The organism is Vibrio sp. VB16, assembly GCF_015594925.2.
In the GTDB taxonomy this organism is placed as follows: domain Bacteria; phylum Pseudomonadota; class Gammaproteobacteria; order Enterobacterales; family Vibrionaceae; genus Vibrio.
Genome location: NZ_CP087590.1, coordinates 2,533,650 through 2,591,320, shown reverse-complemented (window position 1 = coordinate 2,591,320; position 57,671 = coordinate 2,533,650). Strand labels below are relative to the sequence as shown.

Sequence of the window (57,671 nt, the reverse complement as noted above, 5' to 3'; positions counted from 1 at the left end):
ACATCGAGCTTTTTATCTGGCGCTATTTAGTGCCATTTTTATAGAAACTGAGGGTTAACACATGTGTGGTATTGTTGGAATCGTGGGTACAAATCCAGTTAATCAGTCAATTTATGACGCACTGACTGTATTGCAACATCGTGGCCAAGATGCTGCTGGTATTGTTACCATAGAAAGCAATCGTTTTCGTTTGCGTAAAGCGAACGGTTTAGTTAGAGATGTGTTTGACTCTAAACATATGCAACGCCTTCAAGGAAACGTGGGTATCGGCCACGTCCGCTATCCAACGGCGGGAAGTTCTAGTGCTTCTGAAGCACAACCGTTTTATGTGAACTCGCCATTTGGCATTACATTGGCACACAATGGTAACTTAACCAATGCCGCCGAAATTCGTGAAAAACTGTTTGAGAAAGATCGCCGCCACGTCAATACCACTTCTGACTCTGAAGTTTTGTTGAATGTTCTCGCTCATGAGATTGATACCGTTAAAGGCAATGTTACGTCTGAAGATGTTTTTAGAGCCGTAACTAACGTGCACAGAACGATAAAAGGCGCTTATGCAGTCGCGGCCATGATTATCGGCCATGGCATGATTGCTTTTCGCGACCCGCACGGAATTCGTCCGCTCTGCTTAGGCAAAAGAGAGTTAGAGGGTAGCATCGAGTATATGGTGGCTTCCGAGTCTGTTGCACTTGATGCCGTGGGTTTTGATTTCGTGCGAGACGTTGCACCAGGCGAAGGTATTTATGTGACGTTTGACGGCCAGTTGTTTACTCAACAATGCGCGGATAACCCGCAAGTAAACCCTTGTATCTTCGAGTATGTATATTTTGCTCGTCCAGATTCATTTATCGACAAAATCTCCGTATATAGCGCTCGCGTTGAAATGGGTAAGAAGCTCGGTGAAAAAATTCAACGAGAATGGTCTGATCTGGACTTTGATGTCGTCATACCTATTCCAGAAACATCATGTGATATTGCGCTTCAGATTGCTCAAATTATGAATAAACCTTATCGCCAAGGTTTTGTGAAAAACCGATATGTTGGCCGCACCTTTATCATGCCGGGACAGACTCAACGTAGAAAATCAGTGCGTCGTAAATTGAATGCTATTCGATCTGAATTTAAGGGTAAGAATGTGCTGTTGGTTGATGATTCTATTGTCCGTGGTACAACTTCAGAGCAGATCATAGAGATGGCACGTGAAGCAGGTGCCAGCAATGTATACATGGTTTCAGCTGCACCGGAAATTCGCTTCCCAAATGTCTACGGTATCGATATGCCTAGTGCAAACGAATTAATTGCTCACGGCCGTGATGCGGAAGAAATCGCGAAACTTATTGGTGCAGACGCGCTAATTTTCCAGACATTGGAGGATTTGGTTGCCGCGGTTGGTTTAGGCAATGTCGATATCAAGCAGTTTGAAACGTCGGTCTTTAATGGTGAGTATGTAACCGGTGATATTGACCAAAAATATTTAGACTTCTTAGATTCTTTAAGAAATGATGACTCTCGATTGCAAAAAGATATTCAGCAAGATTTGGCGAGTTTGGAGTTATACAACGAAGGGGTATAACGTTGTTAGCGTCTAAATAGTATTCAAAAAAACCAGAGCCGTTGCTCTGGTTTTTTATTGTTTGAATGTCATCAATGCTGAGCACTTATTACCAAGTCAAATACGTTTGTGACTAACATGAATGACTATTTATCATGATAGTGAGTGACGTATTCAATCAGCAGACGAACCTTCTCCGGTTGATGATCTTTATGATTATAAAGCATGTAGATATCTCTAGGGTTTGCGCTCCAGTCATTCAGAATGCGAACCAAGCTACCATTTTCAAAGTATTCTTGAAGCATTATGTCCGGCATCAACGTAATACCTAAGCCTCTTGCTGATGCTCGGCGAACGACGTTGAGCGCATTCGCCTCAAATCGTGCTTTGTCGTTATTAAGAACCGTCTCGCCACTACTATTTGTTAATAACCACTTAAGCAAGGGGCTGCCTTTCAACAATGCGTGCTCAGACAAGTCGTCAGCATGTGTCAGTGGTGCTTTGCTGCTCTTTAGATATTCGGGACTGGCAACGAGTATGTCTTTAACAGAATCTATTTTACGTGCGATAAGGGTTGAATCTCTTTGGGGCCCAACTCGAAAGATAATGTCCCAATCGATAGGGTCAATCTGGTCGGCATCATTACTCATCGTCAGTTCAATGTTGATGTCAGGGTAACTTGCCATAAAATCACTGAGCATTGGAAGAATGACTCGCTTAGTAAGATTTGATGGTGCAGATACCCGCAGCTTTCCTGCCGCCCCACGACAATCGTCGGTTATGACTTCAGTGGTACTAGAGAGTTGTTTTAAGATAGGAGCACACTCTTGATAGAAACGTTCACCGGCTTCTGTCAGAGATAACTTTCTCGCATGGCGGTTCAAAAGTCGCAGATTTACAGCGTCTTCAAGCGCCTGAATTCGCCGTGTAATAGTGGCTACGGGAATAAGTGTCTTTTTAGACGTTGCTGTGTAGCTTCCATTCTCGACTACAAGTCGAAATAGATTTAGATCATCAAATTTCATCAACAGCGAAAGTTCCTAATTACTTGTCCGGTCAATTTATACTGTTCTTCGTATTCTAAATTTGCTTTACGTCAATATGTGGTTCTGTTTTTAAATAATTCCTTAACAAGATCGCATATGTTGTATAAATCAAGAATCAGAACTACCTTTTATAGGGGAATTAAATAACAATAAAAAGACGTACCCAAAATCAGATGGGTGAGGTTTATATGATGAATAGTCAAGCCGACTCTGTTCTTTTTGAGCAAAAGAGTCGTTTGGATAGTCGTACAATAATGTTGGTAGATGATGATCCGATTTTTCGTAGATTCACATCAGTAGTACTAGAAAAAGAAGGGTATTTTATCATTGAGGCGGAACATGGCCTAGATGGATTGCAAAAACTGCGCGAAGAGGTTCCCGATCTTATTGTTTGTGATCTATCTATGCCAATACTTAACGGTATTGAGTTCGCAGAAGAGGTGAGTTGGGAGTATCCAGAAGTTCCAATGATTGTAGTTTCCGCGACGGAAGATATGTCAGATGTTGCACGTGCGTTGCGATTTGGTATTAAGGATTTTTTAACCAAACCCATCTCCACGCCGAAACATTTGCTGTCTGCAATTTCGAATATCTTAGATGATGAAAATAAACATATTAGCACCTCTCGTGATTTTGCCAGTCAATGGTTTAGAGTCGGTGAGGAAGGGGATATTCCTGAAGACAAAGAACTTTACTGGCATTTGGACCATTTAAAAGAGAATCCGAATGCTGCGAAAGATTTACTGACGGCTTTACTGCCTGATAGAGATACTAGACAAGGTAAGTGGAAATGCAGCTATAGTTTGCTTCAATCATCAGAGAACATGCCTTTAGTATTTGATTATGCCTGGCTAATTGATGGGCAATTTGCCTTTTACCTCATTGATTCAACCACTGTCGATGGTTGCGGTGTAGCAACGTCTTTATTGGTTCGAGCATTATTCAATGACAGCCTACGGCGACAACAGTTAAGTAAAGATATGTTAGTCGAATTTGGTGAGAACCTAGAGAGCGGCATCAATTGTATTGATTCTGTTTCTTCGATCGGAGCGCTGATAGGCATTGCTGATATGACCGATGGGACGGTAAGTATTTTACCTGCTGGTTTAGACGCGATTTGGACGGAAGGGGAAAGAAAAACCCATATAGAAGGGGGGCATCACCTTGGAACGGGTTGTGTGAAAAATGAATTGTTTGAAAACCTAAGCATCCTCTCTGGTGGCAAGTTAAACATTGCCAATATCGGGGTCAGCCATTTTAGTTTAGATATAAAACCCGATTCTACTGACTGAATATGACCAAATAAACAGCGGTAAAAAGACAATAAGTAGATTTATTGCACACAATGACAGGTTTGAACGTTTGCTTTCTTTTCCTTTGTTGCTCATGAGGAAAAAAATCACTAACATAATGAGGAAGTGTGCCCACTCTTCGGAGTGGGCATTTGTTTTTCTGTGTTTTGGTTTGTTTAAAAGTATAAACAGAGCATAGTTTCTTAGCTTGTCACGCTAAAAATAATAATTATAAATTACAGCGATATGGCACAAGCAAATCACAACAAAATTTGAATGAATATGACTACTGAAACAATCACATTAATTAAAGCAAGCATTAAAACCATTCCTGATTATCCAAAGCCAGGTATCTTATTTCGTGATGTTACCAGCCTCATGGAAGACGCGACGGCGTATCAAGCAACGATTCAACTGCTTGTAGAGAAATACAAAGAGATGGGTTTCACGAAAATAGTAGGTACTGAAGCACGAGGTTTCCTTTTCGGTGCACCTCTAGCTCTTGAACTTGGTGTAGGTTTTGTACCAGTAAGAAAACCAGGTAAATTACCTCGTGCAACGATCTCTGAATCATATGAATTGGAATATGGCACGGATATGTTGGAGATTCATACGGACGCAATAGTAGAAGGCGACAAAGTTCTTGTTGTTGATGATCTACTTGCAACGGGTGGGACTATTGAAGCCACTACGAAACTAATTCGTCGTTTAGGTGGTGTTGTAGAGTATGCCGCGTTTGTTATTAACCTCCCTGAAATTGGCGGTGAAGCGCGTCTTAAAGCTCTAGATCTTAACGTTTACAGCATCTGTGAATTTGAAGGTCACTAATTCGATCAACATTCACGAAGACAATCTAAGCTGGAAATATTGAATGAGTTACTTAGCTTTAGCGCGCAAATGGCGCCCTTCCCATTTTAATGAAGTTGTTGGACAGTCTCATGTGCTGACCGCATTGGAAAATGCTCTGAGCCAGAATAAGCTTCATCACGCCTACCTATTCAGTGGGACTCGTGGTGTGGGTAAAACTTCTATTGGGCGCTTATTTGCTAAAGGACTGAACTGTGAAACGGGTATTACTGCAAAACCTTGTGGCCAGTGCGACACATGTAAAGAGATTGATGAAGGTCGATTTGTTGACCTTTTAGAGGTCGATGCAGCGTCGAGAACAAAGGTTGAAGATACCAGAGAACTACTCGATAACGTTCAATATAAACCAGCAAGAGGTCGCTTTAAGGTTTATCTAATTGATGAAGTGCATATGCTTTCTAGGCATAGCTTTAATGCCCTTCTTAAAACACTTGAAGAACCACCTGAATACGTCAAATTTTTGTTGGCGACAACGGATCCTCAAAAGCTACCCGTCACTATTCTATCTCGATGCTTGCAGTTTCACCTCAAGCCAATCAGTGTTGATGTTATTCATCAACAACTGGATACGATACTGCAGCACGAAGGCATAGTGACCGAGCAGAGAGCATTAGGAATGATAGCGCATGCGGCCGACGGCAGTATGCGTGATGCCTTAAGCTTATCGGATCAGGCCATTGCGTTAGGGAATGGTACCGTTTCAACTGAAATTGTCTCGAGTATGCTTGGCGTGCTTGATACGGATCAAGCGATTCATTTGCTAGAAGCAATGGCGAGTAAACAAGTTACTCACGCAATGTCCGCTGTTCAACGACTAGCGGAAAATGGTGTAGATTGGGACAGTCTTCTTCAAGAATTAGCCAGCCAGTTACATCGTATTGCTATGTTTCAGGCTCTCCCCGCATCGCTAGATAAGTCTAAACCTGATGCGGAGAAGATAGATCTCTTAAGTCAATATTTAGCCCCTCAAGATGTACAGCTCTATTACCAAATTGCTCTAAAAGGTAGACAAGATTTGCCTCTAGCACCTTCAGCTCGAATAGGATTGGAGATGACGGTGCTTAGGATGATGGCATTTCGTCCAGTAAAGGTTGATTTGGTAAGTGCGATAACGCTGCCAAGTGATCAGCCGCAAGCCCCGGTAGCCGTGGCGAAAGTAGAGCAGAAGCCGCAATTGAAGCCCACGGTTGATGTCGCGCCAGTAGAGAAGGTCGCCCCCGATCTAAATGTAGAAAATACATCGATAACAGTCAATGAGCAAAAGCAGGTACCGTCGCCTGCGGAAGAAAACACCTATCATTCAGATAGGCCGCCAATGCCGTCAGAAGATGATTATCCGCCGATGAGTGATGACTCGTCTACTGCTGAGTATATGGCACACGAGACCTTTCAACAGTCGATGGTTGTCGAACAACACTCAGAGCATGACTCTCAGGTATCCCAAATTGATCAGCAATCAACGCCTGTGGAAGAGGTTGCACCTATACAAAAGTCACCCATAGCAGGGTTGAGACACCAGCTTCGATCAAAGCGGGCGCAAGTTTCAACCTCTAGCCCTACAGTGAGTAATGTCGGAAAAAAGCCTAAAGCGGCACCACCTACCACAGCAATAGAGCGTATATCGCAACATAGTGCTACTAAACTGGTGTCGCCTAATATCTCTAGTGAACATTCTGCTGTTGAAATAAAAGAAGAGGCAAGTGAAAGTGAACCTTATCAATGGAAAGCGTTGACACCGCAAGTCGTTGAAGAAGAGAAAACAGAACTTACTCCGACACAAATTAAGCAGGCTTTAGAGCACACTAAGACACCTGAAATGACAGAAAAACTCATCGATGAAGCCGTCACTCAAGATAAGTGGTCAGCGCTCATCCAGAAGCTAGATATACCGAAATTAGTCGAACAACTTGCACTCAATTCTTCCTATGAGAAACAAAACTCAACCGTTGTGTTAAGTTTGCGAGCCTCGCAAGCTCACCTTAATAAAGGTAAGGCACAGAGCGAATTGCTTAGCGCATTAAATACGGTTCTGGATGAGGATTGTCATCTTACGATAGAAGTAAGCGATAAAGGGCAAACGCCCCTTGAGTTGCGAGAGGCTATATACCAGAACAAACTCAGCTCAGCGCATCAAGCCCTTGAAGAAGATAAAAACGTTCAGTTTATTCAGACACGATTTGCAGCCGAGTTAGATCCAGAAAGTGTAAGACCAATTTAAAGGGTTGAAGATACTGTAATTGACCCCATATTTAATTAGACGTGAATCGACATTAATCAACTTAACCAGAGAGAAACAAAATGTTTGGTGGTAAAGGCGGTATGGGCAACATGATGAAGCAAGCCCAGCAGATGCAAGATCGAATGCAAAAGCTTCAAGAAGAAATCGCAAAGATGGAAATCACTGGTGAGTCTGGTGCTGGCCTCGTTAAAATAACCATTACAGGTTCTCACAGCGTTCGTCGTGTAGATATCGATGAGAGCTTGATGGAAGATGACAAGGAAATGCTAGAAGATCTAATCGCAGCAGCTTTCAATGATGCGGCTCGCCGTGTTGAAGAGACGCAAAAAGAGAAAATGGCGTCTGTAACTGGTGGTATGCAATTACCACCAGGTATGAAAATGCCTTTCTAAGTATAAATAGACGAGTTTTATGCGCACCAGTCAAATGCTGGAACAATTGATGGAGGCCTTACGATGTCTACCTGGGGTTGGCCCCAAGTCGGCACAACGTATGGCCTTTCATTTGTTACAGAGAAATAGAAAGGGCGGCTTACAGCTTGCTGAAGCCTTGTCCAAAGCAATGACAGAAATAGGCCATTGTAGTGAGTGTCGAACCTTTACCGAGGAAGAGACTTGCCATATATGTACTAATGTTAAACGCCAAGAAAATGGTTTGCTCTGTGTGGTTGAAAGCCCGGCAGACATTGCCGCTGTAGAAGCGACAGGACAGTTTTCTGGACGTTACTTTGTATTGATGGGTCATCTGTCGCCATTGGATGGTATCGGCCCTAGTGATATTGGATTAGATGTACTGGACTACCGCCTACAAAGAGGCAACATCAATGAGGTTATTCTTGCGACTAACCCCACGGTTGAGGGTGAGGCTACCGCACACTACATCGCAGAGCTGTGCCATGCTCATAGTGTAAATGCCAGCCGCATTGCTCACGGAGTACCTGTCGGTGGTGAGCTTGAGTTTGTTGATGGTACAACGTTGTCCCACTCATTGCTTGGTAGACAAAAACTATAAAAAAGGGTTGCCAACGGGCAACCCTTTCTGATTTTAGTGTCGATTTAACGCTCTTCTTTACTTATCACTCGATAAACAATGGCACCAAGAATGGCACCAATAATGGGGGCTACCCAGAAAAGCCAGAGTTGCGACATAGCCCAATCACCAGTGTATAAGGCGACACCAGTGCTTCGAGCAGGGTTAACTGAAGTGTTTGTGACTGGGATACTAATTAGGTGAATCAACGTCAGGCATAAACCAATAGCAATTGGGGCAAAACCTGCAGGGGCCCGAGCATCGGTCGCACCTAATATGACGACAAGAAACATCATGGTCATAACGACTTCAATAACCAGAGCTGACATGATGGAATATTGGCCAGGAGAGTGCTCTCCGTATCCGTTTGCCGCAAAACCAGACGCAACAGCATCAAACCCAGTCTGGCCGGAAGCGATGATAAATAAAACCCCACCTGCAAGCACGGCACCGATTACTTGTGAAATGATGTATGGGACCAATTCTTTTGCTTCAAACCGTCCACCCGCCCACAAGCCGATAGAGACTGCAGGGTTAAGGTGACAACCAGATATATGCCCTATTGCGTAGGCCATCGTTAATACGGTTAAACCAAAGGCGAGAGAGACGCCAAGCAGGCCAATACCTACATCAGGGAATGCCGCGGCCAATACCGCACTGCCGCAACCGCCAAGGACCAACCAAAATGTGCCAAACAGTTCAGCAATGTACTTATTCATATTAATAACCTTTAAATTCAGACAAATAACATGAGAACTATAGACTTTAACGGACGATATTGCGTTGGCATCATGGAAACGAATTCGCTAGTAAATACTAATTATCGTGTGTATTCCAATAAATAAGAAAATTTGTGTTGGTTTACTCAGTTTTGAAATTAAAGCAGAAAAAGAAAAGGGTGGTTACGTAAGACGCTCAAGCTCTTGAATGTTCTCGAACGCTTCTTGGTTCGATTTACCGCAGAGTGAAGGGCAGGCTTTAAAGTCATGGCAGACTTTAGGCCGTTCTGAGCGCCCAAACAACTTGCAAAGGTTATTACTGTCTAATTGGACACAGCGAACACCCGCGGGTTTACCATTTTCCATTCTTGGAATAGATGAAGATATGCTTGGGGCGATGCAGCATGCTCCACATCCTAATCGACATTCCATAATTGAGCCTCAAGATAACGATAAATCGGAGCGCGATAGTAACAAAAGTCCCTTTGCTGTACAGCAACTATTTTCTTGCACTTTTACAGGTGTAGGGGTATAAAACCCGCCCAAATAGAAATTAAGTAGACTTCAATGACAAACGCATTTTGGCAAGACAAATCTCTAGAACAAATGACAGAAAGTGAGTGGGAATCTCTTTGTGACGGATGCGGTAAATGTTGTCTACACAAATTGATGGATGAAGACACCGATCAAGTCTACTACACCAATGTCGCGTGCAGTTGGCTTAACAGTAAAAGCTGTAGCTGCAAAGATTATCCAAACCGTTTTGAATCTGGAGAAGAGTGCCTTAAATTAAGCAGGGATAAGATTTCCGAGTTTAATTGGTTACCAGAAACGTGCTCTTACCGAATGCTTGCGGAAGGCAAACCTCTACCTAAGTGGCATCCACTTATTACCGGCTCTAAGTCAGCAATGCATGCCGCAGGGGAAAGCGTACGTGGCAAGGTAGTGTATGAAATAGATGTAGTCAATTGGGAAGACCACATTCAGAATCATCCAAATAGAGACGCCTTAGAAATCAGTCTTGACAAGGGTTAGTGCTGACTACCGAATAGTCTTAAAACCGCGTTATCAATAATCGTCAATATCCTCTTTCCGATGATCCTGCGCGGGAATGCATAATCAACTCAAAGCGGCTATGCATCCTCGTTCTATCGTCTTGAAGTTATCCCTAATATCTAGACTGCTAAGTCAAATGTTTGCTTTGGAAACAACCGGCGTAGATTAGAGACAGGTAGAAATCGATAGAAATGTAAAAACGGATGTATTTTATTATCACTGCTCGTATAATTAATAAGCCTACTTTAAACATGGATATAGGGGAGTAACTTATGGAAACTCAAGTGTTAGAGCCTTTCAAAATAGCCTATGTGCGGCTAGTAGGACCATATGGTCAAGGCATTCCAGAAGCGATAGACAAGATTCACAAGTGGTCGGCGACCAAAAGTCTTGTTGATATTAAGCGTGTTCATATCTTCCACGATGATCCAGATGTTACCCCACCTGAAAATTGCCGCGCAGATATCGGCGTCATGGTTCCCTGTAACGTTAAAGCATCTGAGGGTATTCAATTACAGCAACTACCAGGTGGCAAGTATATTACCGCCCGAAAGCATACCTCAAGTGTTCCACAGATTATCGAGCTCTGGGACAATTTAATCGAACAGATGATGACTTCGGGTGACGAAATGGACGACAGGCCATGTTTTGAGTTGTACCATTCTCATCATGACGGAACGTTTGATGTTAGCGTGTTTATTTCCGTAAAATGATTTAGCCAATACTGTACAAAATTAGCGGCCAAAGTAGGCGGCTTTTATTTGCCTCATGGACACATGGCTTTGTTGTCGAGTTCAATAGAATGAAATCAAGGGCCGCCATTTTATTCTAGTGAACAAGGCCGCTGTCCCTTCAATTTGATTAAAATAAAAAACAATGAACGATTGCGGTATCTTTTCGCAATATCCTATTTCATTAAAGTGTTTTACGTTGTAAAATGTGATCTTGATCCACTTTTAATATTAGAGGTAAGGAATGTTCGAATTTATAGGTATGTTGGTCGTATTCGGTTTTGCGCTTGTGGTGGCAAAAGACATGTATAAAGCTAAATCTACATTGCGTAACATAAAAATAGAGCGATAGGCTGTCTTTATGCCAACGCTAATATAATTGCACCCACTGAAATAGCACCCTTGAGGTATTGGCCTGCCGTATAGCTAGTATCCTCGACTTCTTCTATCTCTTCTGGATGATCTAGTCCCAGAGCTCCGTGAGTAAAGGATTCGACTGTAGTTGGTTTGACGTGCTCAGTATCACTCGCTTCTTTATCGATCTGCTGTAAAGCGGTTAGTAAGGCTTTACCCTCATCAGACAGTGTGACTTTATTCTTTTCGACCTTCAGTGGTGTGAACGACTCTTTCGTTTCAGACGGCTGAGGTTGAGAACTGGCTTGTTTCGCCTGAGTCGCTTGTAACGTGGAAGCGTTAGTATTCCCTACTGGCGTCATAGATTGCCTCAATGATTTCTTCTTATAGATTAGATATCGACATAAGCGGCAAAAAGTTTAACTATTATTGCCGTTTTCTGTTTGTAGTTAATTTAAGCAATAACTAGACCAATTAATAAGAAACGAGTTAATTTTTTCGATAAACCCTTATCATGAAATCTGCCTCACAATTAAATGCAGGGGTATTTACTAATTGCTGTCTTACCGAGTCGGTCGCTTTCCATGCAAATGGTGTCATCTGTAGCAGATCGAGTGATTCAGATTCTTCTAAATTCATTTGGTAGCTTAGGTGCTCTTCGTGCTCGAGAGTAAAGCCATCTATCGTTTCGATGGCTTCGTCATGCAGGCGAACATCATCATAAATGAGTGCACGCAGTTGATATAGATGCCGTGCAGCAGGTGTGACAGTTACGACGACGCCATTCTCGGCGACACATCGATTCATCTCTTCAGTATTACACGGGGCATAGATGCGTAAAATTAGATTAAGAGAGTGATCTAAGAATGGCAAATTCTGGCTCGAAGCAACCGAAAAGTGGCAAAGGGGGTATTTTTTTGCCGCATACCTGACTGCAACCTTCGATATGTCCAATCCAAACACGTTAGGTTCATGCCCAGCCTGTCTAAGTTGATAATCGAGTTCATTGGTATAATAGCCTTCCCCACAGCCGATATCTAACATGTTAAAATCGGTATTGTTCAGCTTTTCTAAACAGGTTTGTGCTACTTGCTGCTGTAACTGAGCATAATGACCACTGCCGAGAAAACGTCTCCTTGCCTGCATCATTTCAGTATTGTCACCCGGATTTTTCGAGCGTTTTTTATTCGCAGGGATCAGATTGACATAACCTTCCTTAGCGATATCGAATTGATGATTATTCGCGCATTGGTAAAAGCGTGGTTCTTGTTTTAGTTTTTCAGAGCAAAGTGGACATTGATAAAGCATGAGCAACTTAGATAGTGAGAATATTCTGAGATTGTAACGCTATGTGTGAGTTATTTCGAGTACAGAGAGAATCTATTCGTTGTTGTGCTTTGGATAAGGGCTTCGAAGTCATCGATAAAGGTTAGCTGGTATTCGATCCCCAAAAAAGTGGGGGTCGAATACCAGTATAGATTCATGCTTTACGAAGTAGATGGTGAATGTACGGATACTATTTGACGCTGATCTGTGTGATGAGCTGGTAGCTTTCGTCAGGCTGAAGCATTTTGCCTGTTTCCATACTTGTTGCATGATAGGTCGATTCAACACACAGCATGGTGTTGTATCCATCTTCTGCCATATCACCCATTGCTTTAGCTCCGGCTTCCCAAGGGTTCCATATTACAGCAGAGTTGTCGCCTTTGTTTTTAATGACAATAATACGGTCATTGCTTGGATCGGCGATTTCGATTGTCTCTTCTGGCTGAGTATAAACACGGTCAACGGTATCCGTTAGCTGAAGCTCCGCTCCACCTTGGCATACCTTGCCACTCTGAAGGCTATCCATATATTCCGACCCCATACCAGTGGTCACCGTGTCACGGATATCAGCAACATTGAAGTAGGTGTGGAGTGCGCCGGAAAATTGCCATGCCTTGTCATCCGTATTATTGATTTCGAGCGTGACTTTAAGATCGTCCGCTACCTCAACATATAGACGAACTTGGAAAGTATATGGCCATACAGCCATTGTTTCTTCGCTCTCTTCAAGGCCTAAACAGATGATAACCCCATCATCTGATTCTCTGTGTTCAACGAGATGCCACAAACTTGTACGAGCAAAACCGTGCGCAGGGGCAGCAAGTCGGCCAAACCAAGGCCAACAGACAGGGATGCCACCACGAATTGCTTTAGTCGGCTCGAATTCGGTTTCTTCACTAAGCCAGATAACATCTTCTTGGCCTGTTGGTTTGAACGAAAGAACATGCCCACCATGTAAGGAGATGTCTGCCGTTGCTTTAGGGTGAGCAACGCGAATGATCTTGATGCCATCTTTTTCGATGACGGTCACGTGGTCGGCAAGAGGACCAATGACGGGAAGATATTTTTCCATAGGAGATTACTTTCCTTAAATTATAGAAACAAAAAAGGCGACACAATGGCCGCCTTTTTCTTATGCTTTCAAAGAAAGCCTCAAACTAATGCTTACTTAGAGATGTGAGCAACTAGGTCAAGAACTTTGTTTGAATAACCGATTTCGTTGTCGTACCAAGATACAACTTTAACGAATTTGTCAGTTAGAGCAACACCAGCAGCAGCATCGAATACTGAAGTTTGAACTTCACCGATGAAATCTTGAGAAACTACAGCGTCTTCAGTATAACCTAGAACACCTTTAAGCTCGCCTTCAGATGCTTCTTTCATAGCAGCACAGATAGCTTCGTAAGAAGTAGCCGTCTTAAGGTTAACAGTAAGGTCAACAACAGAAACGTTTGCAGTTGGAACGCGGAAAGCCATACCAGTTAGAAGGCCGTTTAGTTCTGGAAGAACAACGCCTACTGCTTTAGCTGCACCAGTTGAAGATGGGATGATGTTTTGAGAAGCACCACGGCCACCACGCCAGTCTTTAGCTGAAGGAGCATCTACTGTTTTTTGAGTTGCTGTAGTCGCGTGAACTGTCGTCATAAGACCAGATTCGATACCGAACTTGTCGTTAAGAACTTTAGCAATAGGAGCTAGGCAGTTAGTAGTACAAGAAGCGTTAGAAACGATGTCTTGACCAGCATAAGTACTGTCATTTACGCCCATAACGAACATTGGAGTTGCGTCTTTAGAAGGACCAGTAAGAACAACTTTCTTAGCACCAGCAGTGATGTGTTTACGAGCAGTTTCGTCATTTAAGAAAAGACCAGTTGCTTCAGCAACAACGTCAACGTCGATTGCATCCCACTTAAGGTCTTCTGGGTTGCGCTCAGCAGTTACACGTACTGTTTTACCGTTTACAACAAGGTTGCCATCTTTAACTTCAACTGTACCGTTGAAACGGCCGTGAGTTGAATCGTATTTTAACATGTATGCCATGTATTCAACGTCGATAAGGTCATTGATACCAACAACTTCGATGTCAGTGCGCTCTACAGATGCACGAAATACAAAACGGCCGATACGGCCAAAACCATTAATACCTACTTTGATAGTCATTATTTGTTGCTCCACAACTTTTTTCTGATGAAATATAAACTGGTTGTAAAATTACAGAATACTGTAATTATCTGCAACAGATAATCGTTCTTATCTTGTTCAAAGTCAAAAAAATAATGCCTTTTTTCAACTTAGTTTCACGAGCGACTACTTTTTGCGACCAATTTACAAAATTTTGTTACTTAAGAACCGATGATGAAGGGCGAAGAGAAGAATTGCAACCCCATGAACGCAGGTTAAATCAGAAAAACATGTGCTACAAAGCAATAAATAAGCAAGTTTTTATCACAAAATCGATCAATAATATAAAAAAAGAAAAGAAAGTTGAGGGGAACGAGATGAAAGATAAAGTGATAAAATCAGATCAAGAATGGCGTAACTCATTGACAAAAGAAGAGTTTCAGGTATGTAGGCTACAAGGTACTGAGGCACCATTTTCTGGAAAGCTGTTGCATAATCGCGAATCAGGGGAATATTTTTGCACTTGTTGTAAGAAGCCGCTATTTCATTCCGATCATAAATATGACTCTGGTTGCGGATGGCCGAGTTTTGATTCTGCTATCGATGACTCTGCTATCCGTTACTTAGAAGACATTAGCCACGGCATGAAGCGAGTCGAAATACGTTGTGCGAGTTGCGATAGCCATTTGGGGCATGTTTTTCCTGATGGGCCAGAAACCACCGGAGATAGGTACTGTGTTAATTCGGTGTCGTTAACTTTCACTAAAAATACAAAAAACGTCTGATAATTTGATGTTTTTTGTATTTTTATTTCATTTTCGCATCAATTATAATTCGCTTGAACGACGAAGGTTTTCTATTTTACTTTAGTTATCAATGAGGTTTTGTAATTATTGTTCTTAATTGCATCGACTATGTCATCTGCAATTGTTTCGAGTTGCTCTTTTTGCTCTGGAGAGAAACTATAAAGGACGCTGAGATCTCTTTCTGACGCTACCGGCACACCGAACTCTTTGCTGACTAGAACCCACGCATAAGCGCGTTCTGGTCTTTTTAGCGCATGATTAACGCTTGCCAACGCCTCTAGAATACCTATGTTAAGATTGTCTTCATCGCTTAGTTTCAAGGCGTTATTGAGTAGCTTGACCGTTTTTTCTTGATCGCGAGTTATATAGTAAGTCGCCAACGCGTATTGCAGTTCTGCTGTATTAAGTTGACCACTTTTTTCTAGCTTTAAAAACTGACGTATGGCGCTATTCTGCCCTTGAGTCCATAAGAAATAGAGCGTTTCTGGTGTGTCGTGTGTTGATAATTCGGTGATTAACCGTTTCTCTTCATCGATAGTATGTAGGAGGGCATTAAAGCGTATCTCTTTTCTATTTTTTATTTTGGTGGGTTCAATTTGTGCCGCGAGTTCTAGGCACTTATGATACGCCTTTACATAATGAAATTCTTTTATCAAATTACTATCAGTAGGAGATTCCATGACCTCTTTACGATGCCAAATTAGATCAGTTCTGGCGACTCGACATTGCCCATCCTCCATGTTGAGTTGATCGCAGCGAAGCGCCGGATTGTTCTCACACAGTTTATTGGTGTTCATTCTGCCTTCGAAGCAGCCGAATAAAACAAGACAAGAAGAAAGCAATACGATGTTTTTTTGTATATTCATATTTAATGCTTGTGATCAATTACTACTATTCAGCCATTGATGATTGACTATCTATGAAGCGTAGCTAACTTGATGTCTTGTATAAAGTCAAGAAAAGGAAACCAATGCTGTGAATACGGAAGAGTTGATAAACGCGATAACACCTGAAGCGTATGAAAGATTGCAGTATGCAGTTGAAACAGGTAAGTGGCCAGAAGGTGGAGTGTTGACTCAGGAACAGAGAGATTCCTGCATGCAGGCTGTGATGCTGTATCAAGCGAAATACAATACCAATCCAGAACATATGTCCGTTGGGGCCGACGGCGAAATAAAATTCAAATCAAAGGCCGAATTTAAAAAAGATTTTTCGGTTGGAGAAGATGATATTGTTCGGGTTAACGTGAACGATTGATTTGTATTTATTCTCATGCATACGTGAATCGCTCAGGTCCCCACTTTCGTGGGGATGACGGGTAAATATGGGATAGCGAGTGATTTTAGGGATGAGGCACAAGGTGTTGAGATGATGAATTAGATGCTTAAAGTGACATCTCATCTCTTAGTACTTTTTGCATTTCACTTTTTATTTCTTCATAGCTTAGATTTTGGCTAAGAAGATAATGCAGTTTTGCTAAGGCCGCCTCAGGGGTCATATCATAACCGCTAATCACGCCTGATTCGGCAAGGGCACAGCCCGTTGCATAGCCACCCATGTTGACCTTTCCTGCCAAACACTGAGTCAGGTTGACGACAATGACACCTCTATCTGATGCCTCTCTTAAATGGGCTAAAAGCTCTGGGTTTTGAGGTGCATTCCCTACACCGAAAGTGAGTAATATCATCGCATTAACAGGCTGTCTTAGCGTGTTTCGGATCACCTCATGAGAAATGCCGGGATACATTGTGATAACACCTATTGGTTGTGGTGTAATTTGATGCACCTTAAAGTCCCCGTCTGGTTTTAAATCGACAGTGACGCCATTACGTACATGGATATTGATTCCCGCTTCTAGAAGAGCTGGCAGGTTAGGTGACGTGAATGCACTAAAGCCATCGGCGTGCGTTTTAGTACTTCTGTTGCCACGCATCAACTGATTATTGAAAAAGAGCGTGACCTCATTTATTGGATAATTAGCGGCAATATGCAAAGCATTTAGTAGGTTAGCCTGACCATCAGAGCGAAGTTCTGATAGCGGGATCTGTGAACCAGTGACAATAACGGGTTTCGCCAAGTTTTCGAACATAAATGAGAGTGCAGAGGCGGTAAACGCCATCGTATCGGTACCGTGCAGAATAACGAAACCGTCATACTTGTCGTAATTTTTCTTAATGTCGTCCGCAATAAACTGCCAATCCTTAGGGGACATATCAGATGAATCGATTAAAGGCTCGTACTCGTTGATAGTATAATTTGGCATCTCTTCACGATGAAACTCAGGCATACCAGCCAGTTGCTTTTCCATAAAACCTGCGATTGGAATATAGCCGTGTTCGGATTTTTGCATTCCTATTGTGCCGCCTGTATAGGCGATATAGATATGTTTTTTCATAGCGGTCTTCATTTCTCGATAGGAGTGATGGCGGATTATATGCTTAAGTGTGGTAAAAAAAAATAGGTGCACAAGGCACCTACCTATTCTAATCGCATTTTCTTTTAAGAAGCCTTGAGTAAGGCTATTTTACTTCGCACGTTAAACAGAGTGAATAGACGCCCTTTGGATCGTTCAAGGTGCTGAGTAATTCAGTGTCTGCTATCAATTGTTTAGAGATCGGTTGTAGCGCCTCAGGCAATAAGGTTGATATATCAATCCCTAAAGAGGCATTTAGATTCTCGGATATTTGCTGCAAAAGTTGCTCTGTGGTGGAAAGCGGTTCTTCTACCCAATAGAGATTGTACTCTTCAACATTTGCTAGCTCGGCTGCGACCTTGACCGCCTCATCAAAATCACCCATCTGATCAACTAAGCCAGCGTTCATCGCATCAAAGCCGGTCCATACACGCCCTTGAGCAATCTTATCCACGTTTTCTACTGACATGTCACGACTCTGGCCTACTAGGCCAATAAACCGTTGGTAGCCATTCTCAATGCCTAACTGGAAAGCCTCGCCAGCCTTGTCTGGAATGCCACGGGTAATCCCTATACCAGAAAACGGGGTCGTTCCCACTCCGTCACTGTAGACGCCCAACTTGTTGAGGCCTTTTTCGAATGTGGTGATAACGCTAAAAATACCAATAGAGCCGGTTAACGTAGTCGGCTGCGCAATAATCTTATCCGCCCCCATCGAGATCCAGTACCCGCCAGAAGCGGCCATACTCGACATTGATACGACGACGGGCTTACCTGCTGCTTTTATTGCTTCCACTTCGTTACGGATAACCTCAGAAGCGAATGCACTGCCGCCTGGGCTGTCCACTCGTAGTACGACCGCTTTTACGTTGTCATCATTTCTGGCTTCTCGTAGTAATGCTGAGGCCGTATCACCACCAACAGTACCACGAGGTTGCTCTCCATCCATTATCGTGCCGCTTGCTACGATAATCGCTATATCATTAGAACTATGTTGGTATTCTGGTGTGACAGTGTTGCGATATTCGTAGTAACCGATAGCGTTGTAGCTGTCTTTGCCTTTGGCACCAAATGCCTCTGCCATTGCTTGGCGGATTTCTTGTCTAGTGGCGAGTTCATCGACCAATCCAAGTTGTTGGCTAAGCCTTGCTAAATCACCGTTAACCGCTTTAAGGTTCACCAGAAATTCATCCATGGAAGGATTTACTGAGTTAGCGTCTATATTTCGGTTTGAGGTAACATCATCAATATAGGCGGCCCACAATTGCGTTAACCAAGCGGAAGCCGATTCTTTTGCATCATCTGACATATTATCGCGGATAAAAGGTTCTATCGCTGATTTGTACGTCCCGACTCTGAATACATGGGTGTTGATATCCAAATTTTCTAACAGAGTCTTGTAATAGAGAGGATAAGTGCCATAACCGCTAAGCATCACCGCGCCATCAGGTGCCATGTATATCTTGTCGGCATAACTCGCGAGATAGTATTGGCTTTGATTATAAAAACTACTGATAGCGTAAACGGGTTTGCCAGACTCTTTAAAGGTATTGATCGCTTTGGCGATATAACGAAGCTTGGTTAAACTGGTTTCTGGTAGGTCTCTTAGGCTAATGATTAAACCTGATACCTTCTCATCATCGGCCGCGTATCGAATAGTATCGACGATATCGAAAAGTATGTTCTCTTTTGGTAGCTCTTGACCAAACAGAGAGCCAGTGACGGAATCCATCGGATTAATGTATCGCCTCTGTTCTACGATCGGCCCAGCAAGATTAAGAACAAGTGCAGATGTTTCTTTGACTTGTGGTGGTTCAATTACTTGGCTTGTTTGGGTATAACCCAGATAGACTAATCCAATAATAATAAAGAAAAACAGATTAAAGATAGCAAGGCGAATGAAGTTGATGATTTTCCAAGCCCATTTTAATGTGCCACCGATAAATTTAAATATTTTTTTCATGCCTTCCCCACAAATGCGATAAGCAGATGCATATAAAGAGTTAAGTTGAGTGAGTTAATCCTACGTCATAATCACAAAAAATACATCTTACATTGATCAATGTTGCACAAATGTAAACAGTTGTTTGATTTTTGATCGTAGAGTGAATATTCTAGTCTGACCATAATTAAAACAGTGCGCAGCATCCGTTGACGCATCTATGAAGCAGAAGTGAAACGATTATGTATCCAAAATTATTAGAGCCTCTCGACTTAGGATTTACTCAACTAAAAAACCGAGTATTAATGGGTTCCATGCACACCGGCCTTGAAGAGCACAAAGAAGGGCTGGGTAGATTAGCTGCGTTCTATGAAGAGCGAGCGAAAGGTGGTGTTGGACTGATAGTTACGGGTGGTTTTTCACCCAATTTTCGCGGCCGACTGCATCCATTAAGCGCGGAATTTAGTAAACCTAAGCATGCCAAAGCGCACCAAATAGTGACGGAAGCGGTACATAAACAGGGTGGAAAAATTGCCCTGCAAATACTGCATGCTGGGCGATATGCCATGCATCCACTTGCGCAAAGCGCATCAGGAATGAAGGCACCGATATCCAAATTCGCACCGAGCGAGATGAACGAACGCCAGATTAAAAAGACGATAGAAGCCTTTGCAAATAGTGCATCGTTGGCTCAACTAGCGGGCTATGATGGTGTTGAAGTGATGGGATCGGAAGGCTATCTGATCAATCAATTTATTTGTAAGCGCACCAACATGCGATACGACGAATGGGGTGGCAATTATAGAAAACGGATGCGCTTTCCTTTAGAGATAGTCAAAGCGATTCGCAAAGTGGTTGGTGAAGATTTCATTATTATATTCCGATTATCTATGTTGGATTTAGTCGAAGAAGGCAGCACGTTTGATGACGTTATTATGTTGGCGAAAGCGTTAGAAGATGCTGGTGTGACGATTATCAATAGTGGAATAGGGTGGCATGAAGCCCGAATTCCTACCATCGCGACTCAGGTCCCAAGAGCGGCATTTACGTGGGTAACGGAAAAGCTTAAACCTCACCTTAAGGTACCAGTGGTCACTTGCAATCGCATCAATACGCCTGAGGATGCTGAAAGAGTGCTAGAAGCTGGGCATGCCGATATGGTTTCTATGGCTCGTCCTTTTTTAGCCGATCCAGAGTTTGTGGTAAAAGCTGAACAAGAAAAATCGCATTTAATTAATACCTGCATCGGTTGTAATCAAGCCTGCTTGGACAGCATATTTCAAGGAAAAAGAGCAAGTTGCTTGGTGAATCCAATCGCTTGTTATGAGACCGAAATCCAGATTCAACCTGCCAAGATAGTTAAAAAAGTGGCCGTTGTTGGTGCAGGTCCAGCGGGGCTCTCTGCTGCCACAATTGCTGCGGAACGTGGACATCACGTTGATCTTTATGAAAAAAGTGATCGTATTGGTGGGCAGTTTCGATTAGCGATGCAGATACCAGGTAAAGAAGAATTTAGAGAAACGATTCGCTATTTCGCGAACCGCATCGACGAAACAGGTGTGAACCTAAAACTTAGCTCTGAAGTGAAGTTTGATGATTTGTCTGGGTATGATGATGTCATTATGGCATCAGGTGTGGCACCGAGAATACCAGAGATCAAAGGCATCGATAACCAAGATAAAGTCATTGATTATCAAACATTGATACGAGAAAAAACACCAGTAGGTGACAAGGTAGCGATTGTTGGTGCTGGTGGTATTGGTATTGATGTGGCCACTATGTTGACTGAACCAAAAGGCAATGACCTCAATGATTGGTTACATGACTGGGGAATCGATACCGACTTGAGTCATCCGGGTGGGTTGTATCCGCATCCAGAGCCGATCAGCGATATGACCGTCTGGGTCTTACAGCGACGGAAGAGTCGCGTAGGCAAAGGGCCGGGTAAAACAACGGGTTGGATCCATAAACGCACACTCGAAAAAAGAGGGGTAAACCTGATGGGTGGTGTGGGCTATGAGAGTATCGATGACAAAGGGCTAACGATTGATAACCGCGGCAAGATAGAGCTTTTAGAAGCGGACAAAATCGTTATTTGTGCTGGCCAAGAGTCCGTTCGACCATTTGAAAATAAGTGGCCTGAACTGAAAGGAAAGCTGCATGTTATCGGGGGAGCGGACAAAGCCGGCGAGTTGGATGCGGTTCGGGCGATACGCCAAGGTTTAGAGGTGGCGTTAAAAATCTAAACCAAAGTATTGATTCAAATGTGAATAAAGTGTAATAGTATTAATAACTATTCTCATTAACTGTTCTCGCCAAAAAGAACAGAAAGCATAAGAGGCATGTATGGATGCATTGGAGTTATTATTAAATCGTCGTTCAATTGCTAAGTTATCTGAACCGGCTCCAGGTGGTGCAGTACTGGAGAATATAATAAAAGCAGGATTACGAGCTCCAGACCATGGCGGATTAACCCCATGGCGTTTCGTCATTTCTCAAGGGGAAGGGCTGAAAAAACTGGCTGATATTCTGGTCAGTGCTGCGAATGCGGAGAAGAGCGAGCAGGGGGTTGTAGACAAACTGGCGAAAGCACCATTTCGCGCACCTATGGTCATAACGGTCATCGCAAAGGTGACCGAACACAATAAAGTCCCCGCATTCGAACAGCATTTGTCGGCTGGTTGTGCGGCTCAGTCGATGCAGATGGCGGCAGTAGCACAAGGGTTTCAAGGTTTTTGGCGCTCAGGTACCTGGATGTTTCATCCCGTTGTTCGTGAGGCTTTTGGTTTAGAAACGAACGATGAAATAGTTGGTTTTCTCTATCTAGGGACATCAGGTTGTGCGCCGATGAAAGTACCTGAACGAGATCTGACAAAATTTGTTGAGTACTTGTAGAGAGACGATTTTGATTGAGGCATACGTACCACTATTTAAATTAGTAATGATATCCAAATTGTGACATTTGCATCGCGTTATATTGGCCTAGATTCAATATAGCGCGATGCAACGTTTCGCTACTTAAACAGGTGACGATTCATCAATATCAACCGTTAGATCATCGGCAAGCATTTCAAGCTTCTGTTGAACAAAACTGAGCTCGATATCGTCTGGCAGCGATAACTGAAAATGGGCAAGAAAAATAGGGTAGCCCCAGTTTGGCGCACTTTGTGTGTGGGTTTTGAGTTTGTGGATGTTGATTCCCAACTGGTTTAGTTGAGCGGTCACTTCTTTGACTATACCGGGGCGGTCATTAACGGTGACGGTAAGGTAATGGAGTACTGGCGATGATAATGCCTGACTTTTTTCTTCAACGATATGGATCTGGAGCTCTTCAATTTGATCTAATGCCTGTCTTAACGCCTTGATGTGTTGTTCGTCTATTTCGATTTGTAGAATACCCGCGAATTGACCTGCCAATTTACTTAATCGGCTACTTAGCCAGTTACCATTGTTTTGGTATACCGAATCGGAAAGTAGTTCAACCAGACCAGGACGATCTTTACCAATAACAGTGATGATGAGATGCTTCATAATGGATTTCCTTTTTCGCGGTAAGTAAGCAGCAACTTTAACTATTTTACAAGGCTTTATCTCATTATTGAGGCATGTTTTGGTTCTGTCCAATTGTGTTTTAAAAAATGACTGGTTTTTCTTTATTTGGGGACACGAGATAGGCCGCCGATGAAAGTACCAGAACGCGATCGGATAAAATTGGTAGAGTACTTGTAGAAGTTGAGCGAATAAAGCTGTATAAATTAACAGTATTCCTTGCATTGTAAGGGCTAGATTCGCTAATCTAGCCCTTCTTAGATTTTTGTGGTGGATTAAAATTAATGGCACGTCTTTTTATTGCTGAAAAACCGAGCTTAGGTCGAGCAATAGCGGCTGGTTTACCCAACCCACAAAAAAAAGATCAAGGGTATATCCGTTGTGGAAATGGCGATATTGTGACGTGGTGTATCGGGCACCTGCTTGAACAAGTTGAACCCGATGCTTATGACGATAGATATAAAAAATGGAACCTAGCCGACTTACCCATTGTTCCACAACAATGGCAACTTAGACCAAGAAAAACAGCCAGCAAACAGCTTGCGGTTATTAGGAAGTTGCTTAAAGAAGCGGGTCAAATTATTCATGCAGGTGACCCCGATAGAGAAGGGCAGTTACTGGTTGACGAGGTTATTGATTATCTTAAGGTCAGCGCAAGCCGAAAAGCCTCGATAGAACGGTTATTGATTAATGATCTAAACCTGCCCGCCGTTAAACGCGCGTTAAGCCAAATGCGCAGCAATAAAGAGTTTATCCCGCTGTCTGTTTCCGCTCTGGCACGCTCGCGTGCGGACTGGTTGTACGGCATGAATATGTCTCGCGCTTATACTCTGCTTGGTCAAAAAGCGGGGTATCAGGGTGTATTATCGGTAGGGCGGGTTCAAACACCGGTTTTAGGGTTGGTTGTCCGCCGAGATGAAGAGATAGAAAACTTTGTGGCTAAAGACTATTTTACTTTGCACGCTCTGATTCCTTACCAAGACGGCCAGTTCAGCATAGACATACGAGCGCGTTGGAAGCCCAGCGAATCATGCCAACCTTGGCAAGATGAAGAAGGGCGAGTATTAAATCGAAAATTGGTCGAAAATGTGGCGAATCGAATTGCGAATCAACCCGCTGTCGTTTCTGAGTCGGAACAAAAACAGACCAAGCAATCGGCACCGTTGCCTTATTCATTGTCAGCCTTGCAGATTGATGCCTCCAAACGGTACGGTATGAGTGCTCAGGATGTATTAAATACCTGCCAGTCTTTGTATGAAAAGCACAAACTCATTACCTACCCACGCTCTGATAGTCGTTATCTTCCAAACGAACATTTTGCTCAAGCTTCGACAGTCGTAGCGGCGGTCGCAAACAACGCGAAGGAATTGGCAGGTGCCGTTAGTGGTGCGGATCTTTCTATCCGCTCAAAGGCATGGAATGACAAAAAAGTAGAAGCGCACCACGCGATTATCCCTACTCCGAAAAAAACCGCCATTAATGGTTTGTCTGGCCATGAAATGAAGATATACCAACAGATTGCTCGGCAGTATTTGATGCAGTTTTATCCCTCTGCGATTTACGCTGAAGCGAAGTTGGTTTTTGATATTGCGGGTGGTTGTTTTATTGCCAAAGGTCGCAAACTGATCGAGCCAGGTTGGAAGGTGCTTATTGGCAAAGACAATCAAGACGAGTCGGGCTTTGACACGGTTCCTCCGCTTAAAAAAGGCACTCAATTGATCTGCCGAGAAGGGGAAATAAAAGAGAAGAAAACCGAACCGCCGAAACATTTTTCAGAGGCAACACTGTTACAAGCGATGACTGGAATAGGACGTTTTGTTGAAGACAAAGAGCTGAAAAAAATCTTGAAAGAGACCGACGGCTTAGGTACCGAAGCAACACGAGCAGGAATTTTAGACACGTTGTTTAGACGAAAATTGCTGATTCGTCAGGGAAAATCCATTCTGAGTAGCCAAGCTGGACGAGGGCTGATACATGCGTTGCCGAATGAGTCGACGTATCCTGATATGACGGCACATTGGGAACACCAACTGCAAGGCATGGCAGAAAGAAACCAAGCCTATCAACCCTTTATGCAAGGGCTTGAGCAAAAACTGACATTACTGATGGAGGGGGTAAAAACCAACCCAGTTCCCAGTTCTCTGCAAGGTTTGCCTCAAGTAGAAAGAGCAACAGGTCGTCGTAAGCCTAAGTTTACTCGTAAAAAAAACCGCTGAGAAATTTTGAAGCAACACATACATTATGGGTGATTCAAACTCAGCGGTTTACTTTTTTTACATACAGACTGCACTAATAACATTAGTTATTTAGTGGAACCGGTATTACTCTCTAATTAAAATGAAACTCGAAATTTCGCCTTCGTCTGGATTTGGAGCGGGATTCGTCCACTCTGACTCTTGCCAGAATACTTTGACCGAATAATTGTTGTTGTCAGTTTCAATTAATGCCCACTTTCCAGAAGCCGTGTCGGTTAAATCATTTAGTACAATTGAAACGAGTCCATTATCAACTTGCCAGCTAAATGGGAATGATCCGTCTTCATCATCGACAAAGGCACCATTCATCGTATCGGAAAATTGAATTTTTTCGTCAGGAAAAACAGCGGTTGTTCCATTTACAGTTTCTAGCTCATTGATTGTCCACGTTGTGACACTTGTTAGTATAGTGCTTGTGAACGCTCCTGTTTGTTCCGTTGCTGTTAGTCCACAAGCCGTAACTGAGGCATCAAAATCGGTGACGGTAGCAAATGGAGAGGGTTGTTCGAAGGTGTCATCCCAATCAGTATTGCCGTTGTCACACTCGGATACTGCAGAGCGGTAACTAACATCGGTTAGTTCTCTTAGTTCAGATTCGTTAGAATCCTCCCCCCAGTAGTAGGCGTATGTCAACGTGTTATCGTCACGCGATAACAGAACCATTTGATCAAAATCGACGGTGCCATCGCTACTAGACTGTGTTAATACACTTAAACCATCGATGTTTTCCAAACGCCATTTTCTATCCTTATATTCGTCACCTTTAACATAGGTAAGGGTGCCGTCTGAATGATAATAATAACTGCGCTCTTCGTCGTTATCGTTCACTTTATGTGTCACTAAATCAAGGATGTCAACTTGTGAGAGAACAGTGGAGGTTGAATCGGTACACTGTAAATAGTTATTTACTCTATCTACAAACGTTTGCGTATTCCATGTCTCAGTACTTAATTCAAAACCACATGAGATAGAGACCTGAGCTAAAATATCAACCTTAGCCGTTGCATTGTAGATAACCATACCATCATCTATGGAGCCTTCAGGTTCGAATTCTCCAGCATACACACGACCATCATAGACTGAAAACAGTCTGTGTTGATCTTCAATATCGGCCGTCCAAATCCCTGGAGTCACCGAATTGAATTGGTTTATCATCACTTCCGTAATTGTGTAGGTCAGGATATCTTCGGAATTTATTGTCTCTCTGGTCCATAAACCGACGCCAATCTTTGTCACCTGATCAGTGCTCTGTTCAAATGAATAGTAATTGGCTTCCCCACCGTCAACAAACTCCACAAAGAGATTGTAGTCCATGCTTGTTGCTCTCAGGATATTTGCCGAACTTACACCACTGATATTCAGAGCTCCAGCAGACGTACTACTAATTATTTCGTTCAATGTTGATGTTGTATTATTATCACCCGCGTGACCGACTGAAGGTTGCATTACCCAAGGACTATTCTCCCATAGGTAGTAGATGTCGCTGTTGGCTGTCATTTCTAAATCAATGCGTTTTGCACCATTTGCAAATACAGCATTATCGTCAATGAAATTCTCCCAAGCTGGCGTGTTGCTAGAGATGACTTCACCTTCGAGATCAGTAATGGTTCCAGAGACCGAATAACTATAGGTATTATCGCTTCCCGGATGAGCAGTAAGCACATCGCCACTCATATCAAAGCGATACCCTTGTGGGACAATCCAACCTGAAGAACTGAGTTGCCTATCCATATCGAAATTAAGCGAAAGATCGGTAAGCACTTGATTCTCTAGTACCCTCTGGACTGACGTCAAACTAACCGTATCACTACCAACCCCATCAAATACGATGGTTTCAAGTAGGAGTGCGTTAAAGTCATCATCCCAGAATGAGTAAAGGGTTCCTTCATCCTTGATCAACTGAATCACTTCAGCATCTGCGGCGGCAACTGTAGGGGGTGTCGTTGTGAATTCCTGACCAATGATTTCGGACTCTGTTTCGTCACCGATGCCAGACGTGTAGAAAGCCAAAATACTAAAACGATTGTCCTCCGTATCTATTAAGGCGAGGTAGGTTTCATCATTATCTGTATCGGTTATATGTATGATTCCTTCTGCATTAATCATCCAATTGAAAGCTACCGTATAGCCATTGCTTTCCATATAAGTACCGCTGCCACCGGTATTAAAGGTGTAGCCGTTATACTCCGTTGCACTTTCCCTTGTATAGATAGTTAGATTTTCAACGGTACTTTGATTAAATGCACTATATCCACAGTTGGTTGCCGCTGGAGCGAAATCAGCATAGTTATCCGCATTGCTGCCAGTTGATGCAATGTCTTCGTTTGTACAAACGTTAAATACATCATTATTGATACTATCGAGTTGAGCTTGCGCTAACGATTCATCCAAGAAGAACTGCCCAAGATTGCTGGTCCAACTAAAGTTACTTAAGTTGAGTTCAATATCGTTGATCGTCACTTCTTCTCTTGTATAGGCGTCGTACCAGTCCCATACATTGTTTGTATCAATGGGTTTTGCAACGAAGAGATGACTGTTGGTGTTGTACACTAGCCAACCATCTTTAAGACCATTGTCAGTCAAGGTGACAGGCAGTTTGGTGTATTCACCCGTTGTCAGCTCACTATTGTTCGTTACCAAATACCATTGGACCGGTTGGTTAAGCGCGTCATATCGGAAGGATCTATTTGGGTTGATTGCGATATTGGATAGGCCAACAATATCACCCGTCGTGATGTCATTAATGTCGGTGCCACCGGAACGGAACGTCTCTATATTGCTTGCTAGGTTGCCAATGCTTTGGCTTTCCCACTCACTAAATACATAAGATAACCAAATGCCGTTATCCTGCTTGATATGCACAGTATAGTTTTGGCCGATGCTCTCAGAGGGTGCAGTGAAGTCGTAATTATCTAAGTGATAATGAGCCCATGTTGCGGCTTCGTTGAACTCGGTGTCATGGACGTCAGTTTTTGTTGCACTCCATTCACTAAACAGATAACCATCAGTATGTGTACCATCCACGAGTTTTATGTTTGGACTATTGATAGGCTGTTCGTCAAGCACATAGCGATAACCGTGATAGCTGTTTTCACCAGTGTTAAAGTCGACCGTTGCCGTCTCTTTGTACCAATGGGAAGTTAGGTTGTCTGTATTACCCGGGTTGAAGTTATAGTCGGCATACTCTTCTACGATGCCGTCGTTAGGGGTTGCCCAGACTGGACGTTCATAAGTGAACGTATAGGCGGTATCTGAATCAAGTACAAAGGTAAGCAACTCGTTGTTAGTGTCATCCGCTTGCCAGTCTTCTTGTTTAGAATAAGCCAACAGTTTGTCTTCGTCGTCAACCGTTCGTACGCCGGAATACATGAAATTAACGATGTGCGTATTGGTATCTTGATAGTCAAAACCAGAGACATCAAATTGGTCGTAGCTTATTGTCGTTTGGGAACCTAACCCTGTTACTGAGTAGGTTACGGTGACGTTATGAATAGTATCAATACCAGACAGGTCAACAGGGTGTAACATGCTTGAGAAGTCGGTTGAATTATAGTTACGACCTTCGCCATTGCTGACGTCTTCAGCAGAACCATCGGCTTCATCAATATAACGCCAGTATGTTTCACCGTTAGCTTGTTTGTCACCAATCTCAAATAACTTACCTTCAAATTGAGTGTCGCCGTCTAGGTTATAATCGAAACTATAATGCGTCACCCGTGAGAAGGTATCGGTATCTGGTTTGGTGTCGATAATTTCAACGGTATCGATAGTACCGTAGGTTATCGTACCAACACGGTAGACGATATTGGTGGTGGTCTTAATTGTGTCGTCAAGGAACTGTTCGGTGAGAACATGGCTACTTGCATCGACTATCTGTACTGAGATTGTGAGATCATCCACATAAGGTGTGGTATAGGTAGAAGCAACATCCACATCGGCGACCGCTTTTGTCGGGTCGTTGACATACGCATCATCAGTTTCATCGCCGTAACCATCACCATCGGCATCAGACCAATTGTTAATGTCAGATGGGAATTTGTCCGCTAAGTTGTCGCCATACGAATCGCCATCGGCGTCAACCCACTCGTCGGTATTTCCTAAGAAGGCATCATTCGTTTCGTCACCATAGCCATCACCATCGGCATCAGACCAATTGTTAATGTCAGATGGAAACTTGTCCGCTAAGTTATCGCCATACGAATCGCCATCAGCGTCAACCCACTCGTTGGGATTATTTCGGAATTCATCAATGACAAAGTCAACGCCATCACCATCGAAATCACCTGCTTTGCTGGCGTCAGAAGGGAAAGCATCATCAATACTATCTATGCTGTCGCCGTCATGATCACCAGCTTTAGTGTTGTCTAATGGGTGTACGTCTACGAGATTGTTCGATCCATCACTTTCATCCAAATAACCGTCATTATCATCATCAGTATCAGCGTTATTACCGATGTAATCATTATCACTGTCTAACGATTCATGTTTATTTAGAGGGAACGCGTCTTCGATGTCATTGATACCGTCCCCATCATCATCTAGATCTGAGTTATCTCCGTAGCCGTCACCTTCGTTTACACCTATCGGGTTCTTGAGGTCGCCGTTCGCATCTCTGCCATCGCCATCGGTATCCACCCATTCGTCTGGGTCATTGGGGAAGGCATCTATAAAGTCAGGCACAGAGTCACTATCAGTGTCTGTATTGGAGTCTTGGGTGCCGTCGAATACTTCTTCTTCACTGCTAAAATCTTGTTCTTCACCGTCCGCCGTATTTTCTTGTACAGTCTCGATAGTGGATTTTATAAGGCTACTTGCCGCACTGTTTTTTGCCAAGAATGATGAATCGTTAGCGTTATCGTCAGGATCATCCAGTTTCGCTTCTTCCACTACGCCCGCTAATCCTTCTGGTTCTTCAGGTAGTATATTCGAATTGACAATATTTTCGGCGGCAAAGGCAACGTCGTTGTTCCCTTCACCGATAAAATCACCCAATACATCCTCTTTATCAATGCCTAATTGGTCAGCAACTTGGCTTTTTGCTTTTTCTTTCAGTGCTTCAACTTCCGCTGGAGTAAGTTCATCTCTACCTAAATCATTTTTTTCGTTTGCCATTTGTTGCTCAAGAATGACATGAACTAGTGTAGACAAAGGGGTAACGTCTGTCTCCCCAGCAGGAGCAGACATCATATAAGACGTGTTTACTGGGTTATTTTCGGGGTCATTAATATCAATACCAATATCAATCGTTTCACCCGCAATGGCCTGAACCACTATCGGGTAATCTTCATAATTTTCTATGCCGGACACATCAAGTTTCGCCACTCCCCCTCCACCAGAGCGAACGGAGGGTTCAGCATCGTCGAGTAGGTAGTTTGAATTTAGATCTAACCATACGTTAGCATTTTGAAGGTAGCCATCAATCGCCGTTACGTCATAGGTGGTGATGACTGACGGGGTGGTTGTAGACGGTGGAGTTGGTGATGTTGATGCTGAATCACTATCACCACATCCCATAAGTGCACTCGTACCAATAAGGCCCAGTGCGATAGACAACCTATTTCTTTTCATTACGACATCCCTTGTAGTGAAGTAATAGTTTTATTAGAGTTTTTGCATTACGTTAACTCACAGCTTTGCATAGGATTATTTTCTCTCCATCACCCGTTTGGGTGATGAAACTGAGAAAGATCTAATTAATATGAACTAGGTCAATTTTTGGACTGATATCACAGTATTTACTGCTATGGCATTCACATCGAAATAATCGATATTGGCTATAATCAAGGTGTCTCGAACGAGATTTGAAACACAACATTTAAGCGGCTAATGGAGAGAGAGATGACGTTATCGACAAGGATTCGCTCGCCGATAGTACAACATAATCGAATGTCAATTAATCTCGAAGAGCTGGAGGAAACACTTAAATCGGAACTGTTCAGTATTGGTTTTGAGCAGGCTGTATTGGTGATACTCGACCCGCAGCAAAACTACACTTATGAGCACAGCGTTGGATTTACCGAAAAGCAACTTGATACTTATTCCTCCCACCAGAAACATGATGTGTATTTATCTGCCTATTTGCTCAAGGAAGCGTTTGGTCAATGTGTGTATTTGCAAGATCTTGTTCCTGATAAACAGATCAAAGACGACGTATTTTGGGATGTCTTATTGCCTACAATGAAGATACGCCATTCAATGTGTGGTATTCATCTGCTACTTAACCACTATTCGTTGATATTGAGTTGCCACAGTTCAAGAAAGCCAACGGTTAAGCAGCAATTAGAAATAGAGAATTTATGGCAATACCTTACACACTGGACGAACAATTGGATCGCTAAGGTAGAGATGCAACAAAGAAAGGCGCGGTTCTCTAGTTGTCGCTTTGCTTTAGATAAAGGAATTCGACTGACGGCGTCAGAGATTGATGTGTTAGGGTATCTAGTTCAAGGTCTTGATGGTTCGGAAATTGCGATGAGAAGGTGCGTATCGAAGGAAACAGTAAGAAGCCAAATAAAGCAGTTACTGCATAAGACAAACAGTAAACATCAAAACCATCTTATTTCCCGGTATTATCGTGAAGAGATTAGTATTACTCGTTAAAAATTATGATATCTTATTGCTCGATAAAAACACCACCCTAGTAACGATCTTAGGGTTTCGGTTATTGGTTGAAACGGAATTAAGTAATTTATGTTGTTAGAACAATTAATTGAAATCATTGAATATACCGATACAGATCACTTCGCCGAAGCATTGAACCGCTTCAATGAAAATGGAATCATTTCTGGTTCAACGTTGCCTTTTCTAAACGTTGTTTTTGAAAAAGCAGACGTCCCCCTCTGCAATAAACTCAAAAGTATCGGGTTTATTGGACAGATAGAAGTGACGTCAGCGAAAACGAATCAAGATGAAACAGAGTATGCGATCTATGACTCTGCTCGCTTTAGCTCTACGGATGCCCAGAAATGGATAAATTGCTAGCGTTACGTGCACAATCTCCTCTCAATTTTATCAAGATAAATGTTCATTCTTAAACATGTTTATTAACGGCTTCAATTGAGTCGCGGTCTGTATGATTGAGCGGCTAGCGTCCTGAATTTGGTTAATCTGCAATATTGTTCAATAAAGGTTGAGGTTGTTTGTTTATCCTTATTAAAAAGAGGATAGTGAATTTGAATAACCTGATTTTTGCAATGGCGACATTTGCCTTTGTAGGTGCAGTAACACCGGGCCCAGTCAATGTAATAGCAACTAGTACAGCGGCCAGTTTCGGTTTGGAACGAGCGATGAAACACGTAGCCGGAGCCTCTCTTTCTTACGCGCTTGTTGTGTTTATATCCGGTAGCATCATGCATATCATGCTCGAATTATTACCAATGATTGCATCATCAATGCAGGTATTAGGCAGTCTGTTCTTACTCTACATGGCCTCTAAAATATATCTTTCACCAATAACCAATTTTGAATCGACGAACCAATCAAACGCTGGTTTTTGGACGGGTTTTATTGTTCAAGCGATGAACCCCAAAGCGTGGTTGGTCGCGATGTCTGGGGTAAGCTTGTATGTCATTGGACAAGATAACGAACAATTTAACCTAGCGGTATTCACACTTGTCTCTCTTATTATTTGTTTAATCGGCGTTGGCATTTGGGCTATGTTGGGTAGCATGCTGTCAGTGTTTTTAGCAAATCCAATTCAACAAAAAAGGTTTAACCGAATAATGGCTGGGCTACTTACAGGCTGTGTGGTAATAATATGGTTATAGGTGGCAGAAGAGAGTTCGTATGAAAAAAGACGTCAGTGCAAGCTTTAAACAAAGCACCTTGCTCAGTTGGATAGAGTTAAGGGAGGCAAAGGGAAGTCGTGCTTGCTACGAGTCACATTCACATCACGAGTTCTCATTTGGAATGGTGACCGAAGGGCGAGCAAAATACCACAATAGACAACATACCTATCAAATAGGTAAAGGTGACATCGTCACAATTAATCCGAATGAAGTACACTCTTGCAACCCTGAATCTGGACTATGGTCGTACAGCATGCTCTTTGCTAATGTTCGCGAGATGGGAGAAGCGCAACGAGACGTTTTGCAATGTGCGATTGGAAGTTATCTACCATTCGACAATGACTTAGAGCGAAATACGCAGATTCAGGCCACATTTAAAGCGCTGTTAGCCGCGGTTCGAAATGAGTATGACGTGTTGCATGCGCAGGTCTGTCTATATGAATTTATAGAAAGTTGCTGGCTGGATAAGATGCCACATTATGATGAATTGTCTGTTCCTGAACCGACTCTAAACCGTATAAAGGAGAAACTGTTTGACGAGATTAGTGACGTGCATCAGTTAGAAACGCTTGCCAGTGAAGCGGGTATGAGTCGGTATCAATTACTTAGAGCGTTTAAGAAACAATATGGCCTACCACCTCATGCGTATTTGATAGATGAGAAAATTAAGCGTTCAAAAACCATGCTTAAATCTGGGCAAGCTATCGCTGACATCGCATTACAATTGGGTTTTTCAGATCAAGCCCACTTCCAGAGACAATTTAAAAAGAAACTGGCAGTGACACCAAAATATTATCAGTCACATTTTGTGGGGAAATAAGCCCAATCAGGCCTGTTTTATAAAAGGCTGATCTACCATTTTGGGCTTATGATTATGTCGAGCGTTCTAGTTAGAAGGCCTGTTCAAACGAAAGTAATTCTACTCGGTTTGAAATAGCGTGAAGTGCTATGTTGTGGATCATTTCATCTGTCGTCGTACAAGCATCACTCAGTATAGAAACCCTATATTTTTCTGCGGACTTGGATATAGCGGTATGGGTTACACAGTTTTGGGTCATCATTCCACAGATCAACAATTCGTCTACGCCATACTTATTCAGTGTTTCTTCAAGATTGGTCCTAAAGAACGCGTCGGCGCAATGCTTTATAACAACGTCGCCGTTAGGCGCAACATTGACAACTTCCTTATGAATTTCCGCGCCAGCGGTACCTTCATTAAAAAATGGGGAGATACCCCTTGCAGGGTCTGCAATATGTTGTACGTGAATTACGGGTATGGAGAGAGAGTTCGCTTTATTTATCGACGACTTAACATTCATCAAAGTTTGTTTGGTATTCCAAAGAGGGAATTTACCTTCGGGGAAATAATCGTATTGTAGGTCGATAACGATAAGTGCTTTCTGGTTCATTATGTAGGCTCCTTTTGAATGAGTAGAGTGACTATATCCAAAAGTACCGGTGCATTTTATAGGCTAATATGACATATTATGTGCAATAAACGACAACTGGTGTGTTGGTATGCCGTCAGATAAAAAATTCACTATCGCCATTTTTAGCTACCCATTTGCTTTAAAGTCGGCGGTGTACGGGTTAGAAGACGTGTTTCAAATGGCAAATACTGTGTGTGAAAGACAGAGTATTCATGTTTGTTTTCAGGTGACAATTGTCACTCAAGACAGCTTGCCTAATGATCAATATGATGTATTGGTTCTGCCGCCATGTACCGATCAATCTTATTGCTTGTCTCCTGACCAAGAAGATATTGATTGGATAAATGAGGCTCACAATAGAAGGACTTTGATAGCTTCGACTTGCGCAGGTGCATTCATTTTAGCGGAGGCAGGCTTGTTGGAAAACCGGGTAGTAACAACACATTGGGGATTAGAGCAGAGCTTTCGAGAGCGATATCCACATATTGAATTGGACATTAATAAGATAATCATTAACCAAGGCGATATTATTACCGCAGGCGGTATGATGTCATGGGTAGACCTTGGTCTAGAAATTATTTCACAATTGGCTTCACCACTCGTAATGCGTCAATTAGGTAAAATGTTGGTGGTCGATACTGGCGAGCGAGAGCAGCGATTCTATAAACAATTTTCTCCTTCTTTTAGCCATGGCGATCAAGCGATCGTGAATGTTCAACATAAAATTCATCATGCTTACGATAAGCCAATGACGGTGGTCGGGTTAGCGGATGAATTTGGTATCACCGTTCGAACGTTACAACGGCAGTTTCTCAAGCTGACAGGCTTTTCTCCAAATCAATATCTGCAGCGTGTACGGGTTCAAAATGCATGCGAATTACTTGAAAACTCAAATCACTCTTTCGAGCTCATCGCGACGATGGTTGGTTATGAAGATATTAGTGCCTGTCGAAAGGTGTTTGTTAAAATAATGGGACTAACCCCAGGGGCATTTAGACAGCGGTTTTCAGCGGTATTGGCTATGTCGGATAAAACTTAAGTGCATATCAATCTAGAGTGACCAGAAATGTGAATCAACTATTTGTGGTTAGGCTCTATCTGTGCGAAAACATGTTGCAATGAGAAATCGTAGTCAGAATAAGATTGTTCGCTAGTGAGTTCGAAGCCTTTAAAGTTTATCTTACTCCAGTTCTCGTCGCCAAGTTTTGTGAGGTATTGGTCGACATTGGTGCTGTCTATGCTTTGCATTTGGAAGTGGATCTTGCCTAGTGGCGTTTTATTACTGTTATCCCTTCTTGTATGGTAATCGTTGAGAGCCACTAAAGCCCAAGCTCCAGCAAGGAAATGGCCTCCATCGGTCGCCACCAGGTGACCACCTTTGACCAAATTAAGGCCTTGCAAAGACCAATTTAACCCCACTACACAGATGTTTGTTCCCGCCTTCAGTCCGTTTGCTTCTATCGCTTGCTTAGCTCCAATAGCGATAAGGTCATTGGCCGCCCAAATAGCCGTTGCCTGTATATTGGTTTGCATGGACCATTTTATATAGCTATCAGTAAGTCGTCTTGCTTCTTCTTGACTCCAGTTAGCATATAAGAAACGGTCTAATACAATATCGTCGTTTTTTCTTATTACGGACAATGCACCTAGATTGCGTTCTATAGAGGCGGGCGTTACTTTATCGCCGCCTATCGCCAACATGTGGATTGGTTTATTATCAGACAATGGCTTAGCACACTGGTGTAAAGCATGCATTTGTCGTTGACCTGCAGAGTAATTGTCAGGAATAACGGAACCAACAAGATTCTGGTTGCCTGACATCGCGAATGCAATACGTTCCTGTTGTATGGGGGTGAAGTCATTCAATAACATCAATGTCTTTATATCAGAGCCAATAGTTTCTAAGAAAACGGTTTCGGCAGATTGTTCTTCGTTCACTAAAATAAGGTAGTCAGGCGGGTTAGCTCGGTTTGCTATTTCTTTCCCTAAGCGCATCATTTTGCCTCGACTTCTATCTGCATAAATGACTTCAAGTGTCATACCAAAATCGTCAGAAGCGGCAACCATGGTCTCCGTTACCATATCCCAGAATCGTTCCCCTTTTTTGGCAGGGTTTAAAAAGGTGACATCTATTGCATGAGCAATGGGAGATGATAGCGCTAAGCTTGAGAGTAGAACGAGTAATACGTACTTCATGAGAGCTCCAAAAACACTGATACTAAATTATAGATCTATAAATAACGTTAGGGAATAAAAGATGGAACAAGTAGGCGTTATTAATCTATAAATCGCTGTGATGTTCAAGTTATTAGGTAACTACTTGCATAAGTATCACATATTCATAAGGATGCCCAGAGGAGGGCACATTGACCGTTAATCATTAAGTGCGTATGGTTCTTATTTAGATTCTGATTGATAGGGTAAGAATGAACAGAAACGTCTGGCTCCTTTCACTTTGCCAAGCATTACTAATGACAGGCAACATATTACTTATTTCAGTGATTGGTCTCATTGGAAAAGAGATCGCACCGAGCCAAAGCATGATTACTTTACCTGTTGCCCTGCAGTTTTTGGGTTTAATGTCAGCCACCATACCAGCGTCATTAATTATGGGTAAGTTGGGTCGGAAACGGGGGTTTAGCATTGGTAATATGGTGGGTATTATTGGCGCGTCATTAGCGACGTTTTCGCTTTATAGCCAAAACTTTTACCTCTTTTGTACCGCCACATTCTTGTTGGGTATCGGCATTGGTTTTGGCACGCTATACCGTTTTGCTGCTATTGAAGTCTGCGATGAAAGCGTGAGACATCGAGCAATATCTATCTCTATGGCGGGTGGCGTTTTGGCTGCGGTTTTGGGCCCTAACTTAGCGATTATGTCGCAGAGTTGGTCTGATAACGGGCTTTATGTTGGCGCATTTGCTTCACTTATCATATTAAATATATTGGCCTTAAGTATCCTTCAAACCATTCAGTTTCCTGATTCGAATCTTACTCATCAGAACTTAAAATCTGACCCACTAAAAACCATTATCACTCAACCTAATTTTCTTATTGCCGTATTCGCGGCTGTCATAGCCTATGCGGTAATGAACATTTTAATGGTGGCGACACCGTTAGCTATGATTGGTTGTGGGTTTGATTTTACTATGGCTGCCGGTGTTATTGAATGGCACGTATTGGGTATGTTTGTGCCTGCTTTTTTTACAGGACGACTGGTGGAAAAATTTGGTGCGAGAAAGATGATATTAACGGGAGGCTTGCTCTTTGTCGCTTGTGTTGCCGTCAATATTCACGGCCAATCTATATGGCACTTTAGAGCCGCATTAGTGTTACTGGGCGTAGGGTGGAATTTTATGTTTATTTCTGCAACTGGGTTATTTAGTCAATCATATCAACCGCACAACAAACCCAAAGCGCAAGCTTTCAATGAGTTCATGGTGTTTGGCTGTGTCACCATTACGGCGCTGCTATCCGGTTGGCTGGAAGCGACCGTCGGATGGAAGAGTTTAAATATTTATGTTTTGCCGTTTGTATTGGTGGTTATCGTGGTATTTATAGCCAACACTAAACACACCGCAGAACCGCAAACAGACTAAGCCTATTCACGAATTAATACATGATGCCCGTCATTGAAATCTGATGCATGACGTGCGACTCTGTCGCGTTTTTAAACGCAACGTTATTTTGAGTGAGCACGTATGTTCAGATTGTCGGTATTGGTTAAGCTTTTCATTCTAATGGCAAGCTTAGGTGCCTCGCCTTTTGGTTTTGCTGAAGAACCGTCTATGTGTGGGGAAGGTTGTCACATTATCGAACCATATGTTCAAAATGCAAAAACAAAATCGAACCTGCTCGTTTTTAAACACAGTGTGGAATGGGAAGTGAGTTGTATCGACTGCCATGAAAGAACAGCAGAACAGATCGTTCAAGAGAAAGAAGCCTATGAATCGGGCCATTACGAAACACATTTTTATCCGCGTGAGGTTAATAATGCGTTTTGTCTCGGCTGCCATGAAGATTATGATGGGCTGAGTGAACGTACTCTAGAGTTAGAAAAAGTGACGGGTATAAACCCGCACAGGCCACATTTGTCGCAAAGAGATTGTGCTAGCTGCCACAAGATGCATCGCCGCTCTCGTTTCAGTTGTTCTGAGTGTCATAAAGGGGATTGGGAACGAGCGTTACCTGCCGGGTGGCAGATCGCAAAATAAGAAGGCTTCTCGGTTGTCGAGCCATTCAGGATATTTGGTCATCGTTTTTGTGTAGTGAGGTTGTTGGTAATGCTTTGTTAACCAGTATCGAAGATTCGGGTAGGGGGCATTTGCGTACCATTTACGCTCCACACGAGAAAACTGACGGATAAAAGGCAACAGAGCATAGTCCACTAAACTGGGGGCATCCCCCATTAGATAGTCACGATCGGTAAGGCGATGCTCTAATTCAATAATAAGCCGTTCACACTCTTGTCTATGGTCAATCACTGAGTTGTCATGGTAACGGGATGCCGCTTTATACGCGTTGAGTGTACAAACGAATTTTTTATCATTGAGACTGATAAGTTCCAGCATTTCTTTGAAGCCACTTTTCTGACCACTTAATAAAAGGTTATCAGGGTCATTTTGTGTCAGTGCCCAAACCATAATATCAATGCTTTCATCGACCACCGTTCCGTCGCTTAGTAATAGTGTAGGCACGGTACCTTTTGCCGATGTAGCTAACATTTCGTCAGGCTTATTCCTCGTAACAATTTCACGTAACATCACGGGTTGCTGTGCCAACAAGAGTCCTAATCTTGCACGTATGCAGTATGGACATTGTCGTAGTGAGTAAAGAATGGGGAGGGGATTATCATTCACCGAGTGACCTACCTTGCGTGTTTCGTATTGGCAATCTTTAGTGTAGATGATAGTGTCGGGTCATTGCTACAAAGCGAAAAGGTATTCAGATAATGACCAATGAACTTGATGACAAACATTGTCCATTTTGTAAAAAAGAAAACAGTTGTATGGCTCAGAGTACACCCAATTCATGTTGGTGTAATGAGGTAAAAGTCCCTGCCGAGTTACAAAAATTAGTTCCAATAGAGTGGCAGCACAAGTCCTGCATTTGTGCTGCTTGTGTCACTCGTTTTAACCAGGACCCTTCTGCGTTCCAAATCAAAGCCGTTACGAAATAGTTCTATGGTGACCATGCTTTTCCGCTGCGAGTATAACGGGTTCTTCAATGTGTCGTTACACTAGATCGTCTTTACCTTCGATTAAAAAGTGATGACTGATAGAACCAGCAGTGCGTGCTTTAAAATGTGGGGTGTACTCGGGGTCGTTCATGAAATTGACCGCCGCTTCCTTTGATGGCCATTCAATGATTACGCGCAGAGCTACCGGCTCGCCTTCACCCTCTAAGCGTTCATGACTGGCGGTTCGAGCTCGATATATACCGCCGTGTTTAGCGACAACCTTGGTTGTTGGGGCAATATAGTCAGGAATCCAATCTTCAGTTGTTGGGGTTACTTCTAGTACTGAATAATAAGCCATCTGTTTTTCCTTTAAGAAGAATGTAGTTTAAGGACGTGATTGGTTGATAAAGAGCATAGTTGTGTTTGTAGAAATTGACAATATTCACGAGAATTGCTGGCTTACTGACGGATATGAGCCTTACGTAACCGTAATGAATGAACGAGTTTGCTAATATTCACTAATATGTATTCTATTTATGTCACGGTTACTTTTTGATGAAAGAGCTATTTGAGTTCAGTCTTTATCTTCTTTATGGCCTAATTTTTGTCGTTATTGGTTTTACTATCTTTTTTAGAGATTTCCGATTTAGCAATCTTTCGATTGCCTCTGCGTTACCCACTTTAGCTGTATTTGGATTCATACATGGATTGCATGAATGGTCTGAGATGTATCTGTTTGTTTACAAGCAAGAACTGAGCATGCATACCACCGTTAAGCTATTCAAAGTATTCAAATTGTGGCTTTCTTTCTTGGCATTGGGTTATTTCGCAATTCAAATGCTATCGATGACTAAATGGCGCTTGAGAAAGCAGTTATTGGTTGTCGCTGAGTTCGTCAGTGCCGTCTTTCTGTTTAGTGTCATTTATCGATATTTTCACCAAGACTTGAATGATTTTGTTAGAGACACCACCTTGCAGACCCGTTGGTTGTTTGGGTCTTGTGCGGGGATTTTAGCCGGTGCATCTTTGATGAATTATTCACAGAAGTTGAAACTGGAAGAGCGAAAAGCGGCCAGTGCTGTTGGCCGACTAGGGATATGCATTATTATTTATGGGTTATCTGCCGGAATTTTTTATATAGAAGATCTCACTATAGGTGCATCCATTAGAACGGCAATAGCGTTTATGATTTGGCTCTATTTGAGGCAAACATTGAAACTATTTGAAGACGAAAGGCAGCTACAAATAGAGGGAGCAATTCGGCAGTTTCACCATGATAGTAAACTTAGAGAGTTAGGCGAACTGTCGTCGAGTATCACTCACGAAATCAAAACGCCACTTAGTAGTGCGTTGATGCGCTGTGATCTGCTAGAGAAACAGATTGATCAAGATGACGTTGATAGAGAAAAAATGAAACGGCAGCTCTCTTATATTCGAAAAGGGGTGCTGAAGGCCGCGCATATTAGTCAGGAGTTACTGCAATTTTCGCATAAGAGAAATGCAATAAAACAAAAGGTCTCGATGGATGAACTCGTCAACGAAGCTCTTAACCTGATGGAACATAGGCTACACTATTTTGATATTCAAAAAATTATTATGCCTAACCTCTTTTTCTATGCGGACAAAGAACAATTAGAAGAGGTGCTGATCAATTTGATTAACAATGCGATTGATGCATCAGAAGAGAACAAAAAGATAGTGATAAAAGCAGAGCAGAAAGGCTTACGAGTGATTTTATCTGTCATTGACTTCGGAACAGGTATAGACGAAGCCATATTGGAAAAAGTCACATTGCCTTTTTTTACAACGAAAGATAAACATCATGGTACTGGCTTAGGTTTAACCCTTTGCCAAAAAATAGTCGACCAGAATGGAGGCAGCCTCTTAATTGAAAATACTGGTACCGGGCTGTGTGTCAGTATAGAACTGCCTATGGAGAGCCAATGAGCCTAAAATTACTTGTCGCTGAAGACGACTTAGATCTAAGAGAAGTCATTACAGAAGCATTAAGCACAGACGGATTTGTTGTGGATGCTTATGAAAGTGCGGAGCAAGCGATCAGTTGTGCCACTCGCTACCAGTATGATGTTGCGTTGCTGGATTTTGTGATGGGAGGAATGAGTGGTATTGACGCCATTTCAATTCTAAAGCAGCTTAACCCCAACATGGGAATTGTAATTATCACTGCGTTTGGCACGATAGACACTGCCGTTGAGGCGATGAAGAAAGGGGCCGACGAGTTTTTAACCAAACCGTTTGATGTTCAAACCCTGTCCGTTACGCTTAAAAAAGTGCATGCGGAAAAAACACTAAAGTCCCCTCGTTTTGATAAAGACAGCGATCTGGTGTTTAGTGCGCTTGCTAATCCTATTCGCCGAAATGTCATCTATCAGCTTAAAACGCACCAAAAGCTTAAGTTTATGGACCTATGTAGACTGGTGGGGATAGAAGATCATACAAAGTTCAATTTTCACCTACGTCAGTTAACGAAAAGTGGGTTAGTCGAAAAAGACGATGAAAAAGAGTATACATTGACCAAAGTTGGGTTAGAGATTGAGTCGCGGATATTAACCTAATTGTTGCCTGGTTGTCGCATTTGCAGAAAAGAGGTGTACCCAATGATGATGGGTATACCTCTTTTCTGTTCAGCTAATTAATGTGACGGGAATTTACTGTTTTGTTTTTTCAATTTGGATTCAATAATCTTTGGGTGCTCGAAGTAAACGGAGTGATTAATACTGGCCTTCATCGCGTCAGAAAACACGCCAGTGTAGAAACCATCTAGCTCTTCATCTTCTTCGTCATGGCAGTCGGTACAGATGTCTTTTGGTTCAAACTCTTCGTGAGGTAGATGACATTCGACACATTCCATCTCTTCATTATCTTGATGTTTGATATTGTGCTGTCGCCCTTCCAAATTTTCCATCTTATCGTGGCATTCAATACAGCTGTTATATTCAAACTCCAGGCTATCAGACGGCTCTTCACCTTCGTGGCATTGACCAGCACATGTCTCGTCCTTTAAGTGAAAGTTAGCAAGATTATCTTCATCCGGGCTGGGCAGATCTTCTGCCCATGCTGTTGATAAGGATAGTGTGCAAAAGATTAATAATAGGGCTCTTATGAGTTTCATTGCTGTGCTCCTTTAATTACCTACGCCATGACAGTCTATACACATCAGTATTCGTTCTGTGTGTTCAATATTTTTCATTGGGTCGATGTCATTGTGAATATTGTGGCAAGAAGCGCAGCTAACTGGCTTAACGTGCACATCATGCGTCCACTCAGCGTCTCTCAAGTTTTCTATAGAGTGACAGTTCATGCATTGTTTGTTCTGATCAAAATTCGTCATTAAACTGTGTTCAGAAAAACTGATTATTGTGTTGTCTTTCTTAGGATGTTTTTCTTTAATGCCATGACAGGCGGTGCAGTTATTTAAAAACGTGTCACTAGCGTGTGAACCGACGGTGGAAATGGCGCTGATGTCCTTGATGAGTCTTTTTTTCTGGTGGCATCGAATACAACGTTTGTTCTCTTTAAGCAACGTATCCATTTCAAATTCTGTGGATAGCTGAGTTTGAAAGATTTGTTCGCGGTCTGTATCGATACTGGAATTTGTTATAACCGTTTCTTGAGAGTAAGAATTACTATTAACGAAGACCGAGAAAAAACCGATGATTAATATTTTGCGTAACAGGTTAACGTTAAACATGAATTCCTCTCCATTAAATAGTGCAGGAATCAAAATTAGGCCAATAATTATTGGCCTAATTTATTACTTATATTCTACGAGGATTACTTAAACTCTAGGTTTAATACACCGCGATGGAATACGTGGTTGATTTGTGAATTATCAAATACAGCGACACCAAATGGATAGGCTTTATTCATGTCTTTAAACTGAACGTCTTGTGTGTCGGCATTTTTGCCGCTCGTAACAAGCTTACGTTTCATTTCTAAAGTCCAAACGCCATCTTTCCACATTGCACCTACTTCAACATCACCACGAGAGCCAGTGAACGGCGAACCCGTCAAACCTGGTATTCTTTCAAGCTTGTCGTAGTCGGCTGTAAATGGTTTTTTCTCGGTGTCTAATATCAGTAAGGTGTCTTGCTTCAGGTTGTCTGAAACAAAAGCGGGTTGACCATCTTTCACGTTATTAACGTAACCGCCACCATCTTTGTCATCGCCTTTACGTCCCCAACCTTTGTTTACTTTAGGGTCGGTGTTGCTATTGACGTGTTGGTCATCAAGTTGATTGTGGACCGCACTACGTACACCTTTCCAATGCCACATATCTATGTACTGGCCTTCTTTGGTGTATTTACGAGCTGGGTTTTTATCTTCTATACCATTGATCATACCGTCTTTAGAACGGTGACATGCTGTATTACAACCTTTCTCTTCAAAGCCATCGGCGTTGATGTTCCAGAAGACAGCAAATTTATCTTCATAGTATGTATTGTCGTGGCCTGTACTGTCTTTGTTTGAAAGCTGTTTCCATGAACCGTCTTCTTGTTTTACCCAAGGGAAGCGGTCGATACTTTTGGTTGGATCATCGTAGCTAACCAAAAAGTAAACGTACTCGTCATCGTATAAAGATTTCATTTCAACGTTGGTTTTTTTGATACCTTTGTAACCGTTATCTGGTTTGTACGGCAGTTTATTGAGCTTAACTTTAACGGACTTTGCGCTGTCCCAAAGTTGGTCTGCAGTGCCATCAATGGTTATGTTTGATGTGATTTTACTACTTTCTAAAATATCACCTTTAGCTTGGGCTAAGCTAAGTGGCAATAACGATAATGCAACGGCTGTACTGGTTGCGATAATTGAATATTTCATTCTCCGCTCCTGTGGCTTTCGAAATATGTCTACCACTAAAGAGTAGGAGTGTTCGGTATGCTTAAACTTGATTAATATCAAACTAATATATATATCAATTAACTATTAAATGGCTTTGTGAGCTTACGGATAATTTATGATAAGTGTAATTATACGACCACTAAAAGATGATAATTAAAGTTATCATCTTTTAGTGGTCGATTGATTTTTTTGCTTTGAATTAGATAGTTAGTCTGATTAGTATCGGTGGGATTTGGGCCTACTTTAACCGCGGTACTGTTTTTTTCTACGTGGTTCCTGATCACTTGATAATCTATGTTCGCTTTAATTATAAGTACAGACAAAATAAAAATATAATGGGCCTTGTCTGTACTATTTAGTGGCGAAATGAGCACTTATCAAAATGCGGGTTTGACCCAATGCGTTGCTATGTTGTTTTCGCAGATAGCGATAAAACGCCACTTATCAAACGTAATGCAAGGGTGGGATGTTGAGAACACTAATGTATCTCCGACATCAATTTGACAGTCATCATTCACCTTTAAAAATAGATGTTGGTCCATGATATCGGTCGTCTTAATTGAGCTCACCTCAACATCAATTTGCTGCCCATTTCGATATACTCTTTCTAAAGAGGGGAGATCAGTATCAAACGCGACATCGCGCTTACCTAAGTTGACAATAATCAGGTTCTTTTCAGGACAAGATTGAGCATATGCCCATACTTCGATGGCCGATTTCAAATCGGATTGAATGTTAACGTTAAAACTATTGGATTTTTCTATTCGCTTCAAGACGTTGTCTTGTGCAACTTGATAAATGCCCTTGTCGTGGGAGACATAGCAACCAGGTCGGATTATCTTCCTTGAGTTAATCGTGATGTTTTGGAAAGCTTCGATGACTAAGTCGTACCATGCTGACCCCGCCCCAGTGATTATCGGATTATTGGTATCAAAGACAGACATACTGCATAACTGAACGAAAATATCACATGTATTGTCGATAAACTGTCGAATTGCTTCTTCTTCGTTTTCACCATGTATGACACCTTCATAGAACTCCAGTCCTTGAAAAGACAAATTGTCAGAAGACTGAATCTCGGCCACAAGTTGGTGTACGTCTTTCTTATGCCGTACACCGCTTCGGCCGCCAGAAACCCCAATTTCCAACAACACATTGAGCGACCTTGAATGCGATTCAAAGAATGAATTGAGTGCCCTTACATTTGGTATGGAATCGACACAAACATATAACTCAATATCCTCCATTAATTTTGAAGCGAGCTCAAAATTGGCTTCACCAACAAGTTGATTGGCAATAAGAACGTGTTTTGCTCCGGCATTTTTTGCAACAAGAGCCTGTTGTATATTTGCTACTGCTATTCCCCATGCGCCAGCATCGACTTGCATTTTTAGAATTTCAGGGGTCAAACTCGTTTTACCGTGTGGCGCTAATAACACCCCACACTGATTGGCGAAGTCTTGCATCCATTTAACGTTATGCTTAATCGCGTCTTGAATCAATGTTGCGCAAGGCAAACTTACTTCCCCTTTACGGAGGTCATATTGTTGGCTTTTTTTCTCCTTTGCGGGCAATCCTTTTTCATATGCATTGATTGAATCGTGAAAGTTACTATCACACATTTTGATTATCCTTGAATTGTTGTTTTATGAGTAACAATTTTAAGTATATGAAAATAAACAATAATAAAAAGATACCAGTACTTTAATGTTAAAAAGTATCAATCTACTCTATACTTAATGAGTTTTATCTCACAGATTTATTGCCAAAGTAAAGCAATAATTAACCCCGTTGATGAGGTCATTATGAATATAGAAATTGACATTATTTCGCGCATAACAGAGATGTATCCAAAGTTGCGTGAAGCAGAAAAATCGGTAGCAAAAGTCATTATTGATGACTTGAATTTTGCATCTACAGCGAGCATTTCGGAGCTAGCGGAGCAGGCAAACGTCAGTGAAGCGTCGGTAACTCGATTTGCAAAAACAATGAGTTGTAAAAATGTACGAGATCTTAAGCTAAAAATTGTTAAGTGCTTAGCGGTAGGGCAACGATTTATATATGAAAAACCAGATGAGACCGGTGTTCAAGGCATCTACCAAAGTGCCCAGAACATTATTCAGAGAAACAGAGATGTTATTAATCCGGGGTTATTAAATCGAACCTGTGAAATAGTTAATAATGCAAGACAGATCATCATTATTGGTATGGGCGGTGGTTCGACAGTATTTTCTCAAGAACTTCAATTTCGACTGTTTCGTCTCGGCTATGTCGTGTCTTCATATAGCGATGGTTTATTAACAAGAATGGCCGCTTCAACAATCGAAGATAAAGATATTTTGGTTGCATTGTCTATCTCTGGATATACAAAAGAAATCATAGAAAGCGCTGAAATTGCTCGTCAGTATGGGGCAAAAGTGATTTCGATTACCCAAACGGGAACACCTCTGAGCGACATAAGTGATATTACGTTACCTATTGTTACCGAAGAGAGTGATTACATATATAAACCATCATCATCTCGGTACGCCATGTTGGTGACAATAGATATTCTCGCTTATCGATTGGCAGCGTCGAATAAGCCAAAAGCGAGAGACAAATTAAGAAGACTCAAAATTACATTAGATAATCATCGAGATGGTGGTGGACGACAACCATTAGGTGATTAGTTTTAGTAGATTAACTCAAGGCGAATAGCTCAAGGCAAACAAATGAGTAACGGATATTTAATAAAAAATATTTTTATTGTTGATGGGACAGGAAACGCCAAATATCTTTCAGATCTGGAGATCACAGAAGACAGAATTACGGAAATTGGTCAGAACTTGGAGCCGAAAAATGGCACATTTATCGATGGTAGTGGGTTAACACTGGCGCCTGGATTTATTGATGTACATACACACGATGATACGAATGTAATACGTTACCCGGAATGTATTCCCAAAATAAGCCAAGGGATCACAACCGTTATTGTTGGTAATTGCGGTATTAGTGCATCACCAGCAGTGTTGACAAAAAGTCCGCCGGATCCCATGAATCTTCTGGGTCAGAAAGAGGATTTCAAATACGCGACGTTTGAAGATTATGCACAAGCGGTGGATATTGCTAACCCAGCGGTAAATGTCGCCGCTTTAATCGGTCATACAACGCTTAGAAATAATGTTATGGATGATCTCTACAGGACGGCGACAGAAGACGAAATAGAACAAATGAAAGTGGCTTTGTCTGATTCGATGCGAAGTGGTGCGCTAGGACTCAGTTCAGGTTTGGCCTATGCCTCTGCCTTTGACTCTTCTACCGAAGAGGTAACAGAACTTGCTAGTGAGCTCAATAAATACAACGGCATTTATACAACGCATATGCGTTCAGAATTCGAACCGATATTAGAAGCAATGAAAGAAGCGTTCCACATAGGGAGCGCCAATAGCATTCCCGTGATTATCTCTCACCTTAAATGTGCTGGAGCAGGTAATTGGGGAAGAACGGTTGAAACATTGGCTCTGATGGATGAAACGAAAAAGCACCTAGATGTTAGTTGTGATTGTTATCCATATAGCGCGAGCTCCTCTACATTGGATCTAAAGCAAGTGACGGAGGACTTCGAGATATTTATTACGTGGTCTGAACCTTTCCCGGAACATGCTCAAAAAACACTTAAGACAATTGCAACAGAAATGGATGTGTCCTTACTTGAAGCGGCAAAAAAACTCAGACCCGCAGGTGCGGTATATCACAATATGCACCCCGAAGACGTAGAAAGAGTGCTGTGTTCTGAACATTCTATGGTCGGATCTGATGGGTTGCCTAACGATCCACACCCACACCCACGGTTGTGGGGAACCTTTCCGAGAGTGCTTGGTTATTATAGCCGAGAAAAGAAGCTGTTATCTATTGAACAAGCGGTGCATAAGATGACGGGAAAATCGGCTCAACGTTTTAATCTAAAAGATAGAGGCGTTATTAAGGTAGGTGCGTACGCCGATTTAGTTCTCTTCGATGCAGAAAACATCAGTGATATTGCAACATTTACACATCCAGAACAAAAAGCAGAAGGTATTCACTCTGTGTTCGTGAATGGAAAGTTAACATATAAGAACAAGATAGTAGAAGAAAACAGGTACGGACGGTTTATTCGTCGAGAGCATTAACTAAAATATAAATAAGGTGAGAGTATGTCTATTAAACGCTATGGTGTTGAAGGTAAATCAGGTACGGGTGGTCAACATCTTCCGTTTTCAAATGCTGTAGAAGCAGGGGGCTGGTTATATATTTCAGGTCAAACTCCAATGACTGACGGCGAAGTTGTTGAGGGTGGAATTATTGAACAATCTCGTTTAGCAATTGATAATTGTTTGGCAATTATGACAAATGCTGGATACGACAGAGAACACATTGTTCATATGAAAGTCGTGTTAACTGATTCTCGTTATTTCCAATCATTTAATAAAGTATTTAAAGAATATTTTTCTGATCATCCACCGGCTCGTATTTGTATGGTTGCTGATCTCGTCGTCGATGTAAAAGTGGAAGTCGATTTGACCTGCTACAAATCGGCTTAGGTTTGATGCCTGACTGATAATCGAAGACTTTTATTTGTCTGGCCTCACAGCTAAACCAGTTAATATTGGATATATTCCGTTATAGAGTAATAACTAACGTGGGTGAGAGATGAAAAGTGAATAGTACGTTATTTCTAACTGGCTTCGTTATCTATATTGTTTGTTGTATCTGGTTCGGCTGGTTCGTATCTCGGAAAAAGACATCAGGTGAAGATTTCTTGCTTGGTGGCCGCACTTTGCCAACGATGTTGCTATTGGGGACGACGGTGGCGACCATGGTTGGCACAGGTTCCAGCATGGGAGCGGTTGGCTTTGGCTATTCAAATGGATGGGCAGGGGCGTTATATGGTATCGGTGGTTCAATAGGTATATTTTTATTGGCGTTCCTATTCTCGTCAGTACGTAAACTTAATTTCATGACGATGAGCGAAGAATATTCCTATTACGTCGGTGGAAATAAAGTCATTAAAAATATCGTTGGAATTCTGATATTTGTAGCTTCCATTGGGTGGTTAGGTGCTCATATAATCGGTGGAGGACTTTACCTTTCCTGGTTAACGGGTATTGAACCGTCTATCGCCAAAATATTAGTGTCTGTTGCTTTTGCCATATATGTCATTATTGGCGGTTATACCGCGGTAGTTTGGACTGACACGATTCAAGCGATCATATTATTTGTTGGTTTTATTCTTATGGCTGTATTTGCTGTTGACTATATTGGTGGGTTGGATAACTTATATAATGGGATAGATCCTGACGCTGTCAGTTTTTTGGCTATTGATAAACTAGGATGGATTCCAGCGGTATCTTTAGCGTTTGTTGTTGGTATCGGCGTTCTTGCTACGCCATCATATCGACAGAGAATATATTCTGCTAAGAATACGGAAACGGTCCGTCGCTCTTTTATGTACTCAGGTGTTTTATATCTTCTCTTTTCCATTATTCCAGCGATTATCGGAATTTCTGCCCATGTAATCAACCCCGATCTGGCAAACAGTAATTTTGCCTTTCCCTACCTTGCAGCGACAGTGCTGCCGACGGGTATCGCTTTGATTGTGCTGATTGCCGGATTGTCTGCCACGATGTCTAGTGCAAGTTCTGATGCTATTGCTGGGGTATCAATTCTTCTATGCGATGTATATTCAATGGTGACTGGTTCAGTGCCTGTCAGAAACAAAGTTGTTCTCTATTCACGGCTCTCGCTGGTTGCGGTTATCGGGGTTGCGTTGATATTTGCTCTCACTTCGAATGACATTATTGGCTATATCACTAAGATGATTTCAACAGTAATGTCGGGCCTATTCGTATTTGGAATACTGGGGCGTTTTTGGAAAAGATATAACTGGCAAGGTGGAATCGCGAGCTTAATTTCTGCATCCATTACTTCCATTTTTGTTATCGCTAACAATGATTGGAGCCATTATTGGGGGAACCCATCGATCCCGGCCGTGATTGCAGCGTTGATCGCGGGCATTGTGATAACCCTTATAACACCTGAATGCACTATTTCAGAAAAAGAAGCGCTCGCCATTATTAACCGTCAACGAGCGGCAATGGACTCGATGGTAACAAGCCAAAAATCTAGATAATAAAAATAAGCAGACCAAACATAAATAAACTTTAACCTTGGATAGATTAAATTCCATGGGTCTATCACTCACAACTATTGGTTGAATAATATGGATCAGAAAAAAATCAATATCGCGTTAATAGGCGAATGTATGACTGAGTTTAACGGCACTCTATTTGGAAATATGAAACATTATTTTGGTGGTGACACGTTGAATGCGGCGGTTTATCTTTCGCGGTTAAATAATAACGAAAAATATCAAGTTAATTACATTTCAGCGGTAGGGGCCGACAAATTAAGCAACTACATGCTTAAAGCTTGGAATAATGAAGGTGTAAACACTGAAAATGTATTAATTGACTCAGTACGTTCAGTTGGTGCGTATTTAATACAACTTGACGAGTTTGGAGAACGTTCATTTCAATACTGGCGAGACAACTCAGCCGCTAAGTATATGGTGTCGCATGAGAACTTTCAAAAGGTTGCATCTTCACTTGAAAATATGGATGTAATCTATCTCAGTGGAATTAGTCTGGCCATTCTTCCGGTTGATGACTGCGCGTGTCTCATCTCTTTATTAATCCGCCTTTCGAAACAAGGAAAGCAGATTGTTTTCGACACCAACCATAGGCCTAAGTTATGGGAAAGTAATGGTGGAGAAAGTCGAGCTCAAGACATTTATTCACAGATATTTGCTATCAGCGAATTAGCCTTATTGACGGATGACGATGAGATGCAACTGTGGGGAGACAAAGATGCAGACGCCATTCTTAAAAGATTGAAAAAAACAGGGCTTAGAAATGTCGTCCTTAAGCAAGGAAAAGACGGATGCATCTACCAGAGTTTTATTCACGAAGATTTTGCCGTTGTCGGTATTGAGAAAAGCGTACAGGTAGTGGATACAACCTCGGCGGGTGACTCGTTTAACGCTGGATATTTAAGTGGTTATCTACGCGGCTTATCACCACGTACTTGCGCACAAATAGGTAACCAGGTAGCTGGCGTCGTTATTCAACATAAAGGCGCACTAATAGATAAAGCACATTTAAATGATGTAATCGAGAGAATGAATCAGTATGAATAATCTAATAGAACAAATGGCGGCAATTAAAATTATTCCTGTCATTGCAGTGGATAACGCGAGAGATATTATCCCCTTAGGCAAGGTACTCGTTGACAATGGTTTACCAGCCGCTGAAATAACCTTTCGCTCCGATGCGGCAGAGGAAGCGATCCGCCTGTTACGCCAGTCTCAACCAGACATGTTGATTGGAGCCGGAACGGTACTCAATGAGATACAAGTTTTAGCGGCCAAAAATGCAGGTGCAACCTTTGTTGTTTCTCCGGGATTTAATCCGAATACGGCTTTGGCCTGCATAAAAAACGATATCCCTTATATTCCGGGTGTAAATAATCCATCCACAATAGAAGCCGCGTTGGAAATGGGCATAACGATGCTTAAGTTCTTTCCCGCTGAAGCCTCGGGTGGGTTAAGTATGCTTAAGTCCCTCCTTGCCCCTTATGGTGACATTCAAATAATGCCAACAGGCGGCATTAACCTGAATAATGTGCAAGATTATTTATCAATCGATCGTGTTGTCGCGTGTGGTGGAACCTGGATGGTAGATAAGAAACTTATCGAAGAGAAAGACTGGGAACAGTTAGCAAAACTCACTAGAGAAGCGAGCCAGCTCGTTAATTAGGTGGTGTCTTCCCTGTAAGGAAAAATATGAATAACTCAGAGATACAATTCTTAATTATTGATTGGGGGACGACCAATTTTCGTGCTCTCGCGATAGGAGAGAATGGAAAGGTTTTGGGACAATATCAACAAAAGTTAGGTTTGTTGCAGGTAGAGAACCGCCAGTTCTCTCAGGCCTTAGCGGGTGTGTTATCTGATTGGCTTGGTCAGTACCAACACCTCCCAATATATATGGCGGGAATGATCGGTTCGGCTCAGGGATGGGTAGAGACCCCTTATGTTCCAGCCCCTTTATCAATGACCGACCTTGCAAGAAAAGCCCACCAGTTTTCACTGCCATGGGGAGGTAAGGCGACGTTAGTTCCAGGGGTTAGTCACAAGGATCATAGTGATAGCTATGATGTGATGCGTGGAGAAGAAGTCCAACTGTTTGGTTTACAAGTGATAATCCAAAAAGAGAGTTTTCATGCTGTATTTCCCGGTACCCACAGTAAACATATCGTTTTAGACAACGGTAAGCTGATTGATTTTTCTACCTACATGACAGGAGAGTTATTTTCACTCCTTATTAATCATTCAATACTGGGTCGAGGTTTGCCAGAGCCTGTAGAGTCACATGACTCTTTCTTCAAAGGTATAACCAATAGTTCAGAGCCAAATCTACTGAACCGATTGTTTTCTGCCCGAACCGTTCGACTATTTGAGCTGGTCGAAGAATCGCACATTCAAGATTATCTATCTGGCTTATTAATAGGCTATGAGTTGCGCTCGCTAGCGAGTGACAGTGTCTACTTAGTTGGGGATCCTCTTTTGTGTGAACGGTATGAGAAAGCGTGCCAAGCCTTAGATATCGAATTTTGTACTATTGACGGTAATCACTGCTTTTTGGAAGGTATGTTACAAGTAAAACAGGACATAAAAGATGAATAAGTGTAAAGCGACAATAAATGGAGCGCTTCCTCTAATAGCGATATTACGAGGAATACTACCCAAAGATGCAATACGCATAACTCGAATATTAATCGACGAAGGATTCTCATTTATTGAGGTACCTTTGAATAGCCCACAAGCTTTGAAGAGCATACAAAAGTTAGTAGATTGTTTTGGTTCAGAATACTTTATTGGCGCTGGTACGGTAACGACTGCCGAAAAAGCGGAAGCAGTCATTTCGACAGGTGCGAATTTAGTGGTCACCCCCAACCTAAACGAGCAAGTAATTCGGTTGGCTAACGAAGCTAATTGTGCTGTCTTCCCAGGTGTCGCGACACCAAGTGAAGCGTTCTCTGCTATAGCGTTAGGTGTTACAGGTATTAAGTTGTTTCCTATTTCAGTCATGGGGTTGGAGGGGTTCAAGGCACTCAAAGCAGTCTTACCTGAAGATACGTTATGTCTGCCTGTTGGAGGTATCAATCCAAAAGTAGAAAGTATGAAACCTTTCTTAGATAGTGGTGCCTACGGGTTTGGGTTAGGTGGTGCTCTCTATACGCCAAGCATGAGTGATGAAGAGGTCAAAATGAACGCCAATGCCTTCATTAAGGCTTACCATGCGTCACTAGAGATGAAAGACGGCTCTTCTATGTAGTTATCATTAGCATAAGACTAAGCACGCGCCCTGATTGAGCAAGCCGTATTCCTGCTTGCTCAATTTTTTCACTTCTTATAAGGCACAGGGAATACTCACCACGAAAGACCAACCGACGACAATATATTCTTATTCATCCTTGGCAATATAGATTAGCTTTCGTCAATATTACCGAGCTGAAACACTATTTAAGTTAACACTAATTTTGTGATGTTGATCTTTATTAATATATGAAATAAGAACGCCACAAATAAAATAAACCTAATTTTTCATTGTGATTTCGAATCAAAAATTAACGATGATTGTTCACAAGCTAAATTAATTCCCGTCTGGCTTTGTTAATTTGGTCTGTTGTACAGCGTAAAATATCAATTGTGTATTTAAGAATAGAGTTACAACCAAACTTAATTGTGAGAAATGACGCAAATGGTTGCGTTTTTTTGTGAAGTGAACGGCCTTGTTCGATACTTTCTATCATTGACCCGATGCTTTTCTTTCATTCATCTTTTGGTTTTATCTAATTGTTTTTTAAGAGTATTGTGATATTTCACAATCGATGATGATAGAAACTATCACAATTTAAAAATTTAGTGTGAGTAAGTTCGCAGATATTATGACCACAAATTAATAAATTGAACACATCAACTAAGGGAATATTAATGACATATGAAATAGATATTGTTTCTCGTATTCATGATGCGTTTGTTCAACTTAGAGACGCGGAGAAAAGAGTAGCAAAAGCGATTACAGAAAATATTACTTTCTGCGCAAACGCGAGTATTACTGAAATAGCTAAAAAGGCCGGAGTAAGTGAGGCATCTGTGACTCGATTTGCAAAAGCGATTGGATGCAAAGATGTTCGTGAATTAAAAATAAAATTAGCGCAATGCCAAAGCTTAGGGCAAAGATTTGTAACTAACACCGTATATTCTGATACTCAAGGTTTGTTTCTCGCTATTCATAAAACGCTGGATCGCCATGAACAAATGGTTTCTGAAAAAATGATCGAAAAAGCGATTGGATACATTGAGAAATCGAAGCAATTGGTGATCTTTGGTAGCGGTGGTTCATCAAGTGTGATGGCTCAGGAGGCTCAAAACAGGTTGTTTCGCCTTGGTATTACTTGTTCAGCATTAAGTGACAGCATGATGGGAAGAATGACAGCCTCAGTAATGCAGACAGATGATGTGCTAATGGTGTTCTCTATTTCAGGCCGGACACCAGAGCTTTTAGAGATAACAAAAATAGCCAAGCAATACGGTTCAAAAATCATTGCCTTCACCAGCGCTATTTCTCCGTTGGCTCAGCTCGCTGACGTTACTTTCAAAATTGAAATAAGCGAAGGGGATGATATTTTTCGGCCGACAACATCTCGATACGCGCTTATGGTTCAGCTGGATGTGCTTTCGATGAAGTTGGCTCATAAAAGAGAAAAGATTGTACAAGAAAATTTGCGGAAAATTAAACTAAACCTTGATGCTCATCGAGGAGGAAGTGGAAGGCTACCGTTAGGCGACTGAATGTCTCTAATTCTAGGGCAGGTCTTTGGACCAAGCATTAATGGATTATATTTAAATGTAAATACTGAACTAAAAATATCGGACTAAACACACTGGAACAGATGTACGTAATTGGCGCGTAAAATAATAAATATTACATATGATGACCAAATTCTGTTTTTAATTTTAAGAATTAATAAGTTATTAGAGGGTGACCTATGGGTGCCATTAGGAAAAATGTTTACGATTTTGGTAAGGCAGTAAATAAAGTCAATCAATACGGAGTCGGCATATTGATGGCGTTACTAATTATCGATGTTTGGGTTGGAGTAGCGGACAGGTATCTATTTCATTGGCAGCTTTCATGGGTAGAAGAACTTGCGCGATATATTATGATATGGGGCATTTTATTAGCGGTTCCTTGTTGTACATTCGGAAGAGAACACATGGGGCTTGAATTTGTTGTTAAACGATTGCCATTGAATATTCAAACAATATTAAAGATTACTATGAGTTTATTAATGGTGCTGTTTTTTAGTTATATTGCCTATGCAGGGATTGCTTATATGGAAAAAGGAGAGCAGCAATTATCTACTGTCTTTGCTCTTCCTATGTCGTACGCTTATGCAGCGATCCCGGTTACCTTTTTTCTTAGTGCATTCCAAGCATTGATCGTTTTAATTCAAGACATATCCGAAATAACGAATACCCCGAATGCTTTGTTAGGAGAAGAATCATGATCGTTGGCATACTCTTTCTTGGGTTATTGTTACTAGGTGCACCAGTTGCATTGTCTCTAGGGATAGCAGGTTTAAGCGGAATGTTTGATGTAGGAGGCATGCATTTCACCTCTTTGGCTCCAAGTAAAATATTTAATGGCCTGAATATCTTCCCTTTTCTTGCCATGCCCTTTTTTATTCTGGCCGGTGAAATAATGAATCAAACTGGCATCACCAGTCGTTTGGTTTTGCTTGCTGAATCTTTAGTGGGGCACTTCAGAGGAGGCCTTGCACACTCGAATATGCTGGCGTCTGTATTCTTCTCTGGCATTACAGGTTCAGCGACCGCAGACGCGGCAGCGTTTGGGCGTACGTTGGTTCCAGCAATGGAAAAACAAGGCTATACCAAGTCTTACGCATGCGCAGTAACAGCGGCGGGTTCTATTATTGGGCCAACCATACCACCATCAGGGTTAATGGTTGTGTATGGCTCTTTAATGGGTGTCTCTATTGGTGGTTTGTTTGCCACGGGTATATTACCGGGTCTACTTGTCTGTGCTGTCTGTATGGCGATCATAGGGATTACGGGTAAGAGTAAAAACTTACCTAAGATGGCTCAGCGTGCGTCTCTTTCCGTTGTTCTGATGCACTTTAGAGGGTCATTTCTAGCCTTATTAATGCCAATCATTATTTTGGGTGGCATCGTTTTCGGAATAGTGACACCGACGGAAGCGGCTTCAATTGCTGTTGGGTATGCTTTGCTTGTTGGTTCACTAATATATAGAAACCTAACCTTAAATTCGTTATTTACAATGATGATAAGAACCGCTCAGATATCCGCAGTAATATATTTAATTATTGGTTCAGCTTCTATATTGGGTTGGTGGTTGAGCTTTAACCAGATACCACAACAAATTGCCGATATATTTGTGGGCTTATCTAGCAACCCCGATGTCATCTTGCTACTAATAATTTGTTTGTTGCTAACCGTAGGCATGATTATGGACATAAATGTCATGCTTATTATATTGGCACCTATATTAGTTCCTCTAACTCAAGAAATTGGGATGGACCCATTACATGCCGGTATCGTATTTGTTTTGTCCCTCAATATATCATTGATGACACCACCTATTGGCGCCTGTTTATTTGTACTGTCATCGGTTACCGGAACAAAACTTGAAGCGATTGCAAAAGATTTAATGCCATTTTTAATAGGAGAGTTAGCTTTATTATTTGTCATTGCTTACTGGCCTGGCTTGGCGTTATTTATTCCTAGATTACTAGGGTACTAGTAACAATTAACATCACTTAATAATACTGAAAATACTGAAAATACTGATTATTTTCACCCTACACATACTCTATGATTGGAGAGTCATTTAATGAAAACTATAACAAAAACGTTGCTGGCAACAGTAATACTAACTTGCACTGTTTCTTCACAAGCTTTGGCTGAGAAGGTTATCCGTTTTGGTCAC

Annotated in this window: 56 protein-coding genes (2 of these 56 cut by a window edge); 36 read left to right on the top strand and 20 right to left on the bottom strand. The window is 42.0% G+C overall.

What is annotated here, in order from left to right; genetic code table 11:
* Nucleotides 1-30, top strand: partial view of a CvpA family protein gene (locus IUZ65_RS11715; protein WP_195703901.1) — the 3' portion only. The gene continues 462 nt to the left of window position 1, outside the view; only the last 30 of its 492 coding nucleotides appear in the window; its start codon lies beyond the left edge, outside the window; it ends in the stop codon at nt 28-30.
* Between the two features lie 31 nt (nt 31-61).
* Entirely contained in the window at nt 62-1,576 is a 1,515-nt protein-coding gene (gene purF / locus IUZ65_RS11710) for an amidophosphoribosyltransferase (RefSeq protein WP_195703900.1), read from the top strand.
* A gap of 125 nt (nt 1,577-1,701) precedes the next feature.
* Here the strand turns inward: purF and IUZ65_RS11705 are convergent, their stop codons facing one another.
* Complete coding sequence (locus IUZ65_RS11705; protein WP_195703899.1) at nt 1,702-2,580, bottom strand: LysR family transcriptional regulator; 879 nt, start codon at nt 2,578-2,580, stop codon at nt 1,702-1,704.
* 209 nt (nt 2,581-2,789) lie between these two features.
* Between IUZ65_RS11705 and IUZ65_RS11700 the strand changes: the two genes are divergently transcribed.
* From IUZ65_RS11700 to recR, 5 genes are all read left to right on the top strand, one after another.
* Complete coding sequence (locus tag IUZ65_RS11700; protein WP_443083710.1) at nt 2,790-3,893, top strand: response regulator; 1,104 nt, start codon at nt 2,790-2,792, stop codon at nt 3,891-3,893.
* Between the two features lie 282 nt (nt 3,894-4,175).
* Nucleotides 4,176-4,721 (top strand): adenine phosphoribosyltransferase, encoded by a 546-nt coding sequence (gene apt / locus IUZ65_RS11695; RefSeq protein WP_195703898.1) that lies wholly within the window; start codon nt 4,176-4,178, stop codon nt 4,719-4,721.
* 43 nt (nt 4,722-4,764) lie between these two features.
* Complete coding sequence (dnaX, locus tag IUZ65_RS11690; protein ID WP_195703897.1) at nt 4,765-6,978, top strand: DNA polymerase III subunit gamma/tau; 2,214 nt, start codon at nt 4,765-4,767, stop codon at nt 6,976-6,978.
* Between the two features lie 80 nt (nt 6,979-7,058).
* The gene (locus tag IUZ65_RS11685) at nt 7,059-7,391 is read left to right on the top strand and encodes a YbaB/EbfC family nucleoid-associated protein (protein WP_195703896.1); all 333 of its coding nucleotides are present in this window, start codon (nt 7,059-7,061) and stop codon (nt 7,389-7,391) included.
* Nucleotides 7,392-7,410: 19 nt separating this feature from the next.
* Nucleotides 7,411-8,010 (top strand): recombination mediator RecR, encoded by a 600-nt coding sequence (recR, locus tag IUZ65_RS11680; protein WP_195703895.1) that lies wholly within the window; start codon nt 7,411-7,413, stop codon nt 8,008-8,010.
* Between the two features lie 44 nt (nt 8,011-8,054).
* Here the strand turns inward: recR and aqpZ are convergent, their stop codons facing one another.
* Nucleotides 8,055-8,747, bottom strand: coding sequence for an aquaporin Z (aqpZ, locus tag IUZ65_RS11675; RefSeq protein WP_195703894.1), 693 nt, complete (start codon nt 8,745-8,747; stop codon nt 8,055-8,057).
* Between the two features lie 183 nt (nt 8,748-8,930).
* Nucleotides 8,931-9,179 carry a YkgJ family cysteine cluster protein gene (locus IUZ65_RS11670; protein ID WP_195703893.1) on the bottom strand — a complete coding sequence of 83 codons (249 nt, stop codon included), beginning with the start codon at nt 9,177-9,179 and terminating at the stop codon, nt 8,931-8,933.
* A 135-nt stretch (nt 9,180-9,314) separates the two neighbouring features.
* On the opposite strand from IUZ65_RS11670, the gene IUZ65_RS11665 reads away from it, so the two are divergent.
* Both IUZ65_RS11665 and IUZ65_RS11660 read left to right on the top strand, forming a co-directional pair.
* Complete coding sequence (locus IUZ65_RS11665; protein WP_195703892.1) at nt 9,315-9,782, top strand: YcgN family cysteine cluster protein; 468 nt, start codon at nt 9,315-9,317, stop codon at nt 9,780-9,782.
* Nucleotides 9,783-10,075: 293 nt separating this feature from the next.
* A complete protein-coding gene (locus IUZ65_RS11660; RefSeq protein ID WP_195703891.1) occupies nt 10,076-10,516 on the top strand; it encodes an AraC family transcriptional regulator in 441 nt (146 codons plus the stop codon).
* A gap of 377 nt (nt 10,517-10,893) precedes the next feature.
* Here IUZ65_RS11660 and IUZ65_RS11655 read toward each other — a convergent pair whose 3' ends face one another.
* From IUZ65_RS11655 to gap, 4 genes are all read right to left on the bottom strand, one after another.
* Nucleotides 10,894-11,250: a hypothetical protein gene (locus IUZ65_RS11655; RefSeq protein ID WP_195703890.1), complete on the bottom strand. Its 357-nt coding sequence runs from the start codon at nt 11,248-11,250 to the stop codon at nt 10,894-10,896.
* A 127-nt stretch (nt 11,251-11,377) separates the two neighbouring features.
* Nucleotides 11,378-12,196 (bottom strand): 23S rRNA (guanine(745)-N(1))-methyltransferase, encoded by an 819-nt coding sequence (gene rlmA, locus IUZ65_RS11650; RefSeq protein ID WP_195703889.1) that lies wholly within the window; start codon nt 12,194-12,196, stop codon nt 11,378-11,380.
* Nucleotides 12,197-12,404: 208 nt separating this feature from the next.
* A complete protein-coding gene (locus IUZ65_RS11645) occupies nt 12,405-13,286 on the bottom strand; it encodes a D-hexose-6-phosphate mutarotase (RefSeq protein ID WP_195703888.1) in 882 nt (293 codons plus the stop codon).
* A gap of 92 nt (nt 13,287-13,378) precedes the next feature.
* Nucleotides 13,379-14,374: a type I glyceraldehyde-3-phosphate dehydrogenase gene (gene gap / locus IUZ65_RS11640; RefSeq protein ID WP_195703887.1), complete on the bottom strand. Its 996-nt coding sequence runs from the start codon at nt 14,372-14,374 to the stop codon at nt 13,379-13,381.
* Between the two features lie 338 nt (nt 14,375-14,712).
* Between gap and msrB the strand changes: the two genes are divergently transcribed.
* On the top strand, nt 14,713-15,120 hold the full coding sequence (gene msrB, locus IUZ65_RS11635) for a peptide-methionine (R)-S-oxide reductase MsrB (protein ID WP_195703886.1): 408 nt from the start codon (nt 14,713-14,715) through the stop codon (nt 15,118-15,120).
* 71 nt (nt 15,121-15,191) lie between these two features.
* Here the strand turns inward: msrB and IUZ65_RS11630 are convergent, their stop codons facing one another.
* Nucleotides 15,192-16,007 (bottom strand): DUF2989 domain-containing protein, encoded by an 816-nt coding sequence (locus IUZ65_RS11630; RefSeq protein WP_195703885.1) that lies wholly within the window; start codon nt 16,005-16,007, stop codon nt 15,192-15,194.
* 109 nt (nt 16,008-16,116) lie between these two features.
* On the opposite strand from IUZ65_RS11630, the gene IUZ65_RS11625 reads away from it, so the two are divergent.
* The gene (locus IUZ65_RS11625; protein WP_195703884.1) at nt 16,117-16,398 is read left to right on the top strand and encodes a YeaC family protein; all 282 of its coding nucleotides are present in this window, start codon (nt 16,117-16,119) and stop codon (nt 16,396-16,398) included.
* Between the two features lie 127 nt (nt 16,399-16,525).
* Here IUZ65_RS11625 and ansA read toward each other — a convergent pair whose 3' ends face one another.
* Both ansA and sppA read right to left on the bottom strand, forming a co-directional pair.
* Entirely contained in the window at nt 16,526-17,548 is a 1,023-nt protein-coding gene (gene ansA, locus IUZ65_RS11620) for an asparaginase (RefSeq protein ID WP_443083740.1), read from the bottom strand.
* A 112-nt stretch (nt 17,549-17,660) separates the two neighbouring features.
* Nucleotides 17,661-19,517: a signal peptide peptidase SppA gene (sppA, locus tag IUZ65_RS11615; protein WP_195703882.1), complete on the bottom strand. Its 1,857-nt coding sequence runs from the start codon at nt 19,515-19,517 to the stop codon at nt 17,661-17,663.
* Nucleotides 19,518-19,738: 221 nt separating this feature from the next.
* On the opposite strand from sppA, the gene IUZ65_RS11610 reads away from it, so the two are divergent.
* A complete protein-coding gene (locus IUZ65_RS11610; RefSeq protein ID WP_195703881.1) occupies nt 19,739-21,742 on the top strand; it encodes an NADPH-dependent 2,4-dienoyl-CoA reductase in 2,004 nt (667 codons plus the stop codon).
* Nucleotides 21,743-21,842: 100 nt separating this feature from the next.
* Nucleotides 21,843-22,391, top strand: a complete 549-nt coding sequence (locus tag IUZ65_RS11605; RefSeq protein WP_195703880.1) for an NAD(P)H nitroreductase — start codon at nt 21,843-21,845, stop codon at nt 22,389-22,391.
* 123 nt (nt 22,392-22,514) lie between these two features.
* Here the strand turns inward: IUZ65_RS11605 and IUZ65_RS11600 are convergent, their stop codons facing one another.
* Nucleotides 22,515-23,027 carry a glycine cleavage system protein R gene (locus tag IUZ65_RS11600; RefSeq protein ID WP_195703879.1) on the bottom strand — a complete coding sequence of 171 codons (513 nt, stop codon included), beginning with the start codon at nt 23,025-23,027 and terminating at the stop codon, nt 22,515-22,517.
* Between the two features lie 302 nt (nt 23,028-23,329).
* On the opposite strand from IUZ65_RS11600, the gene IUZ65_RS11595 reads away from it, so the two are divergent.
* Nucleotides 23,330-25,261 carry a DNA topoisomerase III gene (locus IUZ65_RS11595; protein WP_195703878.1) on the top strand — a complete coding sequence of 644 codons (1,932 nt, stop codon included), beginning with the start codon at nt 23,330-23,332 and terminating at the stop codon, nt 25,259-25,261.
* A gap of 105 nt (nt 25,262-25,366) precedes the next feature.
* Here IUZ65_RS11595 and IUZ65_RS11590 read toward each other — a convergent pair whose 3' ends face one another.
* Nucleotides 25,367-30,868 (bottom strand): hypothetical protein, encoded by a 5,502-nt coding sequence (locus tag IUZ65_RS11590; RefSeq protein ID WP_195703877.1) that lies wholly within the window; start codon nt 30,866-30,868, stop codon nt 25,367-25,369.
* Between the two features lie 270 nt (nt 30,869-31,138).
* Here IUZ65_RS11590 and IUZ65_RS11585 point away from each other — a divergent pair, with 270 nt between their 5' ends.
* The 4 genes from IUZ65_RS11585 to IUZ65_RS11570 all read left to right on the top strand — a co-directional run bounded on the left by IUZ65_RS11585 (nt 31,139) and on the right by IUZ65_RS11570 (nt 33,907).
* The gene (locus tag IUZ65_RS11585; RefSeq protein ID WP_195703876.1) at nt 31,139-31,900 is read left to right on the top strand and encodes a helix-turn-helix transcriptional regulator; all 762 of its coding nucleotides are present in this window, start codon (nt 31,139-31,141) and stop codon (nt 31,898-31,900) included.
* A 90-nt stretch (nt 31,901-31,990) separates the two neighbouring features.
* On the top strand, nt 31,991-32,281 hold the full coding sequence (locus tag IUZ65_RS11580; protein WP_195703875.1) for a hypothetical protein: 291 nt from the start codon (nt 31,991-31,993) through the stop codon (nt 32,279-32,281).
* A gap of 191 nt (nt 32,282-32,472) precedes the next feature.
* Complete coding sequence (locus tag IUZ65_RS11575) at nt 32,473-33,066, top strand: LysE family translocator (RefSeq protein WP_195703874.1); 594 nt, start codon at nt 32,473-32,475, stop codon at nt 33,064-33,066.
* A gap of 19 nt (nt 33,067-33,085) precedes the next feature.
* Nucleotides 33,086-33,907, top strand: coding sequence for a helix-turn-helix domain-containing protein (locus IUZ65_RS11570; RefSeq protein WP_195703873.1), 822 nt, complete (start codon nt 33,086-33,088; stop codon nt 33,905-33,907).
* A 70-nt stretch (nt 33,908-33,977) separates the two neighbouring features.
* On the opposite strand, the gene IUZ65_RS11565 is transcribed toward IUZ65_RS11570, so the two are convergent.
* On the bottom strand, nt 33,978-34,496 hold the full coding sequence (locus IUZ65_RS11565) for a cysteine hydrolase family protein (RefSeq protein WP_195703872.1): 519 nt from the start codon (nt 34,494-34,496) through the stop codon (nt 33,978-33,980).
* 109 nt (nt 34,497-34,605) lie between these two features.
* On the opposite strand from IUZ65_RS11565, the gene IUZ65_RS11560 reads away from it, so the two are divergent.
* Nucleotides 34,606-35,556 carry a GlxA family transcriptional regulator gene (locus IUZ65_RS11560; RefSeq protein WP_195703871.1) on the top strand — a complete coding sequence of 317 codons (951 nt, stop codon included), beginning with the start codon at nt 34,606-34,608 and terminating at the stop codon, nt 35,554-35,556.
* A 38-nt stretch (nt 35,557-35,594) separates the two neighbouring features.
* On the opposite strand, the gene IUZ65_RS11555 is transcribed toward IUZ65_RS11560, so the two are convergent.
* Complete coding sequence (locus IUZ65_RS11555) at nt 35,595-36,713, bottom strand: ABC transporter substrate-binding protein (protein WP_195703870.1); 1,119 nt, start codon at nt 36,711-36,713, stop codon at nt 35,595-35,597.
* A gap of 230 nt (nt 36,714-36,943) precedes the next feature.
* Here IUZ65_RS11555 and IUZ65_RS11550 point away from each other — a divergent pair, with 230 nt between their 5' ends.
* Nucleotides 36,944-38,116 (top strand): MFS transporter, encoded by a 1,173-nt coding sequence (locus IUZ65_RS11550; protein ID WP_195703869.1) that lies wholly within the window; start codon nt 36,944-36,946, stop codon nt 38,114-38,116.
* A gap of 102 nt (nt 38,117-38,218) precedes the next feature.
* Nucleotides 38,219-38,731 carry a cytochrome c3 family protein gene (locus IUZ65_RS11545; protein ID WP_195703868.1) on the top strand — a complete coding sequence of 171 codons (513 nt, stop codon included), beginning with the start codon at nt 38,219-38,221 and terminating at the stop codon, nt 38,729-38,731.
* Here the strand turns inward: IUZ65_RS11545 and IUZ65_RS11540 are convergent.
* Nucleotides 38,702-39,301, bottom strand: coding sequence for a glutathione S-transferase (locus IUZ65_RS11540; RefSeq protein ID WP_229638158.1), 600 nt, complete (start codon nt 39,299-39,301; stop codon nt 38,702-38,704). The two genes, IUZ65_RS11545 and IUZ65_RS11540, sit on opposite strands and share 30 nt — an antisense overlap.
* Before the next feature lie 167 nt (nt 39,302-39,468).
* Between IUZ65_RS11540 and IUZ65_RS11535 the strand changes: the two genes are divergently transcribed.
* Complete coding sequence (locus IUZ65_RS11535; RefSeq protein ID WP_195703867.1) at nt 39,469-39,696, top strand: cysteine-rich CWC family protein; 228 nt, start codon at nt 39,469-39,471, stop codon at nt 39,694-39,696.
* A 55-nt stretch (nt 39,697-39,751) separates the two neighbouring features.
* Here the strand turns inward: IUZ65_RS11535 and IUZ65_RS11530 are convergent, their stop codons facing one another.
* Nucleotides 39,752-40,054 carry a DUF1330 domain-containing protein gene (locus IUZ65_RS11530; RefSeq protein WP_195703866.1) on the bottom strand — a complete coding sequence of 101 codons (303 nt, stop codon included), beginning with the start codon at nt 40,052-40,054 and terminating at the stop codon, nt 39,752-39,754.
* A 197-nt stretch (nt 40,055-40,251) separates the two neighbouring features.
* Between IUZ65_RS11530 and IUZ65_RS11525 the strand changes: the two genes are divergently transcribed.
* Nucleotides 40,252-41,643 (top strand): sensor histidine kinase, encoded by a 1,392-nt coding sequence (locus IUZ65_RS11525; RefSeq protein WP_195703865.1) that lies wholly within the window; start codon nt 40,252-40,254, stop codon nt 41,641-41,643.
* Nucleotides 41,640-42,272: a response regulator gene (locus IUZ65_RS11520; RefSeq protein ID WP_195703864.1), complete on the top strand. Its 633-nt coding sequence runs from the start codon at nt 41,640-41,642 to the stop codon at nt 42,270-42,272. Before IUZ65_RS11525 ends, IUZ65_RS11520 begins: the two co-directional genes overlap by 4 nt.
* 77 nt (nt 42,273-42,349) lie before the next feature.
* On the opposite strand, the gene IUZ65_RS11515 is transcribed toward IUZ65_RS11520, so the two are convergent.
* The 4 genes from IUZ65_RS11515 to IUZ65_RS11500 all read right to left on the bottom strand — a co-directional run bounded on the left by IUZ65_RS11515 (nt 42,350) and on the right by IUZ65_RS11500 (nt 46,181).
* On the bottom strand, nt 42,350-42,829 hold the full coding sequence (locus IUZ65_RS11515; protein ID WP_195703863.1) for a cytochrome c3 family protein: 480 nt from the start codon (nt 42,827-42,829) through the stop codon (nt 42,350-42,352).
* Nucleotides 42,830-42,841: 12 nt separating this feature from the next.
* Entirely contained in the window at nt 42,842-43,408 is a 567-nt protein-coding gene (locus IUZ65_RS11510) for a multiheme c-type cytochrome (protein WP_195703862.1), read from the bottom strand.
* Nucleotides 43,409-43,491: 83 nt separating this feature from the next.
* Nucleotides 43,492-44,538, bottom strand: coding sequence for an ethylbenzene dehydrogenase-related protein (locus IUZ65_RS11505; RefSeq protein ID WP_195703861.1), 1,047 nt, complete (start codon nt 44,536-44,538; stop codon nt 43,492-43,494).
* A 398-nt stretch (nt 44,539-44,936) separates the two neighbouring features.
* Nucleotides 44,937-46,181 (bottom strand): alanine racemase, encoded by a 1,245-nt coding sequence (locus tag IUZ65_RS11500; RefSeq protein ID WP_195703860.1) that lies wholly within the window; start codon nt 46,179-46,181, stop codon nt 44,937-44,939.
* Between the two features lie 183 nt (nt 46,182-46,364).
* Here IUZ65_RS11500 and IUZ65_RS11495 point away from each other — a divergent pair, with 183 nt between their 5' ends.
* The 12 genes from IUZ65_RS11495 to IUZ65_RS11440 all read left to right on the top strand — a co-directional run.
* Entirely contained in the window at nt 46,365-47,228 is an 864-nt protein-coding gene (locus IUZ65_RS11495; protein ID WP_195703859.1) for a MurR/RpiR family transcriptional regulator, read from the top strand.
* A 42-nt stretch (nt 47,229-47,270) separates the two neighbouring features.
* Complete coding sequence (locus IUZ65_RS11490) at nt 47,271-48,707, top strand: N-acyl-D-amino-acid deacylase family protein (protein ID WP_195703858.1); 1,437 nt, start codon at nt 47,271-47,273, stop codon at nt 48,705-48,707.
* A 24-nt stretch (nt 48,708-48,731) separates the two neighbouring features.
* On the top strand, nt 48,732-49,118 hold the full coding sequence (locus IUZ65_RS11485; RefSeq protein ID WP_195703857.1) for a RidA family protein: 387 nt from the start codon (nt 48,732-48,734) through the stop codon (nt 49,116-49,118).
* A 116-nt stretch (nt 49,119-49,234) separates the two neighbouring features.
* Nucleotides 49,235-50,707, top strand: a complete 1,473-nt coding sequence (locus IUZ65_RS11480) for a sodium:solute symporter family protein (RefSeq protein ID WP_195703856.1) — start codon at nt 49,235-49,237, stop codon at nt 50,705-50,707.
* Nucleotides 50,708-50,797: 90 nt separating this feature from the next.
* Entirely contained in the window at nt 50,798-51,772 is a 975-nt protein-coding gene (locus tag IUZ65_RS11475) for a sugar kinase (protein ID WP_195703855.1), read from the top strand.
* Entirely contained in the window at nt 51,765-52,391 is a 627-nt protein-coding gene (locus IUZ65_RS11470; protein ID WP_195703854.1) for a bifunctional 4-hydroxy-2-oxoglutarate aldolase/2-dehydro-3-deoxy-phosphogluconate aldolase, read from the top strand. The genes IUZ65_RS11475 and IUZ65_RS11470 overlap by 8 nt, the downstream gene beginning before the upstream one ends.
* A gap of 26 nt (nt 52,392-52,417) precedes the next feature.
* On the top strand, nt 52,418-53,320 hold the full coding sequence (locus IUZ65_RS11465) for a 2-dehydro-3-deoxygalactonokinase (protein WP_195703853.1): 903 nt from the start codon (nt 52,418-52,420) through the stop codon (nt 53,318-53,320).
* Nucleotides 53,313-53,972 carry a 2-dehydro-3-deoxy-6-phosphogalactonate aldolase gene (locus tag IUZ65_RS11460; RefSeq protein ID WP_195703852.1) on the top strand — a complete coding sequence of 220 codons (660 nt, stop codon included), beginning with the start codon at nt 53,313-53,315 and terminating at the stop codon, nt 53,970-53,972. The genes IUZ65_RS11465 and IUZ65_RS11460 overlap by 8 nt, the downstream gene beginning before the upstream one ends.
* Before the next feature lie 659 nt (nt 53,973-54,631).
* The gene (locus IUZ65_RS11455) at nt 54,632-55,492 is read left to right on the top strand and encodes a MurR/RpiR family transcriptional regulator (RefSeq protein WP_195703851.1); all 861 of its coding nucleotides are present in this window, start codon (nt 54,632-54,634) and stop codon (nt 55,490-55,492) included.
* A 197-nt stretch (nt 55,493-55,689) separates the two neighbouring features.
* Nucleotides 55,690-56,211 carry a TRAP transporter small permease gene (locus tag IUZ65_RS11450; RefSeq protein WP_195703850.1) on the top strand — a complete coding sequence of 174 codons (522 nt, stop codon included), beginning with the start codon at nt 55,690-55,692 and terminating at the stop codon, nt 56,209-56,211.
* The gene (locus IUZ65_RS11445) at nt 56,208-57,485 is read left to right on the top strand and encodes a TRAP transporter large permease (RefSeq protein ID WP_195703849.1); all 1,278 of its coding nucleotides are present in this window, start codon (nt 56,208-56,210) and stop codon (nt 57,483-57,485) included. Before IUZ65_RS11450 ends, IUZ65_RS11445 begins: the two co-directional genes overlap by 4 nt.
* 90 nt (nt 57,486-57,575) lie before the next feature.
* Nucleotides 57,576-57,671, top strand: the 5' portion of a protein-coding gene (locus IUZ65_RS11440) for a TRAP transporter substrate-binding protein (protein WP_195703848.1). Its footprint extends 954 nt past the window's final position; the window shows 96 of its 1,050 coding nt (coding positions 1-96); its start codon is at nt 57,576-57,578; its stop codon lies off the right edge, out of view.

Excerpts from the sequence above, each read along its gene's own strand:
- purF (WP_195703900.1), top strand. The coding sequence starts at position 62 with ATGTGTGGTATTGTTGGAATCGTGGGTACAAATCCAGTTAATCAGTCA.
- IUZ65_RS11705 (WP_195703899.1), bottom strand. The coding sequence starts at position 2,580 with ATGAAATTTGATGATCTAAATCTATTTCGACTTGTAGTCGAGAATGGA.
- IUZ65_RS11700 (WP_443083710.1), top strand. The coding sequence starts at position 2,790 with ATGATGAATAGTCAAGCCGACTCTGTTCTTTTTGAGCAAAAGAGTCGT.
- apt (WP_195703898.1), top strand. The coding sequence starts at position 4,176 with ATGACTACTGAAACAATCACATTAATTAAAGCAAGCATTAAAACCATT.
- dnaX (WP_195703897.1), top strand. The coding sequence starts at position 4,765 with ATGAGTTACTTAGCTTTAGCGCGCAAATGGCGCCCTTCCCATTTTAAT.
- IUZ65_RS11685 (WP_195703896.1), top strand. The coding sequence starts at position 7,059 with ATGTTTGGTGGTAAAGGCGGTATGGGCAACATGATGAAGCAAGCCCAG.
- recR (WP_195703895.1), top strand. The coding sequence starts at position 7,411 with ATGCGCACCAGTCAAATGCTGGAACAATTGATGGAGGCCTTACGATGT.
- aqpZ (WP_195703894.1), bottom strand. The coding sequence starts at position 8,747 with ATGAATAAGTACATTGCTGAACTGTTTGGCACATTTTGGTTGGTCCTT.
- IUZ65_RS11670 (WP_195703893.1), bottom strand. The coding sequence starts at position 9,179 with ATGGAATGTCGATTAGGATGTGGAGCATGCTGCATCGCCCCAAGCATA.
- IUZ65_RS11665 (WP_195703892.1), top strand. The coding sequence starts at position 9,315 with ATGACAAACGCATTTTGGCAAGACAAATCTCTAGAACAAATGACAGAA.
- IUZ65_RS11660 (WP_195703891.1), top strand. The coding sequence starts at position 10,076 with ATGGAAACTCAAGTGTTAGAGCCTTTCAAAATAGCCTATGTGCGGCTA.
- IUZ65_RS11655 (WP_195703890.1), bottom strand. The coding sequence starts at position 11,250 with ATGACGCCAGTAGGGAATACTAACGCTTCCACGTTACAAGCGACTCAG.
- rlmA (WP_195703889.1), bottom strand. The coding sequence starts at position 12,196 with ATGCTTTATCAATGTCCACTTTGCTCTGAAAAACTAAAACAAGAACCA.
- IUZ65_RS11645 (WP_195703888.1), bottom strand. The coding sequence starts at position 13,286 with ATGGAAAAATATCTTCCCGTCATTGGTCCTCTTGCCGACCACGTGACC.
- gap (WP_195703887.1), bottom strand. The coding sequence starts at position 14,374 with ATGACTATCAAAGTAGGTATTAATGGTTTTGGCCGTATCGGCCGTTTT.
- msrB (WP_195703886.1), top strand. The coding sequence starts at position 14,713 with ATGAAAGATAAAGTGATAAAATCAGATCAAGAATGGCGTAACTCATTG.
- IUZ65_RS11630 (WP_195703885.1), bottom strand. The coding sequence starts at position 16,007 with ATGAATATACAAAAAAACATCGTATTGCTTTCTTCTTGTCTTGTTTTA.
- ansA (WP_443083740.1), bottom strand. The coding sequence starts at position 17,548 with ATGAAGACCGCTATGAAAAAACATATCTATATCGCCTATACAGGCGGC.
- sppA (WP_195703882.1), bottom strand. The coding sequence starts at position 19,517 with ATGAAAAAAATATTTAAATTTATCGGTGGCACATTAAAATGGGCTTGG.
- IUZ65_RS11610 (WP_195703881.1), top strand. The coding sequence starts at position 19,739 with ATGTATCCAAAATTATTAGAGCCTCTCGACTTAGGATTTACTCAACTA.
- IUZ65_RS11605 (WP_195703880.1), top strand. The coding sequence starts at position 21,843 with ATGGATGCATTGGAGTTATTATTAAATCGTCGTTCAATTGCTAAGTTA.
- IUZ65_RS11600 (WP_195703879.1), bottom strand. The coding sequence starts at position 23,027 with ATGAAGCATCTCATCATCACTGTTATTGGTAAAGATCGTCCTGGTCTG.
- IUZ65_RS11595 (WP_195703878.1), top strand. The coding sequence starts at position 23,330 with ATGGCACGTCTTTTTATTGCTGAAAAACCGAGCTTAGGTCGAGCAATA.
- IUZ65_RS11590 (WP_195703877.1), bottom strand. The coding sequence starts at position 30,868 with ATGAAAAGAAATAGGTTGTCTATCGCACTGGGCCTTATTGGTACGAGT.
- IUZ65_RS11585 (WP_195703876.1), top strand. The coding sequence starts at position 31,139 with ATGACGTTATCGACAAGGATTCGCTCGCCGATAGTACAACATAATCGA.
- IUZ65_RS11580 (WP_195703875.1), top strand. The coding sequence starts at position 31,991 with ATGTTGTTAGAACAATTAATTGAAATCATTGAATATACCGATACAGAT.
- IUZ65_RS11570 (WP_195703873.1), top strand. The coding sequence starts at position 33,086 with ATGAAAAAAGACGTCAGTGCAAGCTTTAAACAAAGCACCTTGCTCAGT.
- IUZ65_RS11565 (WP_195703872.1), bottom strand. The coding sequence starts at position 34,496 with ATGAACCAGAAAGCACTTATCGTTATCGACCTACAATACGATTATTTC.
- IUZ65_RS11560 (WP_195703871.1), top strand. The coding sequence starts at position 34,606 with ATGCCGTCAGATAAAAAATTCACTATCGCCATTTTTAGCTACCCATTT.
- IUZ65_RS11555 (WP_195703870.1), bottom strand. The coding sequence starts at position 36,713 with ATGAAGTACGTATTACTCGTTCTACTCTCAAGCTTAGCGCTATCATCT.
- IUZ65_RS11550 (WP_195703869.1), top strand. The coding sequence starts at position 36,944 with ATGAACAGAAACGTCTGGCTCCTTTCACTTTGCCAAGCATTACTAATG.
- IUZ65_RS11545 (WP_195703868.1), top strand. The coding sequence starts at position 38,219 with ATGTTCAGATTGTCGGTATTGGTTAAGCTTTTCATTCTAATGGCAAGC.
- IUZ65_RS11535 (WP_195703867.1), top strand. The coding sequence starts at position 39,469 with ATGACCAATGAACTTGATGACAAACATTGTCCATTTTGTAAAAAAGAA.
- IUZ65_RS11530 (WP_195703866.1), bottom strand. The coding sequence starts at position 40,054 with ATGGCTTATTATTCAGTACTAGAAGTAACCCCAACAACTGAAGATTGG.
- IUZ65_RS11525 (WP_195703865.1), top strand. The coding sequence starts at position 40,252 with ATGAAAGAGCTATTTGAGTTCAGTCTTTATCTTCTTTATGGCCTAATT.
- IUZ65_RS11520 (WP_195703864.1), top strand. The coding sequence starts at position 41,640 with ATGAGCCTAAAATTACTTGTCGCTGAAGACGACTTAGATCTAAGAGAA.
- IUZ65_RS11515 (WP_195703863.1), bottom strand. The coding sequence starts at position 42,829 with ATGAAACTCATAAGAGCCCTATTATTAATCTTTTGCACACTATCCTTA.
- IUZ65_RS11510 (WP_195703862.1), bottom strand. The coding sequence starts at position 43,408 with ATGTTTAACGTTAACCTGTTACGCAAAATATTAATCATCGGTTTTTTC.
- IUZ65_RS11505 (WP_195703861.1), bottom strand. The coding sequence starts at position 44,538 with ATGAAATATTCAATTATCGCAACCAGTACAGCCGTTGCATTATCGTTA.
- IUZ65_RS11500 (WP_195703860.1), bottom strand. The coding sequence starts at position 46,181 with ATGTGTGATAGTAACTTTCACGATTCAATCAATGCATATGAAAAAGGA.
- IUZ65_RS11495 (WP_195703859.1), top strand. The coding sequence starts at position 46,365 with ATGAATATAGAAATTGACATTATTTCGCGCATAACAGAGATGTATCCA.
- IUZ65_RS11490 (WP_195703858.1), top strand. The coding sequence starts at position 47,271 with ATGAGTAACGGATATTTAATAAAAAATATTTTTATTGTTGATGGGACA.
- IUZ65_RS11485 (WP_195703857.1), top strand. The coding sequence starts at position 48,732 with ATGTCTATTAAACGCTATGGTGTTGAAGGTAAATCAGGTACGGGTGGT.
- IUZ65_RS11475 (WP_195703855.1), top strand. The coding sequence starts at position 50,798 with ATGGATCAGAAAAAAATCAATATCGCGTTAATAGGCGAATGTATGACT.
- IUZ65_RS11470 (WP_195703854.1), top strand. The coding sequence starts at position 51,765 with ATGAATAATCTAATAGAACAAATGGCGGCAATTAAAATTATTCCTGTC.
- IUZ65_RS11465 (WP_195703853.1), top strand. The coding sequence starts at position 52,418 with ATGAATAACTCAGAGATACAATTCTTAATTATTGATTGGGGGACGACC.
- IUZ65_RS11460 (WP_195703852.1), top strand. The coding sequence starts at position 53,313 with ATGAATAAGTGTAAAGCGACAATAAATGGAGCGCTTCCTCTAATAGCG.
- IUZ65_RS11455 (WP_195703851.1), top strand. The coding sequence starts at position 54,632 with ATGACATATGAAATAGATATTGTTTCTCGTATTCATGATGCGTTTGTT.
- IUZ65_RS11450 (WP_195703850.1), top strand. The coding sequence starts at position 55,690 with ATGGGTGCCATTAGGAAAAATGTTTACGATTTTGGTAAGGCAGTAAAT.
- IUZ65_RS11445 (WP_195703849.1), top strand. The coding sequence starts at position 56,208 with ATGATCGTTGGCATACTCTTTCTTGGGTTATTGTTACTAGGTGCACCA.